Origin of the sequence: Pseudomonas sp. LBUM920, assembly GCF_003852315.1 — a bacterium.
Classification (GTDB): Bacteria; Pseudomonadota; Gammaproteobacteria; order Pseudomonadales; family Pseudomonadaceae; genus Aquipseudomonas.
In genome coordinates this window covers 845,172-901,235 of sequence record NZ_CP027762.1, presented here as the reverse complement: position 1 = coordinate 901,235, position 56,064 = coordinate 845,172, and the positions used below count along the sequence as shown (strand labels likewise).

At 59.8% G+C, this 56,064-nt stretch carries 62 protein-coding genes and 2 tRNA genes (2 of these 64 running past the window's edge); 42 read left to right on the top strand and 22 right to left on the bottom strand.

Features of this window, described 5'->3' with window-relative positions; genetic code table 11:
- From cysN to C4J83_RS03960, 3 genes are all read right to left on the bottom strand, one after another.
- Window positions 1-1,774, bottom strand: the 5' portion of a protein-coding gene (gene cysN / locus C4J83_RS03970) for a sulfate adenylyltransferase subunit CysN (RefSeq protein WP_106578581.1). Its footprint begins 125 nt before the window's first position; 1,774 of the gene's 1,899 nt are visible here — the first part of the coding sequence; the start codon lies at window positions 1,772-1,774; its stop codon lies beyond the left edge, outside the window.
- Window positions 1,775-1,787: 13 nt separating this feature from the next.
- Window positions 1,788-2,705: a sulfate adenylyltransferase subunit CysD gene (gene cysD / locus C4J83_RS03965; RefSeq protein WP_017137614.1), complete on the bottom strand. Its 918-nt coding sequence runs from the start codon at window positions 2,703-2,705 to the stop codon at window positions 1,788-1,790.
- A gap of 269 nt (window positions 2,706-2,974) precedes the next feature.
- A complete protein-coding gene (locus C4J83_RS03960) occupies window positions 2,975-3,733 on the bottom strand; it encodes a Nif3-like dinuclear metal center hexameric protein (protein ID WP_119736499.1) in 759 nt (252 codons plus the stop codon).
- Between the two features lie 102 nt (window positions 3,734-3,835).
- On the opposite strand from C4J83_RS03960, the gene algW reads away from it, so the two are divergent.
- From algW to C4J83_RS03945, 3 genes are all read left to right on the top strand, one after another.
- Entirely contained in the window at window positions 3,836-4,990 is a 1,155-nt protein-coding gene (gene algW / locus C4J83_RS03955; protein ID WP_106578579.1) for a Do family serine endopeptidase AlgW, read from the top strand.
- Window positions 4,991-5,098: 108 nt separating this feature from the next.
- A complete protein-coding gene (locus C4J83_RS03950) occupies window positions 5,099-7,210 on the top strand; it encodes a TonB-dependent siderophore receptor (protein WP_124416397.1) in 2,112 nt (703 codons plus the stop codon).
- Window positions 7,211-7,222: 12 nt separating this feature from the next.
- Window positions 7,223-7,942 (top strand): DUF4198 domain-containing protein, encoded by a 720-nt coding sequence (locus C4J83_RS03945; protein WP_119736494.1) that lies wholly within the window; start codon window positions 7,223-7,225, stop codon window positions 7,940-7,942.
- A gap of 132 nt (window positions 7,943-8,074) precedes the next feature.
- Here C4J83_RS03945 and hemH read toward each other — a convergent pair whose 3' ends face one another.
- Both hemH and C4J83_RS03935 read right to left on the bottom strand, forming a co-directional pair.
- Window positions 8,075-9,100, bottom strand: a complete 1,026-nt coding sequence (gene hemH / locus C4J83_RS03940; protein ID WP_124416396.1) for a ferrochelatase — start codon at window positions 9,098-9,100, stop codon at window positions 8,075-8,077.
- 14 nt (window positions 9,101-9,114) lie between these two features.
- Complete coding sequence (locus C4J83_RS03935) at window positions 9,115-10,014, bottom strand: TIGR01777 family oxidoreductase (RefSeq protein ID WP_106578575.1); 900 nt, start codon at window positions 10,012-10,014, stop codon at window positions 9,115-9,117.
- 211 nt (window positions 10,015-10,225) lie between these two features.
- On the opposite strand from C4J83_RS03935, the gene C4J83_RS03930 reads away from it, so the two are divergent.
- The 12 genes from C4J83_RS03930 (at window position 10,226) to C4J83_RS03875 (ending at window position 20,232) form a co-directional block, all read left to right on the top strand.
- The gene (locus tag C4J83_RS03930; RefSeq protein WP_124416395.1) at window positions 10,226-11,212 is read left to right on the top strand and encodes an NAD(P)/FAD-dependent oxidoreductase; all 987 of its coding nucleotides are present in this window, start codon (window positions 10,226-10,228) and stop codon (window positions 11,210-11,212) included.
- Complete coding sequence (locus C4J83_RS03925; RefSeq protein WP_124416394.1) at window positions 11,209-11,424, top strand: TIGR02450 family Trp-rich protein; 216 nt, start codon at window positions 11,209-11,211, stop codon at window positions 11,422-11,424. Before C4J83_RS03930 ends, C4J83_RS03925 begins: the two co-directional genes overlap by 4 nt.
- Before the next feature lie 112 nt (window positions 11,425-11,536).
- Window positions 11,537-12,496: a YbgA family protein gene (locus C4J83_RS03920; RefSeq protein ID WP_119736486.1), complete on the top strand. Its 960-nt coding sequence runs from the start codon at window positions 11,537-11,539 to the stop codon at window positions 12,494-12,496.
- A 17-nt stretch (window positions 12,497-12,513) separates the two neighbouring features.
- On the top strand, window positions 12,514-13,443 hold the full coding sequence (locus C4J83_RS03915; protein ID WP_119736484.1) for a MerR family transcriptional regulator: 930 nt from the start codon (window positions 12,514-12,516) through the stop codon (window positions 13,441-13,443).
- Window positions 13,444-14,886: a deoxyribodipyrimidine photo-lyase gene (gene phrB, locus C4J83_RS03910; protein ID WP_124416393.1), complete on the top strand. Its 1,443-nt coding sequence runs from the start codon at window positions 13,444-13,446 to the stop codon at window positions 14,884-14,886.
- Complete coding sequence (locus tag C4J83_RS03905) at window positions 14,879-15,301, top strand: nuclear transport factor 2 family protein (RefSeq protein ID WP_124416392.1); 423 nt, start codon at window positions 14,879-14,881, stop codon at window positions 15,299-15,301. Before phrB ends, C4J83_RS03905 begins: the two co-directional genes overlap by 8 nt.
- On the top strand, window positions 15,298-16,080 hold the full coding sequence (locus C4J83_RS03900) for an SDR family NAD(P)-dependent oxidoreductase (protein ID WP_106578568.1): 783 nt from the start codon (window positions 15,298-15,300) through the stop codon (window positions 16,078-16,080). The genes C4J83_RS03905 and C4J83_RS03900 overlap by 4 nt, the downstream gene beginning before the upstream one ends.
- Window positions 16,077-17,324 (top strand): NAD(P)/FAD-dependent oxidoreductase, encoded by a 1,248-nt coding sequence (locus tag C4J83_RS03895; RefSeq protein ID WP_124416391.1) that lies wholly within the window; start codon window positions 16,077-16,079, stop codon window positions 17,322-17,324. Before C4J83_RS03900 ends, C4J83_RS03895 begins: the two co-directional genes overlap by 4 nt.
- Entirely contained in the window at window positions 17,321-18,130 is an 810-nt protein-coding gene (locus tag C4J83_RS03890) for a DUF1365 domain-containing protein (protein ID WP_124416390.1), read from the top strand. Before C4J83_RS03895 ends, C4J83_RS03890 begins: the two co-directional genes overlap by 4 nt.
- The gene (locus tag C4J83_RS03885; RefSeq protein WP_106578565.1) at window positions 18,117-19,388 is read left to right on the top strand and encodes an SAM-dependent methyltransferase; all 1,272 of its coding nucleotides are present in this window, start codon (window positions 18,117-18,119) and stop codon (window positions 19,386-19,388) included. Before C4J83_RS03890 ends, C4J83_RS03885 begins: the two co-directional genes overlap by 14 nt.
- Window positions 19,381-19,872 carry a DUF2878 domain-containing protein gene (locus C4J83_RS03880; protein WP_119736471.1) on the top strand — a complete coding sequence of 164 codons (492 nt, stop codon included), beginning with the start codon at window positions 19,381-19,383 and terminating at the stop codon, window positions 19,870-19,872. Before C4J83_RS03885 ends, C4J83_RS03880 begins: the two co-directional genes overlap by 8 nt.
- Window positions 19,873-19,926: 54 nt before the next feature.
- Window positions 19,927-20,232, top strand: a complete 306-nt coding sequence (locus C4J83_RS03875; RefSeq protein WP_016977069.1) for a YkgJ family cysteine cluster protein — start codon at window positions 19,927-19,929, stop codon at window positions 20,230-20,232.
- A gap of 149 nt (window positions 20,233-20,381) precedes the next feature.
- On the opposite strand, the gene C4J83_RS03870 is transcribed toward C4J83_RS03875, so the two are convergent.
- The 6 genes from C4J83_RS03870 to hemA all read right to left on the bottom strand — a co-directional run bounded on the left by C4J83_RS03870 (window position 20,382) and on the right by hemA (window position 25,747).
- On the bottom strand, window positions 20,382-20,900 hold the full coding sequence (locus tag C4J83_RS03870) for an acyloxyacyl hydrolase (RefSeq protein WP_106578563.1): 519 nt from the start codon (window positions 20,898-20,900) through the stop codon (window positions 20,382-20,384).
- Between the two features lie 111 nt (window positions 20,901-21,011).
- Entirely contained in the window at window positions 21,012-21,806 is a 795-nt protein-coding gene (gene murI / locus C4J83_RS03865; RefSeq protein WP_124416389.1) for a glutamate racemase, read from the bottom strand.
- A complete protein-coding gene (gene moeB / locus C4J83_RS03860; RefSeq protein WP_124416388.1) occupies window positions 21,799-22,554 on the bottom strand; it encodes a molybdopterin-synthase adenylyltransferase MoeB in 756 nt (251 codons plus the stop codon). The genes murI and moeB overlap by 8 nt, the downstream gene beginning before the upstream one ends.
- Window positions 22,548-23,378, bottom strand: coding sequence for a peptide chain release factor N(5)-glutamine methyltransferase (gene prmC, locus C4J83_RS03855; protein ID WP_124416387.1), 831 nt, complete (start codon window positions 23,376-23,378; stop codon window positions 22,548-22,550). The genes moeB and prmC overlap by 7 nt, the downstream gene beginning before the upstream one ends.
- Window positions 23,379-24,461: a peptide chain release factor 1 gene (prfA, locus tag C4J83_RS03850; RefSeq protein WP_106578559.1), complete on the bottom strand. Its 1,083-nt coding sequence runs from the start codon at window positions 24,459-24,461 to the stop codon at window positions 23,379-23,381. It lies immediately after the preceding gene.
- A complete protein-coding gene (gene hemA, locus C4J83_RS03845; RefSeq protein WP_106578558.1) occupies window positions 24,458-25,747 on the bottom strand; it encodes a glutamyl-tRNA reductase in 1,290 nt (429 codons plus the stop codon). The genes prfA and hemA overlap by 4 nt, the downstream gene beginning before the upstream one ends.
- Before the next feature lie 181 nt (window positions 25,748-25,928).
- On the opposite strand from hemA, the gene C4J83_RS03840 reads away from it, so the two are divergent.
- The 17 genes from C4J83_RS03840 (at window position 25,929) to hrpT (ending at window position 39,803) form a co-directional block, all read left to right on the top strand.
- Window positions 25,929-27,653 (top strand): tetratricopeptide repeat protein, encoded by a 1,725-nt coding sequence (locus C4J83_RS03840; RefSeq protein WP_124416386.1) that lies wholly within the window; start codon window positions 25,929-25,931, stop codon window positions 27,651-27,653.
- Window positions 27,654-27,657: 4 nt separating this feature from the next.
- Entirely contained in the window at window positions 27,658-28,275 is a 618-nt protein-coding gene (gene lolB, locus C4J83_RS03835) for a lipoprotein insertase outer membrane protein LolB (RefSeq protein WP_106578556.1), read from the top strand.
- A 50-nt stretch (window positions 28,276-28,325) separates the two neighbouring features.
- Window positions 28,326-29,129, top strand: a complete 804-nt coding sequence (gene ispE, locus C4J83_RS03830) for a 4-(cytidine 5'-diphospho)-2-C-methyl-D-erythritol kinase (protein WP_218911254.1) — start codon at window positions 28,326-28,328, stop codon at window positions 29,127-29,129.
- Between the two features lie 36 nt (window positions 29,130-29,165).
- A tRNA-Gln gene (locus C4J83_RS03825) sits at window positions 29,166-29,240 on the top strand.
- A gap of 46 nt (window positions 29,241-29,286) precedes the next feature.
- The gene (locus C4J83_RS03820) at window positions 29,287-30,228 is read left to right on the top strand and encodes a ribose-phosphate pyrophosphokinase (protein ID WP_003208392.1); all 942 of its coding nucleotides are present in this window, start codon (window positions 29,287-29,289) and stop codon (window positions 30,226-30,228) included.
- A gap of 138 nt (window positions 30,229-30,366) precedes the next feature.
- On the top strand, window positions 30,367-30,969 hold the full coding sequence (locus C4J83_RS03815; protein ID WP_106578554.1) for a 50S ribosomal protein L25/general stress protein Ctc: 603 nt from the start codon (window positions 30,367-30,369) through the stop codon (window positions 30,967-30,969).
- 168 nt (window positions 30,970-31,137) lie between these two features.
- The gene (gene pth / locus C4J83_RS03810) at window positions 31,138-31,722 is read left to right on the top strand and encodes an aminoacyl-tRNA hydrolase (protein ID WP_010213318.1); all 585 of its coding nucleotides are present in this window, start codon (window positions 31,138-31,140) and stop codon (window positions 31,720-31,722) included.
- Window positions 31,723-31,743: 21 nt separating this feature from the next.
- Window positions 31,744-32,844, top strand: a complete 1,101-nt coding sequence (gene ychF / locus C4J83_RS03805) for a redox-regulated ATPase YchF (protein WP_101266309.1) — start codon at window positions 31,744-31,746, stop codon at window positions 32,842-32,844.
- Between the two features lie 304 nt (window positions 32,845-33,148).
- Window positions 33,149-34,063 (top strand): sigma 54-interacting transcriptional regulator, encoded by a 915-nt coding sequence (locus tag C4J83_RS03800; protein WP_119736458.1) that lies wholly within the window; start codon window positions 33,149-33,151, stop codon window positions 34,061-34,063.
- A 250-nt stretch (window positions 34,064-34,313) separates the two neighbouring features.
- Window positions 34,314-34,481, top strand: coding sequence for a hypothetical protein (locus tag C4J83_RS30415; protein ID WP_157986803.1), 168 nt, complete (start codon window positions 34,314-34,316; stop codon window positions 34,479-34,481).
- An 85-nt stretch (window positions 34,482-34,566) separates the two neighbouring features.
- On the top strand, window positions 34,567-34,932 hold the full coding sequence (locus tag C4J83_RS03795) for a hypothetical protein (RefSeq protein WP_106578552.1): 366 nt from the start codon (window positions 34,567-34,569) through the stop codon (window positions 34,930-34,932).
- A 4-nt stretch (window positions 34,933-34,936) separates the two neighbouring features.
- Entirely contained in the window at window positions 34,937-35,722 is a 786-nt protein-coding gene (sctJ, locus tag C4J83_RS03790; protein WP_124416385.1) for a type III secretion system inner membrane ring lipoprotein SctJ, read from the top strand.
- Window positions 35,715-36,296, top strand: a complete 582-nt coding sequence (locus C4J83_RS03785) for a type III secretion protein (protein ID WP_124416384.1) — start codon at window positions 35,715-35,717, stop codon at window positions 36,294-36,296. The genes sctJ and C4J83_RS03785 overlap by 8 nt, the downstream gene beginning before the upstream one ends.
- On the top strand, window positions 36,274-36,879 hold the full coding sequence (gene sctL / locus C4J83_RS03780) for a type III secretion system stator protein SctL (protein ID WP_124416383.1): 606 nt from the start codon (window positions 36,274-36,276) through the stop codon (window positions 36,877-36,879). The genes C4J83_RS03785 and sctL overlap by 23 nt, the downstream gene beginning before the upstream one ends.
- A gap of 91 nt (window positions 36,880-36,970) precedes the next feature.
- Window positions 36,971-37,204: a hypothetical protein gene (locus C4J83_RS03775; RefSeq protein ID WP_119736452.1), complete on the top strand. Its 234-nt coding sequence runs from the start codon at window positions 36,971-36,973 to the stop codon at window positions 37,202-37,204.
- Between the two features lie 263 nt (window positions 37,205-37,467).
- Complete coding sequence (sctC, locus tag C4J83_RS03770; RefSeq protein WP_124416382.1) at window positions 37,468-39,603, top strand: type III secretion system outer membrane ring subunit SctC; 2,136 nt, start codon at window positions 37,468-37,470, stop codon at window positions 39,601-39,603.
- Window positions 39,600-39,803, top strand: coding sequence for an HrpT family type III secretion system protein (gene hrpT / locus C4J83_RS03765; RefSeq protein WP_119736448.1), 204 nt, complete (start codon window positions 39,600-39,602; stop codon window positions 39,801-39,803). The genes sctC and hrpT overlap by 4 nt, the downstream gene beginning before the upstream one ends.
- Before the next feature lie 94 nt (window positions 39,804-39,897).
- On the opposite strand, the gene sctU is transcribed toward hrpT, so the two are convergent.
- The 11 genes from sctU to C4J83_RS03710 form a co-directional block, all read right to left on the bottom strand.
- Window positions 39,898-40,995: a type III secretion system export apparatus subunit SctU gene (gene sctU, locus C4J83_RS03760; protein ID WP_119736445.1), complete on the bottom strand. Its 1,098-nt coding sequence runs from the start codon at window positions 40,993-40,995 to the stop codon at window positions 39,898-39,900.
- The gene (gene sctT, locus C4J83_RS03755) at window positions 40,992-41,780 is read right to left on the bottom strand and encodes a type III secretion system export apparatus subunit SctT (protein WP_119736647.1); all 789 of its coding nucleotides are present in this window, start codon (window positions 41,778-41,780) and stop codon (window positions 40,992-40,994) included. Before sctT ends, sctU begins: the two co-directional genes overlap by 4 nt.
- A gap of 10 nt (window positions 41,781-41,790) precedes the next feature.
- The gene (gene sctS / locus C4J83_RS03750) at window positions 41,791-42,054 is read right to left on the bottom strand and encodes a type III secretion system export apparatus subunit SctS (RefSeq protein WP_058411467.1); all 264 of its coding nucleotides are present in this window, start codon (window positions 42,052-42,054) and stop codon (window positions 41,791-41,793) included.
- A 7-nt stretch (window positions 42,055-42,061) separates the two neighbouring features.
- On the bottom strand, window positions 42,062-42,715 hold the full coding sequence (sctR, locus tag C4J83_RS03745) for a type III secretion system export apparatus subunit SctR (protein WP_119736443.1): 654 nt from the start codon (window positions 42,713-42,715) through the stop codon (window positions 42,062-42,064).
- On the bottom strand, window positions 42,712-43,725 hold the full coding sequence (locus tag C4J83_RS03740) for a FliM/FliN family flagellar motor switch protein (protein WP_124416381.1): 1,014 nt from the start codon (window positions 43,723-43,725) through the stop codon (window positions 42,712-42,714). Before C4J83_RS03740 ends, sctR begins: the two co-directional genes overlap by 4 nt.
- Window positions 43,722-44,180, bottom strand: coding sequence for a type III secretion system HrpP C-terminal domain-containing protein (locus C4J83_RS03735; protein ID WP_124416380.1), 459 nt, complete (start codon window positions 44,178-44,180; stop codon window positions 43,722-43,724). Before C4J83_RS03735 ends, C4J83_RS03740 begins: the two co-directional genes overlap by 4 nt.
- Window positions 44,152-44,589: a type III secretion system stalk subunit SctO gene (gene sctO / locus C4J83_RS03730; RefSeq protein ID WP_124416379.1), complete on the bottom strand. Its 438-nt coding sequence runs from the start codon at window positions 44,587-44,589 to the stop codon at window positions 44,152-44,154. Before sctO ends, C4J83_RS03735 begins: the two co-directional genes overlap by 29 nt.
- Window positions 44,576-45,865 carry a FliI/YscN family ATPase gene (locus tag C4J83_RS03725; protein WP_372239315.1) on the bottom strand — a complete coding sequence of 430 codons (1,290 nt, stop codon included), beginning with the start codon at window positions 45,863-45,865 and terminating at the stop codon, window positions 44,576-44,578. Before C4J83_RS03725 ends, sctO begins: the two co-directional genes overlap by 14 nt.
- A gap of 65 nt (window positions 45,866-45,930) precedes the next feature.
- Window positions 45,931-46,818, bottom strand: coding sequence for an FHA domain-containing protein (locus tag C4J83_RS03720; protein WP_124416377.1), 888 nt, complete (start codon window positions 46,816-46,818; stop codon window positions 45,931-45,933).
- A gap of 37 nt (window positions 46,819-46,855) precedes the next feature.
- A complete protein-coding gene (gene sctV / locus C4J83_RS03715; RefSeq protein WP_106578538.1) occupies window positions 46,856-48,949 on the bottom strand; it encodes a type III secretion system export apparatus subunit SctV in 2,094 nt (697 codons plus the stop codon).
- A complete protein-coding gene (locus C4J83_RS03710; RefSeq protein WP_164487906.1) occupies window positions 48,946-50,001 on the bottom strand; it encodes a TyeA family type III secretion system gatekeeper subunit in 1,056 nt (351 codons plus the stop codon). The genes sctV and C4J83_RS03710 overlap by 4 nt, the downstream gene beginning before the upstream one ends.
- A gap of 262 nt (window positions 50,002-50,263) precedes the next feature.
- Here C4J83_RS03710 and C4J83_RS03705 point away from each other — a divergent pair, with 262 nt between their 5' ends.
- The 10 genes from C4J83_RS03705 to C4J83_RS03660 form a co-directional block, all read left to right on the top strand.
- Entirely contained in the window at window positions 50,264-50,815 is a 552-nt protein-coding gene (locus tag C4J83_RS03705; RefSeq protein ID WP_106578536.1) for an RNA polymerase sigma factor, read from the top strand.
- Window positions 50,816-51,257: 442 nt separating this feature from the next.
- Window positions 51,258-51,334, top strand: a tRNA-Met gene (locus C4J83_RS03695).
- Between the two features lie 166 nt (window positions 51,335-51,500).
- Complete coding sequence (locus tag C4J83_RS03690; protein ID WP_124416376.1) at window positions 51,501-52,742, top strand: tyrosine-type recombinase/integrase; 1,242 nt, start codon at window positions 51,501-51,503, stop codon at window positions 52,740-52,742.
- A 246-nt stretch (window positions 52,743-52,988) separates the two neighbouring features.
- Window positions 52,989-53,933, top strand: a complete 945-nt coding sequence (locus C4J83_RS03685; RefSeq protein ID WP_124416375.1) for a hypothetical protein — start codon at window positions 52,989-52,991, stop codon at window positions 53,931-53,933.
- A gap of 81 nt (window positions 53,934-54,014) precedes the next feature.
- Window positions 54,015-54,269 (top strand): helix-turn-helix transcriptional regulator, encoded by a 255-nt coding sequence (locus C4J83_RS03680; protein ID WP_026078127.1) that lies wholly within the window; start codon window positions 54,015-54,017, stop codon window positions 54,267-54,269.
- Entirely contained in the window at window positions 54,266-54,571 is a 306-nt protein-coding gene (locus tag C4J83_RS03675) for a hypothetical protein (RefSeq protein WP_124416374.1), read from the top strand. Before C4J83_RS03680 ends, C4J83_RS03675 begins: the two co-directional genes overlap by 4 nt.
- Before the next feature lie 375 nt (window positions 54,572-54,946).
- Window positions 54,947-55,105 (top strand): hypothetical protein, encoded by a 159-nt coding sequence (locus tag C4J83_RS30410; RefSeq protein WP_164487905.1) that lies wholly within the window; start codon window positions 54,947-54,949, stop codon window positions 55,103-55,105.
- The gene (locus C4J83_RS03670; RefSeq protein WP_124416373.1) at window positions 55,102-55,386 is read left to right on the top strand and encodes a hypothetical protein; all 285 of its coding nucleotides are present in this window, start codon (window positions 55,102-55,104) and stop codon (window positions 55,384-55,386) included. The genes C4J83_RS30410 and C4J83_RS03670 overlap by 4 nt, the downstream gene beginning before the upstream one ends.
- The gene (locus C4J83_RS03665; protein WP_124416372.1) at window positions 55,383-55,655 is read left to right on the top strand and encodes a DUF3077 domain-containing protein; all 273 of its coding nucleotides are present in this window, start codon (window positions 55,383-55,385) and stop codon (window positions 55,653-55,655) included. Before C4J83_RS03670 ends, C4J83_RS03665 begins: the two co-directional genes overlap by 4 nt.
- Window positions 55,652-56,064, top strand: the 5' end (the start) of a protein-coding gene (locus tag C4J83_RS03660) for a DUF927 domain-containing protein (RefSeq protein WP_124416371.1). The gene runs 2,476 nt beyond the window's last position; 413 of the gene's 2,889 nt are visible here — the first part of the coding sequence; the start codon lies at window positions 55,652-55,654; its stop codon lies off the right edge, out of view. Before C4J83_RS03665 ends, C4J83_RS03660 begins: the two co-directional genes overlap by 4 nt.

The window sequence follows — 56,064 nt, the reverse complement described above, 5'->3', positions numbered from 1 at the left end:
GGATGTTATCCCCACCCGCCGCGTACAGGCCTTGCGGATCACGCTCGGCGCACACCAGCGGCGACGCTTGCACGTACACGGTGAGCAGGCGGTCGGCACCGATCAGCGCCTTGGCCTGTTCGCGGCCCTCGGCATCCGGGGCAACGAACGCGGCCAGGGTCAGCAGACCGGCTTCGTTGAACTGGCGCGCCACGTGAGCGGCGCGACGCCAGTTTTCAGTACGACCGATTCGATCCTGCGGCAAGCCTTTGTTCAGGTCGTGACGCAGGTTCTGGCCATCCAGTACAAACACCGCACGGCCCATGTCGAACAGCTTGCGCTCAACCGCGTAGGCCAAGGTGCTCTTGCCCGCGCCCGACAGGCCGCTGAACAACACGGTGGCCGGCTGCTGGCCGAAACGCAGAGCGCGCTCTTCAGTGGCGACATGAGCAAGGCTGCCGTGTTGCGCCGAACCGCCATGGTTGACCGGCGGCGCGATGATCATGCCTGCGGCCACAGTGCCGTTGGTCAAACGGTCAATGACGATAAACGCACCCGTGGTGCGGTTGCTGTCGTAACCGTCCAGCGCGATGGCGGCATCGAGGCTGACCTTGACCCGGCCAATCTCGTTCAGTTGCAGCGAACTCGCCGGGCCTTCGGCCAGGGTGTTCACATCCACACGGTGCACGATGCTGGTGATGGAACCCGGCACGTAGCTGGTCGCGCGTTTGATGTCGTATTTCTTGCCCGGCAGCATCGGCTCTTCGGCCATCCACACCAGCATGGCGTCGAAGGCGTCGGTCACTTGCGGCACGTTGTCGGCATGCACCAGCAGGTCGCCACGGGAGATGTCGATCTCGTCTTCCATGGTCAGGGTCACGGCCTGGCCCGGGCCTGCGTGCTCCAGCTCACCCTCGAAGGTGACGATGGATTTGACGCGGCTGCTCTTGCCCGACGGCAGCACCACGACTTCGTCGCCCTTGTGCACAATGCCGCTGGCCAGGGTGCCGGCGAAACCACGGAAGTTCAGGTTCGGACGGTTGACGTACTGCACCGGGAAACGCAGGTCGGTGTAGTTGCGGTCGTTGGCGATCTCGACGGTTTCGAGAATCTCCATCAGCGACTGGCCGGTGTACCAGGGCGAACGCTCGCTCTTGTTCACCACGTTGTCGCCCTTGAGCGCCGACATCGGCACGAAGGCCAGGGTGCTTGGCTTGAACGCGATACCGTCGGCAAACTTCAGGTAATCGGCCTTGATCTGCTCGAAGATGCTCTGGTCAAAGCCGTTGATGTCCATCTTGTTGATGGCCACCACGATATGTTTGATGCCCAGCAACGAGGCGATGAAGCTGTGGCGACGGGTCTGAGTCTGCACGCCGTAACGCGCGTCGATCAGAATGATCGCCAGGTCACAGGTGGAGGCGCCGGTGGCCATGTTGCGGGTGTACTGCTCATGGCCGGGAGTGTCGGCGATGATGAATTTGCGCTTGGCGGTAGAGAAATAGCGGTAGGCCACGTCGATGGTGATGCCCTGCTCGCGCTCGGCCTGCAGGCCGTCGACCAGCAAGGCCAGGTCGATGTCATCGCCGGTGGTGCCGGATTTCTTCGAATCGCGGGTGATGGCTTCCAGGTGATCTTCGTAGATCATCTTGGAGTCGTGCAGCAGGCGCCCGATCAGGGTGCTCTTGCCGTCGTCGACGTTGCCGCAGGTCAGGAAGCGCAACATTTCCTTGCGCTCGTGCTGGCCCAGGTAGGCGAGGATGTCCTCGCTGATCAAATCAGATTGATGCGACATTGGTGACAGCCCCTTAGAAATAACCCTGACGTTTTTTATCTTCCATCGAGCCTGCGCCATCGTGGTCGATGACACGGCCCTGGCGCTCGGAAGTTCGCGTCAGGAGCATTTCCTGAATGATGTCCGTCAGCGTCTCGGCTTCGGACTCCACCGCGCCCGTCAACGGGTAGCAGCCAAGGGTACGGAAACGTACTTTCTTTTTGACGATTCGGGCTTTGTCTTCGTCGGACAGGTGCTCGAGGATGCGGTCGTCGTCGATCATGATCAACGTGCCGTTCTTTTCAATCACGTCGCGCTCGGCGGCGAAGTACAGCGGCACAATCGGAATGCCTTCCAGGTAGATGTACTGCCAGATGTCCAGCTCGGTCCAGTTGGACAGCGGGAACACACGGATCGACTCACCCTTGTTGACGTTGCCGTTGTAGACGTTCCACAGCTCCGGGCGCTGGTTTTTCGGGTCCCAGCGGTGCTTGCTGTCGCGGAACGAGTACACGCGCTCTTTGGCGCGGGATTTCTCTTCATCGCGACGGGCACCGCCGAAGGCTGCGTCGAAACCATGCTTGTCCAGGGCCTGCTTGAGGCCTTCGGTTTTCATGATGTCGGTGTGCTTGGCGCTGCCGTGGGTGAACGGGTTGATGCCCTGCGCCACGCCGTCCGGGTTGACGTGGGTGATCAGGTCCAGGCCAAGCTCTTCGACCATTTTGTCGCGAAACTTGTACATCTCCTGGAATTTCCAGCGGGTGTCGACGTGCATCACCGGGAACGGCAGCTTGCCCGGAAAGAAGGCCTTGCGCGCCAGGTGCAGCATCACGGCGGAGTCTTTACCGATCGAGTAGAGCATCACCGGGTTGTCGAACTCGGCGGCGACCTCGCGGATGATGTGGATGCTTTCCGCCTCCAGCTGTTTCAGATGCGTCAGTTTGTCGACCATGGCTACTCACGGAAAAACGATCTTATGGACGGCCAGCGGGCCGTGTTCGAGCGGGGCATGCTAGCACAGCACCTTCTTCTATTCAGGGAGCCGGCTAGATCGAAACGATATATGAATATGCCGCTGGGTTTGGCCCAACTCGGTCGAATGTGGGAGCGAGCTTTTTGTGGGAGCTGGCTTGCCTGCGATACAGGCACCTCGGTCAGTCAGGCAAATGGCGGTGATGCTGTCGCAGGCAAGCCAGCTCCCACAGGGGCCTGCTGTGAGGCTCAGATCGGGTTGGGGCAATCGATGAACAGATGCTCCAAGGCAAAACGCCGCGCCAGGTAATCGCCCAACGCCTGCACGCCATAGCGCTCAGTGGCGTGGTGCCCGGCAGCGATAAAGCTGATGTCGTTTTCCCGCGCGCTGTGGAAGGTTTGCTCGGACGCCTCGCCGCTCAGGTACAAGTCGACGCCAGCGGCAATCGCGTCGTCGATGTAACCCTGACCGCCGCCCGTGCACCAACCGACGCGGCGGATCATTTCGCTGCCTTCGATCAGCAGCGGCTCACGGCCCATCACATCCTGCACACGGCGAGCAAAGTCGCGAGGCGACAGGGGCTCGGCGAGGGAACCGACCAAGCCGACGATTTTGGGGTTGCTCGGGTCCAGCGGGCCTTCGACGGTAATGTCCAACTGGCGGGCGAGTTGCACGTTATTGCCCACGTCCGCGTGCAGGTCCAGCGGCAGGTGGTAGGCGAGCAGGCTGATGTCGTGCTTGAGCAGGGTTTTCAGGCGGCGCTGTTTCATGCCGGTGATGCATGGGTTTTCGCCCTTCCAGAAATAACCGTGGTGCACCAGCACCAGGTCGGCCTGGGCTTCGACCGCGGCATCGAGCAGCGCCTGGCTTGCGGTCACGCCGCTGACGATGCGCATCACCTGCGGACGGCCCTCGACCTGCAGGCCATTGGGGCAATAATCGGCAATTTTTGCGCTGCCAAGGTAGCGGTCCGCTTCCTCGACGAGGGTGGTAAGGGGGACGGCCATAAAAGACTCCTAAATATCCCGTTCCGAGGCGCTCGCAGCCTCGTATAATGCGCGACATTATGGGCGCTCTCCCGCCCCCTGCAACCTGTCAGGACTTACTTGATGCTCAAGGCACTGCGTTTTTTTGGATGGCCATTGTTGGCTGGCGTGCTGATCGCGATGCTGATTATTCAGCGTTATCCCCAGTGGGTGGGCCTACCCAGCCTTGATGTGAACCTGCAACAGGCTCCGCAAACCAGTTCGGTGGTGCAAGGTCCGGTGACTTATGCGGACGCTGTGGTCATCGCCGCGCCCGCCGTGGTCAACCTGTACACCACCAAGGTCATCAACAAACCGGCACATCCGCTGTTTGAAGACCCGCAATTTCGCCGCTATTTTGGCGACAACGGCCCCAAGCAGCGCCGCATGGAATCCAGCCTGGGTTCCGGGGTGATCATGAGCCCCGAAGGCTACATCCTCACCAACAACCACGTGACCACGGGTGCCGACCAGATCGTCGTGGCCCTGCGCGACGGGCGCGAAACCCTGGCCCGTGTGGTTGGCAGCGACCCGGAAACCGACCTCGCGGTGCTGAAGATCGATTTGAAAAGCCTGCCCTCGATCACCATCGGCCGCTCTGAAGGGCTGCGCGTCGGTGACGTGGCACTGGCGATCGGCAACCCGTTTGGCGTCGGCCAGACGGTGACCATGGGCATCATCAGCGCCACCGGGCGTAATCAGTTGGGGCTCAACAGCTACGAAGACTTTATCCAGACCGACGCAGCGATCAACCCGGGCAACTCCGGCGGCGCCTTGGTGGATGCCAATGGCAACCTGACCGGCATCAATACGGCGATTTTCTCCAAATCCGGCGGCTCCCAGGGCATCGGTTTTGCGATCCCGGTGAAGCTGGCCATGGAAGTGATGAAGTCGATCATCGAGCACGGCCAGGTGATTCGTGGCTGGCTGGGCATCGAAGTACAGCCGCTGACCAAGGAATTGGCTGAGTCGTTCGGTTTGACCGGACGCCCTGGCATCGTGGTCGCCGGGATCTTCCGCGACGGCCCGGCCCAGAAAGCCGGCCTGCAACTGGGCGATGTGATCCTGAGCATTGATGGCGAACCGGCCGGTGATGGCCGCAAGTCGATGAACCAGGTCGCGCGGATCAAGCCGACCGACAAGGTGGCAATCCAGGTAATGCGCAACGGCAAAGAGATCAAACTGCTGGCAGAAATCGGCCTGCGTCCACCGCCGGCGCCGGTGAAAGAAGAGGAATAACGGGATTGGGAGCCCGTTCACGGGCTCCTGTAACGTAATATTTCAAAAGAAATCCATTCTCATTAGGCATGTTATATTGTTTCAATATAGACATTGGAACGTTCTATTATGCCGCCTCGTAGATTTACCCCACTGGCTGGTTTGGCCTTGGGATTGCTGCTCGACCCCGCCTACGCCGAAGACAACTACCTCCAAGACAACACTGTCGAACTGGACACCATCAGCGTCACCGGCGACCCCTATGAATCTGCCACGGGCCCCGTCAAAGGCTATCGCGCCACCCGCTCTGCCAGCGCGACCAAAACTGACACGGCCCTGCGTGACATCCCACAATCGATCAGCGTGATTCCCGCCACGGTGCTCAACGACTTGGGCAGCACCAGCGTGGAACGCGCCCTGGAATTTGCCGGCGGCGTGTCCAAGCAAAACAACTTCGGCGGCCTGACGCTTTACGAGTACAGCGTGCGCGGCTTCACTACTTCGCAGTTCTACCAGGATGGTTTCAGCGCCAACCGTGGCTACCCGAGCACGCCAGACGCGGCCAATATCGAGCGCATTGAAGTGCTCAAAGGCCCTGCCGCCAGCCTCTACGGGCGTGGCGATCCCGGCGGCACCGTCAACATCGTCAGCAAAGAACCCCAACCGCAAGCCTTCACCACCGTGCAAACCAGTGCCGGCAGCTGGGACCGCTACCGCACAGCCCTTGATGTGAACACGCCACTGGACAGCGACGGCCGCATGCTGTCGCGCGTGAACCTGGCGGTGGAAGACAATCACAGCTTTCGCGACCACGTTGACGCCAAGCGCGTATTCGTCGCGCCATCTTTCAGCTGGCAATTGGACCCGGACACCCGCCTGCTTGTGGAAAGCGAGTTCGTGCGCCACAGCTCAACCTTCGACCGTGGCATCGTTGCGCCCCATGGCATGTCCCGCTCGACCTTCCTCGGCGAGCCCAACGACGGCAACATCCGCAACCACAACAACCGCCTCCAGGCCGCCGTGGAACACCACCTCAACGACGCCTGGCAAGTGCGCCTCGCCAGCCACTACAAACAGGGCAGCCTGTGGGGCGACGCCTCGGAAAGCCGCGCGCTGAATGCCGACGGCCACACCGTCAACCGCCGCTATCGCGAACGCTCCACCGGTTGGCATGACAGCATTACCCAGCTCGAACTGCGCGGCCTGTTCGACATCGGCAGTTGGCAGCATGAACTGCTGATCGGCAGCGAATACGAGGATTACCGCAAAAAAGAACGCGTGACGGCGATTGCCGGCAGCCTCTACCCCATCGACATCTATAAACCGATCTATGGCCAGGCCAAACCCAACGGCGCGCGCTCCGGCACCGACGTCTTCGAACAGGTGAAGAGCCAGGCACTGAACCTGCAGGACCAGATCGTCTTCACCGACCGCCTGCGCGGCATGCTCGGTGCGCGCTTCGAACACGTCGAACAAAGCACCGATGACTTCACCCGCAACCACGCCAAGAGCCGGCAAACCCATGATGCCCTGACCCAGCGCGCCGGCTTGCTCTACCAACTCACGCCGCAAGTCGGCGTGTTCGCCAACGCGTCAACGTCGTTCAAACCGAACAACGGCCTGGATGCCGGCGGTAAATCCTTCGAGCCAGAAGAAGGCGTCGGTTATGAAATTGGGCTCAAGAGCGAGCTGTTCGACGATCGCCTGAGCACCACCCTCGCCGCCTTCCACATCGAAAAGAAAAATGTCCTCGCCCTCGACCCCGCCACCGATACCCAGCGCGCCATGGGCAAGGCGCGCAGCCAGGGTGTTGACCTGCAACTGAGTGGGCAAGTGACCGACGCCGTACGCGTCATCGGCGCCTTCGCCTACATCGACGCCGAAGTGACCAAGGGTGACAAAGCCATCCCTACCGGCAGCCGAATTCTCGGCGTGGCCAAGCGCAGCGCCAGCCTGCTGGGCGTGTATGAATTCCAGAATGGCGTGTTGCGCGGCTCGGACCTGGGCGCAGCGTTCACCTACGTCGGTGACCGCTCCGGCGAGGCTGGCAGCCGTTTCGAACTGCCTGCTTACCACACCGTCGACCTGCTGGCGCATTACAAAGCCAGCGACAGCGTCACCGTGGGCCTGAACCTCAACAACCTATTCGACGAAAAGTACTACGAGCGCTCCTACAGCAATTACTGGGTCACGCCCGGTGAGCCGCGCAACGTCACCGTCAGCCTGACCCTCAACCTGTAAAAGGACGCTCCCATGCAAGCCTTAAAATCCCTGGCCGTGCTCGGCCTGCTGTGTGCCAGCCAAGTTTCTGCCCACGGCCTGTGGACCGAACAGCGGCGCGGCAATATCGAAGTGATCTACGGCCACGGCGCCGAGGACAACGCCTTCAAGGCCGAGAAAATCAGCGGCGCCTGGGCGTATGACGCCAGCGCCAAGATGATTCCGGTCACCGTAGAGCGCCTTGCCGACCACGCGCGCCTCAAGCCGCTCAAATCGCCCGCCGTTTTAGCCGTGGCGTTGGATAACGGCATGTGGTCGCAAACGCCGGACAAGAAGTGGATCAACCAGGGCCGCAGCCATGTGCCGGGGGCGATTGCATCGACCCAGACCTTCAAATACAGCCTGGCGATTTATCAGCCGGGGGCAAAGTTGCCGAAGCTGGATCAGATCAAGCTGCTGATCCTGCCTGAAGTGGACCCGCTGACGGTAGGACCTGGCCGGTCACTGCCGGTACGGGTGCTGTTGGATGGCAAGCCTGCGGCGGGGATCAAGCTGGTGGGCGACTATCGCAATGCGCCGAACACCTTGAGCACCGAGACCGGCAAAGATGGTCGCGCCCAGGTGCTGGTGCGTAACGAAGGGTTGAATGTGATCGCGGCGCAGGTGGAGATCCCGCTCAAGGACAATGCCGATGTGGCGACGCGCGGGCTGTTCAGTTCGCTGACGTTCCTGGGTGAACCGCATCACGAATAAGCCCTACAAAACCCTGTGGGAGCGGGCTTGCTCGCGAAGGCGCCACATCAGTCAATACAGTCGTTGACTGACAATGCGCATTCGCGGGCAAGCCCGTTCCCACAGTTGATCTCTATCGTTTCGACAAACGGGTTAAAGTGCCAGCGGCGCTCTTTCACACAACGTATTCAGCGCCGCAGCCCACTGCGGGTCATCATTGAGGCACGGCACCAACACCAACTCCTCGCCGCCTGCTTCGCGGAACTGCTCCAACCCACGATCCCCAATCTCTTCCAGCGTCTCAATGCAATCGGCAACAAACGCCGGGCACATCACCAGCAGCTTTTTCACGCCTTGCTGGGCCAGGGCTTCCAGGCGGGCTTCGGTGTAGGGTTCGATCCATTTTGCCCGGCCCAGGCGCGACTGGAATGCCACCGACCACTTGCCATCCGGCAGGCCCATGCGCGCGGCAAATTCCCGTGCAACGCTGAAGCATTGCGCGCGATAGCAGGTGGCAAGCACCTCGGGCGACGCGTTCTGGCAGCAGTTTGCATCCTTGAAACAATGCCCGCCGGTGGGGTCGAGCTTTTTCAGATGACGCTCGGGCAGGCCGTGAAAACTCAGGAGCAAATGATCGTAATCCTGCTCGACGTACGGCCGGGCGCTCGCAACCAGTGCCTCGAGGTATTCCGGCTGATCGTAAAAGGGCTGCAGGATCGAAAACTGCACGTTGAGCTTTTTGTCGCGCACCACACGTTTGGCTTCTTCAACCACGGTGGTCACGGTGCTGTCGGCAAACTGCGGGTACAACGGCGCCAGGGTGACTTTCTTGATCCCCTGGGCGGCCAGGCGCGTCAGCGTCGTTTCGAGCGACGGTTCGCCATAACGCATCGCCAGCTCCACCGGGCCCTGCGTCCACTGCGCGGTCATTTGCTGCTGCAAACGCCGACTCAGGACTACCAGCGGTGAACCCTCGTCCCACCAGATCGACGCGTAGGCATGCGCCGACTGCTCGGGGCGCTTGATCAGGATCAGCGACACCAGCAACCGCCGCACCGGCCACGGCAGGTCGATCACGTAAGGGTCCATCAGGAACTGATTGAGGTAGCTGCGCACATCGGCCACCGAAGTGGAGGCCGGTGAACCCAGGTTGACCAGTAACAACGCGTGATCCGTCATGCAACATCCTATCTCTAGAGGCGGCTGGACAAGTCTTCCAGGGCCGCGTGCAACTCAGTGAACTGAAAAGTGAAACCGGCCGCCAACAGCCGTTCGGGCACAGCTTTTTGCCCGCCGAGCAACAACCCGGACAACTCACCCAGCCCGACCTTCAATGCAAACGCCGGCATCGGCATGAACGCGGGACGGTGCAGCACCTGGCCCAGGGTCTTGGCGAATTCGCGGTTGCGCACCGGGTGTGGCGCGCAGGCATTATAAGGACCGCTGGCGTCCGCCTTGTGCAGAAGAAAATCAATCAGGGCGATTTGATCTTTGATATGAACCCACGGCATCCACTGCCGACCATCGCCGATCGGCCCGCCCAGCGCCAGCTTGAACGGCAGCAACAGCCGCGACAAAAAGCCGCCCTTCGCCGCCAGCACGAGGCCGGTGCGCACCAGCACCACGCGGATGCCCATGGCTTCGGCGCGCAGAGCCGTTTCTTCCCAGGCGATACACAGCTGGCTCGGGAAGTCGTCCTGCACCGGGCCGCTGGCCTCGGTCAATTCGCGCTCGCCGCCGTCACCGTACCAACCGACCGCCGAACCGGAAATCAGCACCTGCGGTTTTTGCGCCTGGCCTTCCATCCACGCCAACAGCGTTTCGGTGAGACTGATGCGGCTGCTCCACAACAAGGCCTTGCGCTTTTTGGTCCAGGGCCGATCAGCAATGGGCGCGCCGGCCAGATTGACCACCGCATCCACGCTGCCGATCACGTCTTGCAAGCGGCCAACGCCCAACACTTGCGCACCGCACCACTTGGCAACGGTGTCCGGTTCACGGCTCCAAACGGTCAAGCGATGCCCTTGGGCAAGCCAGCGTTGGCACAGCTGGCGACCGATCAAGCCGGTACCGCCGGTCAGCAAAATATGCATGGGACACTCCTCATGTAACGTTCGCCGCCGATCACTGGTCTATTTTATAAGCAGGGATCAATTGCAATCGGGCGTGGCTCTTGGTTGAGCCTTAGCTTTAACCATAGGCCACGCCGTAAGAACAGGTACGCCAAAACTTATACCAAAAAACAATATTGTACAGCTATTGGTGTCGGCGTAGTCTGTACCCAACGGTAAAACGAGGCCTCCCATGACTGTTCCCATCGCGATCATCGGCACCGGCATCGCCGGTCTCTCCGCCGCCCGAGCGTTAAGAGACGCGGGGCACGCTGTACAACTCTTCGATAAAAGCCGCGGCAGCGGCGGCCGCATGTCCAGCAAGCGCAGCGACGCCGGCGCGTTGGACATGGGTGCGCAATACTTCACAGCCCGCGACCGGCGCTTCGTCAACGAAGTGCAACGCTGGCAAAGCAACGGCTGGGCCGAGCAGTGGAAACCCCAGCTGTACAACTTCAAGTCCGGTCAGCTCACGCCCTCTCCCGACGAGCAAATCCGCTGGGTCGGTACGCCGCGCATGAGTGCTATCACCCGTGCGCTGCTGGATGATTTGCCGGTGGAATTCGGTTGCCGCATCACCGAAGTGTTCCAGGGCAAACAGCACTGGAACCTGCTGGACGCCGACGGCGGCAATCACGGCCCGTTCAGTCACGTCGTGATTGCCACGCCGGCGCCCCAGGCCACCGCGCTGCTCGCCGCCGCGCCGAAGCTGGCGGGTGCCGCTGCGGGTGTGAAAATGGACCCGACCTGGGCCATCGCGCTGGCTTTCGACAAACCTCTGGATACACCAATGGAAGGCTGTTTCGTCCAGGACAGCCCGCTTGACTGGCTCGCGCGCAACCGCAGCAAACCGGGGCGCGATACCACCCTCGACACGTGGGTGCTGCACGCCACCAGCGCGTGGAGCAAGGCGCACCTGGACTTGCCCAAAGAAGCCGTGATCGAACACCTGCACGGCGCCTTCGCAGAGCTGCTGCACAGTGCCATGCCCGCGCCTTCTTTCAGCCTGGCGCATCGCTGGCTGTACGCGCGACCCTCCAACGCGCATGAATTCGGGGTCCTGGCCGATGCTGACCTGGGCTTGTATGTGTGCGGCGACTGGTGCCTGTCCGGCCGGGTCGAAGGCGCTTGGCTCAGCGGCCAGGAAGCGGCGCGACGTTTGATCGAGCACCTGCAATGAACCGCATCAATCCCGCCAAACTGCTGCTGTCGAAGTGGACAGCAGCTCGTCCTCGCAACAAGGAGAAACACTTCTTGGTCACAGAATTGTTCCGTGACGAGGAAGGCACTGTGCGGGAAATCGAGCTGCAAGCCGTCATGACTCGCCGTGCTGAACGCCTGGCCTGGCAAACGTTGCAAAATGCCGAAGACTGGCGAATTGGCTGGAAGTAGTTCGCCCGAAAATACTTGTACAAAATATTTGACTTGTACAGCATCAAACCTATGATGAGATTTAGTTGTACAGACTCAAGAGTTTGTACAGGAATCTCGGAGAGGTTTGAACATGTCCAGCACTGGAAAACCGAAGATCGCCATCAGCGCGTGCCTGTTAGGCGAGAACGTGCGCTTCAATGGCGGACACAAACAATCCCTGCTGTGCAGCCAGACGCTCGCTGATTACTTCGACTTCGTGCCGCTGTGCCCTGAAGTTGCAATCGGCCTGGGCATCCCCCGCGAACCGATCCGCCTGGTGGGCGACCCGGCCCAGCCGCAGGCCGTCGGCACGGTGCGCCGTGAACTTAACGTTACGCAGCCACTGGACGAATACGGCCAGCAGATGGCGCTGGAACACACCGACCTGTGCGGCTACATCTTCATGCAGAAGTCGCCGTCGTGTGGCCTGGAACGGGTCAAGGTCTACCGTGAAAACGGCACACCTGTCGACGGCGGCGGGCGCGGCATCTACGCGCAGGCGTTCTGCGCACGCCACCCCAACCTGCCGGTGGAAGAAGACGGTCGGCTGAATGACCCGGTGTTGCGGGAGAACTTCCTGACCCGCGTCTTTGTGTACGCCAGCTGGCAACAACTGCTGGCCGAGGGCCTGACCCGCCACCGCCTGCTGGCATTTCACTCGCGCTACAAATACCTGCTGATGGCCCACAGCCCGGTGCATTACAAAAGCCTCGGCCACCTGCTGGGCAGCATGGGCAAGGACACCCGCCTCGACGAACTGGCCGCCGGCTATTTCAGCGAGCTGATGACCGGCCTGAAAAAATGCGCCACCCGCGGCACTCACACCAATGTGCTGCAACACATCAGCGGCTACCTCAAACAGGCCATCAGCGCCGACGACAAGCAGGAAATGCAAACCGTCATCGGCCAGTACCGTACCGGCATCGTACCGCTGGTGGTGCCATTGACCCTGCTCAAACACCACTTCCGCCAACACCCGGACCGTTACATCGCGCAGCAGGCCTACCTGCAACCGCACCCTGAAAACCTCAGCCTGCGTAATGCGATCTGACCCATGAAAAGTACATTATGAAAGCTGACCTGCAAGACGAACCCGGCGAAGACATCGCCCAAGCCCTCCAGGACGGTTGGCTGCCCATTCGCGAAGTGGCGCGCCAGACCGGCGTCAACGCCGTGACCCTGCGCGCCTGGGAACGCCGCTACGGCCTGATCGTGCCCCAGCGCACGCCCAAGGGCCACCGGCTGTTCAGCGCCGAACACGTGCAACGCATCCACACCATCCTGACCTGGCTCAACCGCGGCGTGCCGGTCAGCCAGGTCAAAGGCTTGATCGACTCGGCCCAAGCCAGCCCCGACACCGTCGAAAACGAATGGCACGCCCTGCGCCAGAACCTGGTGAACGCCATCAGCGCGTTGGCCGAGCGCCGGGTCGACGATGCGTTCAACCAAGCCATGGCGTTGTACCCGCCTCGTACCCTGTGCGAGCAGTTGCTGCTGCCGCTGCTCCAGGAACTCGAACAACGCTGGCAAGGCCAGTTCGGCGCGCAAATGGAGCGGGTATTTTTCCTGTCCTGGCTGCGCAGCAAGTTCGGCGCGCGCATCTATCACAACAATCGCCAGCTGCAAGGCGCCCCGCTGCTGCTGGTCAACCACTCGGACTTGCCGCTGGAACCGCATGTGTGGCTCAGCGCCTGGCTGGCCAGCAGCGCCGATTGCCCAGTGGAAGTCTTCGATTGGCCGTTGCCGGTCGGAGAGTTGGCGTTAGCGGTGGAGCACCTGCAACCGCGGGCCGTGCTGCTGTATTCGAGCAAGGCCCTGCAGGTGTCGACGCTCACCAAACTGCTGGGCGGCGTCGATTGCCCGACGCTGATTGCCGGACCAACGGTATGCATCCACCAGGCCGAGTTGGCCGTATTAACCCGTGAAACCCCTGAATTGTTCGTGGCCGAAGACCCGTTGTCGGCCCACTTGATTCTGATCCAGCGTGGACTTCTTTAAATGCATTTGATCTGGCTGCGCACCGACCTGCGCCTACACGACAACACCGCCCTGGCCGCCGCCTGCCAGCGAGGCCCGGTTGCGGCCGTGTACCTGATCACTCCCGAACAGTGGCTGGCCCACGATGACGCGCCGTGCAAAGTCGACTTCTGGCTGCGCAACCTGCAGCACTTGAGCCAGGCGCTCGGCGAGCTGAACATTCCCCTGCTGATCCGCACCACCGCGACCTGGGACCAGGCGCCCGCCGTACTGGGCACGCTGTGTCGGGAGCTGTCGGTCGAGTCGGTCCACGTCAATGAGGAATACGGCATCCACGAAACCCGTCGCGATGCCGCCGTGGCCCAGGCTCTGGAAACCCAGGGCGTGACGTTCCACAGCTACCTGGACCAATTGTTCTTCCAGCCCGGCAGCGTGCTGACCAAAACCGGCACGTACTTTCAGGTCTTCAGCCAGTTCCGCAAGGTCTGCTACAGCCGCCTGCACAGCGCCCTTCCCCGCGTGGTGGCGACACCCAACGCCCAGGCGCCGATCAAGCTGAAAAGCGATCCGATACCTGCACAGGTCGAAGGGTTCGAGCCGCCCAGCGAAGCCTTGCGCGCGCTCTGGCCGGCCGGTGAAGACGAAGCACGCCGCCGTCTCGACGCTTTCGCTGATCAACAAATCAGCTACTACAAAGATGAGCGCGACTTCCCGGCCAAACCCGGCACCAGTCAACTGTCCGCCTACCTTGCCGCCGGCGTAGTCTCGCCCCGCCAGTGCCTGCATGCCGCCTTGCAAACCAACCAGGGCGAGTTTGAAAGTGGCGATATCGGCGCGATCACGTGGATCAACGAGCTGCTCTGGCGCGAGTTCTACAAACATATTCTGGTCGGCTATCCACGAGTGTCGCGCCACCGCGCTTTCCGTCCCGAGACCGAAGCGGTGGCCTGGCGCGATGCGCCCAAGGATCTCGCCGCCTGGCAGCAAGCGCGCACCGGCTTGCCGATCATCGACGCCGCCATGCGCCAGTTGCTCGAAACCGGCTGGATGCACAATCGCCTGCGCATGGTGGTCGCGATGTTCCTGAGCAAGAACCTGCTGATCGACTGGCGCGAAGGCGAGCGCTTCTTCATGCGCCACCTGATCGACGGCGACTTGGCCGCCAACAACGGTGGCTGGCAGTGGAGCTCCTCCACCGGCACCGACTCGGCGCCGTATTTCCGGATTTTCAGCCCTCTGAGCCAGTCGGAAAAATTCGACAGCGAAGGCGTGTTCATCAAGCACTGGCTGCCGGAACTGGCGGCGCTGAACAAGAAGGAAGTGCACAACCCCGAGGCGGTCGGCGGCCTGTTTGGCGTGGCCGACTACCCACGCGCTATCGTCGACCTGAAAAAGTCCCGCGAGCGCGCCCTGGCTGCCTTCCGCAGCCTGCCCTCGCGCCAGGGGGTTGCCGAACATGACTGACTTCCTGCACCGGTTCGCCCAGGCCTTTGCGACGCTGGACAAGCACAACCTGCACCTGCTCGACAGCCTCTACAGCAAGGACATCGCCTTCACCGACCCGCTGCATGAAGTGCACGGGCTGACGGCGCTGCACCGCTATTTCACCGAGCTGTATGGCAATGTGAGCCAGCTGCGTTTTGACTTTCACGGCTTCGACCAAGTGGCCGAAGGCGAAGGCTACCTGCGCTGGAAGATGAGTTTTTGCCACCCGCGCCTGAACAGCGGCAAGGTGATCCGGGTTGAAGGCTGCTCACACCTGATGTGGCGCGACAAGGTGTACCGGCACCGGGATTATTTCGATGCAGGCGCTCTGCTCTACGAACACCTGCCAGTACTCGGCCGCGTCGTCAGTTGGCTGAAAAGGAGAATGGGATGAGCCTTACACCGCCTCGCCGATATTGGCTGACCGGCGCCAGCAGTGGCATCGGCGCGTCGCTGGCCGTGGAGCTGCTCAACAGCGGCGCCCACGTGGCCCTCAGCTCACGCACGAAAGGCCCGCTGGAAGCCCTCGCCCAACGTTATCCAGGCCAAGTGCTGGTGGTGGCTGGCGACCTGACCAACAGCCAGACCGTGCGTGAGATCGGCGAGCACATCGGCGTGGTCTGGGGCTCCGTCGATACGGTGATTCTCAACGCTGGCACCTGTGAATATGTCGATGCCAAGCAATTTGATGCATCGATTGTCGAGTACGTGGTGCGCACCAACTTGCTGGCCAGCAGCTATTGCATCGAAGCTGCGCTGCCGCTGTTGCGCGCCGGGCATTCCCCGCACCTGGTCGGCGTGGCCAGCGCTGTCACTTACCTGCCCATGCCCCGCGCCGAAGCCTATGGTGCGTCCAAGGCCGGGCTGCGCTACCTGTTCGAATCCCTGCGCATCAGCCTGTCGCCCGAGAACATTGACGTCACGGTGATCAGCCCGGGCTTTGTCGACACCCCGCTGACCGAACGCAACGACTTCCCGATGCCCCTGAGCTGGTCCGCCGACAAGGCCGCCCGGCATATCTTCGCCAAGCTGGCAAAACGTCCGCTGGAAATTGCCTTTCCCGCCATGTTTATCGCCACTTTGTGGCCGCTGTCGAAGCTGCCCAACCGTGCGCAACTGATCATCGGCAAACGCATGTTGCGCAGCCCGCCACCGAAGAAGGACGACCTGTGAAGATCGCCATTATCGGCAGCGGCATCGCCGGGCTGACCAGCGCTTACCTGCTCAGCCGTCGCCACGACATCACGGTGTTCGAAGCGGGCGAGCGCATCGGCGGGCATACCCACACGGTCGACGTCACGGTTGAGGGTAAACGCTACGCGGTGGACACCGGGTTTATCGTGTTCAACGACTGGACCTACCCCAACTTCATTCGCTTGCTGGGGCAGATTGGCGTCACCTTCAAACCCACCGAAATGAGTTTTTCGGTGTGCGACCAAAGCGCCGGATTCGAGTACAACGGCAACAACCTCAACAGCCTGTTTGCCCAACGCCGCAATATCCTGTCGCCAGGGTTCTGGGGCATGTTGCGCGACATTCTGCGCTTCAATCGCCAGGCACCGCTGGACCTGCAGGAACAGCGCATCAGCGCCGAGATGACCCTGGGCGATTACCTCGAAGCCGGCGGCTACGGCCCACGCTTTATCCGGCATTACATCGTGCCGATGGGCGCGGCGATCTGGTCGATGTCCCTGGCTGACATGCTCGGCTTTCCGTTGCAGTTCTTTGTGCGCTTTTTCAAGAACCACGGTTTGCTCTCGGTGAACAACCGGCCGCAGTGGTGCGTGATCGAGGGCGGGTCGAGCAGCTACATCGAACCGCTGACGCGCAGCTTTCGCGAACAGGTGCGCCTCAATTGCCCGGTGCATAACGTCGAGCGTACCGACGACGGCGTTGTGATCCACAGCGCCGCCAGCAGCGAGACCTTTGACCGGGTCGTGCTGGCCTGCCACAGCGACCAGGCCCTGGCCTTGCTGGCCGACCCCAGCACGGCTGAACAGGAAATACTCGGCGCGCTGCCCTACGCCGACAACGATGTGGTGCTGCACACCGACACGCGCCTGCTGCCGGACCGCAAGCTCGCCTGGGCCAGCTGGAATTATCGGCTGACCGGCGATACCCAAACCCAGGCCGCCGTCACTTACGACATGAACATTCTGCAAGGCATCGACAGCGCCACCACCTTTTGCGTCAGCCTTAACCAGACGCCAATGATCAACCCGCTGAAGATCCTCGCGCGCTTTACCTACGCGCACCCGCAATACAGCCTCGCGGCGGTCGCTGCCCAAGCGCGCTGGGAAGAATTGGCGGGCACGCGCAACACCTTTTTTTGCGGCGCCTACTGGGCTAATGGTTTCCACGAAGACGGCGTGGTCAGCGCATTGCGCGTGGCTCAAGCCTTTGGAGAAACCCTGTGAACAGCGCCCTGTACAGCGGCTGGATCGCCCATCGCCGGTTTGCGCCCAAGGCTCACGCCTTTCGCTACCGCATCGGCCTGCTGTACCTGGATTTGAGCGAACAGGACGAAGTGCTCGGGCTGTCGCCCCTGGCCGGCGCCGGCCGCCTGGCGCCCTTCGGCTTTCGCCAGCAGGATTACCTGCGTGAATTCACGCGCCACGGCATGAGCTTGAGCGATGCCGTGCGCCAGGAAGTTGGCAAGGCACTGGGGCGCGAGCCCCAGGGCGTTATCTGCCTACTGACCCAGGCTCGCAGTTGGGGCCTGGCTTTTAACCCGGTGAGTTTCTTCTACTGCTTCGAGGCCGATGGGCAACTGGCCGCGATCCTGTGTGAAGTGACCAACACCCCATGGCGCGAGCGTTATCACTACGTGCTGCCGGCCCAGGCGCTCGGCGCCGATGAGCATCAGCACTTCGCCGTGGCAAAGGCCTTCCATGTGTCGCCGTTTTTGCCGCGCGACCTGGAATACCGCATGAGTTTCAGCCCGCCCGCCGCCAAGCTCGGCGTGCACATGGCCGACTGGCAAGGTGAGCTGAAGGTTTTCGACGCCACGCTGAGCCTGCACAAGGAGGCGTTGAACCGCGCCAGCCTGCATCGCTACCTGTGGCGCTTCCCGTGGATGACCGCCAAGACGTGCCTGGCAATTTACTGGCAGGCCATGCGCCTGTTGCTCAAACGCACACCGATTTTTTCCCATCAGGCCGCCGATGGCGCCTCTCGCACCGCAGTCGGGTATACCAAGGATCGCCGCCATGAAATCCCCTAGCTTATCGGTCAAGACCAATCGCCTGAACGTCAACGGCATGACCAGCGCATTGCTGCGCAAGGCCGTGCTGCGCCAACTCAGCCAACTGCGCCACGGCCAACTGGTGGTGATCGAGGACGGCGAACGCCAAGTGTTCGGCGCCCGCGAAGCGCACCTGCTGGGAGAAATCCAGATCCTCGACTCGGCAGTGTGGGGTCTGGTGGCGGCCAACGGCTCGATCGGCGCCGGCGAGGCGTTTATCCACGGGTACTGGACCAGCCCGGACTTGACCGCCGTGGTGCGCGTGATGGTCAGCAACCTTGAGGTGCTCGACGCCATGGAAGGTGGCCTGGCGCGCCTGGCACGCCCCTTCACTCAAGGCCTGCACTGGCTCAACCGCAATACGCGCAAGGGCTCGCAGAAAAACATCGCCGCCCACTATGACCTGGGCAACGACCTGTTCGAAGAATTCCTCGACCCGACCATGATGTACTCGGCGGCGCAATTTCTGACGCCCGATGACACCCTGGAACAGGCGCAATTGAACAAGCTGGAACGCATCTGCCAAAAGCTTGCACTCAAGCCCACCGACCATCTGCTCGAAATCGGCACCGGCTGGGGCAGCATGGCGCTGTACGCGGCGCAGCACTATGGCTGCAAAGTCACCACCACGACCTTGTCCAAAGAGCAGTTTGCCTACACCCAAAAGCGCATCGAGGCCCTGGGACTGCAGGACCAGGTGACCCTGTTGTTGCAGGACTACCGCGACCTGACCGGTCAATACGACAAGCTGGTGTCCATCGAGATGATCGAAGCGGTGGGCCATCGCTTCCTGCCGACCTACTTCAAGCAATGCGCGCATTTGCTCAAGAGCGACGGCCTGATGCTGCTGCAAGCCATCACCATTCGCGAGCAGCGTTTTGAGCAGGCCAAGAACAGCGTCGATTTCATCCAGCGCTATATTTTCCCCGGCGGCGCCCTGCCCTGCGTGCAGAACATGCTGCACATTGTCAGCCGCGACACCGACATGAACCTGCTGCACATGGAAGACTTCGGCCTGCACTACGCAAAAACCCTGCGCCTGTGGCATGAGAACTTCCGCCGCGCCCATGGCCGGCTCGCCGAGTTGGGCTACGATGAATACTTCCTGCGCTTGTGGGAATTCTATTTGTGCTACTGCGAAGGTGGGTTCATGGAACGTACGATAGGCACCGCGCAGTTGCTGCTGGCAAAACCTGCGGCAATCAACCCACCCTTGCTCGGGCGCTTCAGTGCTTAAATCGCTGGCGAACGCCGTACTGTTCCAGTGCGGCTGGTTTGCCTGTGTGCTGGGGGGCGACAGCGGATGGTTGCTGGTGGTCGGTGCAGTGCTGGCCATCCACCTGCTGTGGATAAGTTCATGGTCGCGGGAAGGCCGGGTGATCCTCGCCGTCACGCTGCTGGGCACTGTGGTGGATACCGCATTGCGCACCTTTGGCGTCTTTCATTTCAGTTTTCCGGGGCCGCTGATTCCGTTTTGGCTGGTGCTGCTGTGGGCGTTGCTCGCCACCACGCTACGCCATTGCCTGGCCTGGAGTGCCCAGCCCTGGTGGCGCGCCAGCGTGTTGGGCGCAGTCGGCGGACCGTTGTCTTATTACGCGGGCAGCCAATTGGCCGGCGTGAGTTTCGGTTACGGCACGGCGCCAACCCTGATCGGCCTGGCGCTGCTCTGGGCGCTGGTGTTTCCGGTGCTGCACTGGATCGCCCGACAACTGGGGCACTGACGTCCGTCAGAGCTTTTACACCTACCTGACACGCTTGCCTTACACTGCGCGCCTATGACCAACATCCCCCACACTCAAATCACCGAACCCGCCGTCACTTGCTCGACGTGCGCGGCCTGCTGCTGCCAATTGGAAGTGATGCTGATCACCGACACCGGCGTGCCGGAGCGCTATATCGATACTGACGATTGGGGCGGCGAAGTGATGCTGCGTCTGGATGATGGCTGGTGTGCGGCGCTGGACCGGGACACCATGATGTGCACGATTTACGAGCGACGGCCGCTGATCTGCCGGGAGTTCGAGATGGGTGCGCCGGAATGCCTGACCGAGCGTGAAGGAATTGCGACGGCGTATCGCTAGCGCTGAACGTTACGAGGATTAAATGTGGGAGCGGGCTTGCTCGCGAAGGCGGTGTATCAGTCAATTATTCAGTGACTGACACCCACCCTTCGCGAACAAGCCCGCTCCCGCATTTGGTTTTGCAGGGTTCTGGAAAACTGCGCTGAAGTTTACAGCGGCATGGTGTAGTGCAACGCGTAGCTTTCTACGCCGTCGTTATTGCTGCTGATGCCCGCGTTGGAATAGTGCGTGGCACGAATGCCCACCTCATGCCCACCGGTAAAACGCAAACCAAAGCCCAGGCGGTCCTCAAACTGGAAGGACTGGCCGATGTTGTTGTCTTCCAGGCGCGTGCGCGAGAATGCCGCCACCCCGATGCCGGCCTCGATGTAAGGTTTTACCGATGCCCCGGCAAACTCATACACAAACACTGGCGAGAACGACAGGCTGCTGGCGCCCGCACGTTTGTCGCCCTCCCAATAGGTGTAAGCGCCGCTCCAGTAGCCGGTCAGCCGGCCGGTATCGCTCTGCCACCAGCTTTTATCCCAATCCGATGTCAGCCCCAACCGATAGGTCATGGTCGAATCGCTGGTGCTCCCCACACCAAATTCCAGGCCAGCGGCCTGGGCCGAAACAGAGTGTCCTACCACGGCGGCCGCAATCGCAGCCAAACAGAACAAGCGCTTCATAAGAAACAGTCCTTGAGAACGAAGTTGTATGGTTTTGTACAGGCTAACTCGCTATAGAAGCGCGCGCATAGCCAGAAGTTCAGCGTCTAACCCCGGTATTTCACGAATTTTTCACGCCTCGAAGCTTCGCACAACTCCGGGATGTTTCCATAGTGTCGGTAGGATATTTCTTAAATGATCGACGTTACCGCTCGTCCAGAACCGGGCCGGCTCAGGGTTGCCGCGGGCCAACAGGTCACGCTCGCCCAGCAAACGCTTGAGCTGGCGTGCCACGGCAGCGCCGGTATCGATCAGGATGATGCTTTGGGGAAGCATCTGCGCCAGAAGCGGCTTGAGGAAGGGATAGTGGGTGCAGCCCAGAATAATCGTGTCACAACCGGCGCTGAGCAGCGGTTCGACATAGCCGCGCAACATCTGGCGCAGCTCGGGGCTGTCGAGGTCGCCGCTTTCAATCAACTCCACCAGGCCCGGGCACGGCTGGGTGATCACACGCACGTCGGTGGCGAAGCGATCAAGCAAAGCGGCGAACTTGGCACTTTGCAGGGTGCCGGTGGTGGCGAGTACACCGACCACGCCGCTGCGAGTGGCGGCGGCGGCGGGTTTGACGGCGGGTTCCATGCCTACCAGGGGCCAGTCCGGATAGTCCTCGCGCAAATCGGCGACGGCGGCGACGGTCGCCGTGTTGCAGGCAATCACAAACGCCTTGGCGCCTTGCTCACGGAAAAATTCGGCGACACGCCGGGAGCGCTCAAGAATGAATGCCGGGGTTTTCTCGCCGTAGGGGATATGCCCGCAATCAGCCACGTACAGCAGCGTTTCATGGGGCAATAACTGCTGAATTTCGTCCAGCACGGTCAAGCCGCCGATGCCGGAATCGAACACACCGATGGGCGCGCTCTTAACCATGCTGCGTCCCGCAGACACTGCAACCGGGGTCGCGCTTGACGCGCAATTCGCGAAAACGTGTGGTCAACGCATCAATCAGCAACAAGCGACCCACCAACGGCTCACCGAAACCGGCCAGCAGTTTCAAGGCTTCCAGGGCTTGCAGGCTGCCGACCACGCCAACCAACGGACCGACGACGCCGGCTTCGCTGCAGGTCAGTTCAGTGTCGCTGCCGTGCCCGTACAAACAGTGGTAGCACGGGCTGTCGGCGCGACGCGGGTCAAACACCGACAACTGCCCCTCGAGGCGAATCGCCGCGCCGCTGATCAATGGCCTGGCGGCAGCAACACAGGCAGCGTTCACTGCTTCACGGGTGGAAAAGTTGTCGCTGCAATCGAGCACCACGTCCACCGCCGCTACTGCCGCGGCCAGTGAATCGGCATCTAGCGCTGCGCGGTGAGCAAGCAGTTTGACTTCAGGGTTGATCGCCGCGAGACGACGCAGGGCTGAATCGACCTTGGTCTGCCCGACGCTGTCGGTGTCGTGGATGATCTGGCGTTGCAGGTTGGTCAGGTCGACGGTGTCGAAGTCGGCCAGGTGCAGCTCGCCCACACCGGCAGCGGCGAGGTACAGCGCGACAGGCGCGCCCAAACCGCCCAGGCCGACAACCAGGGCGCGGGCGTTTTTGAGGCGCAATTGGCCTTCGATGTCGACATGTTGCAACAGAATCTGTCGGCTATAGCGCAACAGCTCCTGATCGGTCAGCACGGCCGGCGTCCCAGGGTGATGCGCTCGTGGCCGCCGAGGTCAAGGCGGCTGTGTACCGCTTCAAAGCCTGCGCCAAGCAACAGATCACGTACGGCCGCCGCCTGATCGTAGCCATGTTCGAGTAACACCCAGCCAGCCGCATTCAAGTGGGCTGGAGATTGGGCAATGATCAACCGCAAGTCATCCAGGCCATCATGCCCCGCCACCAGCGCGCTGGCCGGTTCAAACCGCACGTCGCCGGCCACCAGATGGGGATCGTTATCGGCAATGTACGGCGGGTTGCTGATGATCAGGTCGAAGGTTTGGCCTTGCAGGGCGCTGAACCAATGGCTGCTCAACACCGTGGCGTTTTTCAGGTGCAGGCGCTGGCGATTGCGTTCAGCCAGGGCCACGGCTTCGAGCACGCGGTCGACCGCCGTAACCTGCCAGGCCGGACGTTCGCTGGCCAGGGCCAGGGCGATGGCGCCGCTGCCGGTGCCCAGGTCCAGAACCCTGGCAGGCGTGGCGGGCAATAGTTCCAGCGCGGCCTCCACCAGCAGCTCGGTTTCCGGACGCGGGATCAGCGTGTGAGGCGCGACCTCCAGGTCCAGCTTCCAGAAGCCTTGCTGGCCGAGGATATACGCCACCGGCTCACCGCCCCGACGACGTTGCAAATAGTCAGCAAAGGTCAGCGCATGTTCGCTGCTGACGATTTTTTCCGGCCAGGTGTGCAGGTAGCTGCGCGATTTACCCAAGGCTGCGGCCAACAACAACTCCACATCCAGCCGCGCAGTGGGCGAGTCGGGCAGGTCGGCGGCGCGCAGCAGGCTGGCAATGATGGTCATTTATTCACCTATCGCCGCCAATTGGTCGGCCTGGTATTCGGCGAGCAACGGTTCGATTACCGCATCCACACCGCCGGCGAGAATCTCGTCGAGGGAGTAAAGCGTGAGGTTGACCCGGTGGTCGGTGACCCGGCCCTGGGCAAAGTTGTAGGTACGGATGCGCTCGGAGCGGTCGCCCGAACCCACCAGCAACTTGCGCTCGCTGGCAATCGCGTTGGCGGCGGCGCTGGTCTGCTGGTCATTGAGCTTGGCCGACAGCCAGGACATGGCACGCGCACGGTTCTTGTGCTGGGAACGCTCTTCCTGGCACTCCACCACAATGCCCGACGGCAAGTGCGTGATGCGGATCGCCGAGTCGGTCTTGTTGACATGCTGACCACCAGCGCCCGATGAGCGGTAGGTGTCGACACGCAAATCCGCCGGATTGATCTCGATGGCTTCCTGCTCGTCCGGCTCGGGCAACACGGCCACGGTGCACGCCGAGGTGTGGATACGGCCCTGGGACTCCGTCGCCGGAACCCGCTGCACGCGGTGCGCGCCGGATTCAAATTTCAGCTTGCCGTAGACGTTGTCGCCTTCAACCCGGGCGATGACTTCTTTATAGCCGCCGTGTTCGCCTTCGTTTTCGGACAGAATCTCGACGCGCCAGCCACGGCGCTCGGCGTAGCGCGAGTACATGCGGAACAGGTCTCCAGAGAAGATCGCCGCCTCGTCGCCACCGGTGCCGGCGCGGATTTCGAGGAACACGTTGCGCCCGTCGTTAGGGTCTTTGGGCAGCAGCATGCGCTGCAGGTCGCCTTCCAGCTCGGCCAGCTTTTCCTTGGCCTCACGGACTTCTTCCACGGCCATTTCGCGCATGTCCGGGTCGCTGTCCTTGAGCAGCGCCTGGGCGCCTTCGAGGTCGGCCTGCACTTTCATCAGCTGTTTGTAGGTGGCCACAATGGGCTCAACTTCGGCGTATTCCTTGGAATAGGCGCGGAACTTGGCCTGATCGGAGATGACCTCGCCATCGCCGAGCAAGGCGGTCAGTTCTTCGAAACGGTCCTGGAGCACGTCCAGTTTATTGAGCAGTGACGCTTTCATTGCGGTTTTTTATCCGAAGAGCTATCTGACGCGCCCTCACCGAGGGCAAAGAGTTCCTGGGCCATGGCCAGCGCATCGAGGCGGCCTTCGGCGGTAAGCTTTTTCAACTGAACGCTGGGAGCGTGAAGCAATTTGTTGGTCAAGCCACGCGCCAGTTGCATCAGCACCTCTTCGGCGCTGCTGCCGTTGGCCAGCAGACGCTGGGCCTTGATCAATTCCTCGTCACGCAGGCGTTCGCCTTGCTGACGATACGCCTTGAGCACGTCGACCGCTGCCAGTTCGCGCAGGCGCACCATGAAGTCTTCAGCGCCGGTGCTGACCATCTCCTCGGCGGCCTGGGCGGCGCCCTGGCGACTCTTGAGGTTTTCGGCAACCACTTCGTGCAGATCGTCGACGCTGTAGAGGTAAACGTCGTCCAACTCGCCGACTTCCGGCTCGATATCGCGGGGAACGGCGATATCCACCATGAAAATCGGTTTGTGCTTGCGCAGCTTCAGCGCGCTCTCGACCGCGCCTTTGCCAAGAATCGGCAACTGACTGGCGGTGGAGCTGATGACGATATCGCTGCGCACCAGTTCAGCCGGGATATCCGACAGCAGCACCGCATGGGCGCCAAACTGCTCGGCAAGAATGCTCGCGCGTTCCAGGGTTCGGTTGGCGACCACAATGCGCTTTACGCCCAGGTCGTGCAGATGACGCGCCACCAGGGTGATGGTTTCGCCGGCGCCGATCAGCAGGGCCTGGCTGCGCTGCAAGTCGCTGAAAATCTGTTTGGCCAGGCTGACGGCGGCAAACGCCACGGACACCGGGTTTTCACCGATGGCGGTGTCGGTGCGCACCTGCTTGGCCGAGTTGAAGGTGGCCTGGAACAGCCGCCCCAACAGTGGCCCCACGGTGCCGGCCTCGCGGGCCACGGCATAGGCAGATTTCATCTGGCCAAGGATCTGCGGTTCGCCCAACACCAGCGAGTCGAGCCCTGAGGCGACGCGCATCATGTGACGAACTGCCGCATCCTCTTCGTGCACATACGCACTGGCGCGCAGGTCATCGAGGCTTAAATGGTGATAATCGGCCAGCCAACGCAGCACCCCATCCGCTGAAAGATGTTCCTGCTCTATATAAAGCTCACTGCGATTGCAGGTCGAAAGGATCGCAGCTTCGCGGCTGTCGGTGAGCCGGCAGAGCTGCTGCAAGGCCTCAACCAACTGCTCTGGCGTAAACGCCACGCGCTCGCGCACGTCTACGGAAGCAGTCTTGTGGTTAATACCGAGTGCGAGGAAGGCCATTCAATATCGCTGATGATGTCGGGAAGCCGACAATTGTCCTACTTCGAATGATTCAGAACAACCACCGTAGGCTATTGTCCTAATGCCTTGTGTCTATAAGGCGCCAACTGAGACTCGGTTATGTTTGGCCGAAGGCTTGTGTCATGATGATCCGACCGCAGGTTAGTCGTCCTCTTCCTATATGAATAGATCTTCCGCGTTGCTCCTTGCTTTTGTCTTCCTCAGCGGCTGCCAGGCCTTGGCACCCGTGTCGCCGGACGGTACGCCGCCGGTTGAAGACAGCACCCCCGCCCCTGAAAAGCCCAAGGTTTATTCCTCGTTCAATGAAGAAACGATCTACAGCCTGCTGACCGCCGAACTCGCCGGCCAGCGCAATCGTTTCGATATTGCCCTGGATAACTACGTGACCCAGGCCATCAACACTCAGGATCCGGGTATTTCGGAGCGTGCGTTTCGCATCGCCGAATACCTGGGCGCTGACCAGGCTGCGCTGGACACTTCGCTGATCTGGGCGAGAAACGCACCGGACGACCTGGAAGCGCAGCGGGCCGCGGCCATTCAACTGGCGCGCGCGGGGCGCTATGACGACTCCATGGTCTATATGGAGAAAGTCCTGCTGGGCAAGGGCGACACGCATTTCGACTTCCTCGCGCTGTCGGCTGCCGACACCGACCAGGACACGCGCAATGGCCTGATGAAGAGTTTCGACCGCCTGCTGCAAAAGCACCCGAAAAACAGCCAGCTGATTTTCGGCAAGGCGTTGCTGCTGCAACAGGATGATGAAGCCGACGCCGCACTCAAGCTGTTGGAGCAAAACCCGCCGGAAGACGGCGAGATCGCACCGATTTTGCTGCGTGCGCGCCTGCTGCAGAACCTCAATCGCGGCAAGGAAGCGATTCCTCTGCTGGAAAAGAGCATCAAGAAGTATCCGGACGACAAGCGCCTGCGCCTGACTTATGCGCGCACGCTGGTTGAGCAGGACCGTATGGAAGACGCCAAAGTGCAGTTCGCCAATCTGGTCCAGCAATACCCGGACGACGATGAATTGCGCTACTCCCTGGCACTGGTGTGCCTGGAAGCCAAGGCCTGGGACGAGGCCAAGGGCTATCTGGAAGAGCTGATCCAACGCGAAAGCCATGTGGATTCGGCGCACCTGAACCTCGGCCGTATCGCTGAAGAGCGCAACGACCCGCAGGCGGCCCTGCTTGAGTACGCTCAGGTTGGCCCTGGCAACGACTACCTGCCGGCCCAATTGCGCCAAGCTGACATCCTGATGGGCAACGGCCGCACCGACGAGGCGGAAAAGCGCCTGGCCGCAGCGCGCGATGCCGAACCGGACTACGCGATCCAGCTGTACCTGATCCAGGCCGAAACCTTGTCGGCCAACAAGCAGGGCGAACGTGCCTGGAAACTGCTGCAACAGGCCTTGTTGCAATACCCCGACGATTTGAATCTGCTGTACACCCGTGCCATGCAGGCGGAAAAACGCAATGACTTGGCGCAGATGGAAAAAGACCTGCGCCTGATCATCAAGCGTGACCCGGACAACGCCATGGCGTTGAACGCCCTCGGTTACACCTTGTCCGACCGGACGACGCGCTACGCCGAAGCCAAGGTGCTGATCGAGCAAGCCCACAAGCTCAACCCGGAAGACCCGGCCGTACTGGACAGCCTGGGCTGGGTCAATTACCGCCTGGGCAACCTGGACGAAGCCGAACGCTTGCTGCGCCAGGCACTGGAACGCTTCCCCGACCAGGAAGTGGCCGCCCACCTTGGCGAAGTGCTGTGGGCCAATGGCAAGCAGCGCGAAGCGCGACAAATCTGGGAAAAATTCCTCAAGGAACAACCCGAAAGCCCCATCCTGCGCGGCACCATCAAGCGCCTGACCGGATCCGAGACCCTTTAAGCTTATGTTCTTGCGCCACGTAATTGTTTTCAGCTTCATCGCCCTGCTCGCCGGTTGCGCGGGTTTCGGCGCCCGCGAATCCGTTGAAGGCCAGGGCAACCCGGCGCAATGGAAACAACACAAGGATCAGCTCAGCAGCATTGATGGCTGGCAGATCGAAGGCAAGGTCGGGGTTCGCGCGCCAAAAGATTCCGGCAGCGGCACGTTGTTCTGGCTGCAGCGTCAGGACTATTACGATATTCGCCTGTCCGGCCCACTGGGCCGCGGCGCGGCTCGCCTGACGGGACGCCCGGGGCAAGTCAGCCTGGAAGTGGCCAACCAGGGACGCTATGAAGCGGCGTCGCCGGAAGAATTGCTGGAGCAGCAAATAGGCTGGAAGCTGCCCGTTTCGCACCTGGTGTGGTGGGTTCGCGGTTTGCCCGCGCCGGACAGCAAAAGTCGCCTGAGCCTCAATGGCGACAGTCGGCTGGCCACGCTGGAGCAAGATGGCTGGCAGGTGGAGTACCTCAGCTACGTGCAACAGAGCGGTTATTGGCTGCCCGAGCGCATCAAGCTGCATGGCACCGACCTTGACGTCACACTGGTGATCAAGGACTGGCAACCGCGCAAGCTGGGGCAATAAACGTGACTGTTACAACGCTGACGCTGCCCTCCCCCGCCAAACTCAACTTGATGCTGCACATTCTGGGTCGCCGTGAAGACGGCTACCACGAGCTGCAGACGCTGTTTCAATTTCTGGACTACGGCGATGAACTGACCTTCGCCGTACGCGATGATGGCGTGATTCAGCTGCACACCGAATTCGCAGGCGTGCCCCACGACAGCAACCTGATTGTGAAGGCCGCAAAAAAACTTCAGGAACAATCCGGTTGCCCCCTGGGCATCGACATCTGGATCGATAAAATTTTGCCCATGGGCGGTGGCATCGGCGGTGGCAGCTCAAATGCCGCGACGACGCTGCTCGGCCTCAATCACTTGTGGCAACTGGGTTGGGACCACGATCGCTTGGCTACGCTGGGCCTGACGCTGGGCGCTGACGTCCCGGTTTTCGTGCGTGGACACGCCGCTTTTGCCGAGGGAGTGGGGGAGAAACTCACCCCGGAATACCCCGAAGAGCCTTGGTATGTCGTGCTTGTTCCGCAAGTATCTGTAAGTACAGCAGAAATTTTTTCAGATCCACTGTTGACACGTAACTCTCCTCCCATTAAAGTGCGCCCCGTTCCCAAGGGAAACAGTCGAAATGACTGCTTACCGGTTGTAGCAAGGCGTTATCCAGAGGTACGTAACGCTTTGAATTTGTTAGGTAAATTTACCGAAGCAAAATTAACCGGAACTGGAAGTTGTGTGTTTGGGGGCTTCCCAAGCAAAGCTGAAGCTGATAAAGTCTCGGCCCTTCTTACAGAGACCCTTACAGGGTTTGTAGCAAAGGGAAGCAACGTTTCGATGTTGCATCGCAAGCTGCAAAGTCTGCTCTAAAGGAACCGAGTACTGGGTACTCGTTGCAACAGATACAGGGGCGTCGCCAAGCGGTAAGGCAGCAGGTTTTGATCCTGCCATGCGTTGGTTCGAATCCAGCCGCCCCTGCCATTTTCTAATACTCATCCAGGTTACCCTCAGCCTCTAGGTACTGCGCGTGTCCAAGATGATGGTCTTTACGGGGAATGCCAACCCCGATCTGGCTCGACGTGTCGTACGTCAGCTGCATATCCCTCTCGGTGACATCTCTGTCGGTAAATTCTCCGACGGTGAAATTACAGCCGAGATCAATGAAAACGTCCGCGGTAAAGATGTCTTCATTATTCAGCCGACCTGCGCTCCGACCAACGATAACCTGATGGAACTCGTCGTGATGGCTGATGCCTTCCGCCGCTCCTCAGCGACTCGAATCACAGCTGTAATCCCTTACTTTGGTTATGCCCGTCAGGATCGCCGTCCGCGTTCCGCACGTGTGGCTATCAGCGCGAAAGTCGTTGCTGACATGCTGACCGTGGTAGGCATCGACCGTGTTCTCACGGTTGACCTGCACGCTGACCAAATTCAAGGGTTCTTCGATATCCCGGTAGATAACATCTACGGCTCCCCAGTACTGGTGGATGACATCGAAGACCAGCGCTTTGAAAACCTGATGATCGTGTCCCCGGACATTGGTGGCGTCGTGCGTGCACGGGCTGTTGCCAAATCCCTGGGCGTTGACCTCGGGATCATCGACAAACGTCGTGAGAAAGCCAATCACTCTGAAGTGATGCATATCATCGGTGATGTCGAAGGGCGTACCTGTATTCTGGTTGATGACATGGTCGACACCGCCGGCACACTGTGCCACGCGGCGAAAGCCTTGAAAGAGCACGGTGCCGCAAAAGTCTTCGCCTACTGCACACACCCTGTGCTGTCGGGCCGAGCGATCGAGAACATCGAGAACTCCATGCTGGACGAACTGGTGGTGACCAACACCATCCCGTTGTCCGCAGCAGCTCAAGCCTGTTCGCGTATCCGTCAATTGGATATCGCACCGGTAGTTGCCGAGGCGGTTCGCCGCATCAGCAACGAAGAATCGATCAGCGCGATGTTCCGTTAAGGTTCACGCCTTAGCGACATCAACCTGACGAAAAGCGCCCCGCCCCAGCATACTGTTGGGGCGGGGCTTTTTTGCCCATATCGCCTTTAGCGCTGGTCGCAAACGCTGGGGCGAATGTGGTTATTTTGGAGATACAACATGAACGATTTTACTTTGAATGCTGAACTGCGTTCCGACCTGGGGAAAGGTGCGAGCCGCCGCCTGCGTCGTCTCGCAAGCCTGGTTCCAGCTGTAGTTTACGGTGGCGAAAAAGCCCCTGAATCCATCAGCATGCTGGCTAAAGAAATCGCCAAACTGCTCGAAAACGATGCTGCTTACAGCCACGTTATCGAACTGAACGTTGGCGGCACCAAGCAAAACGTGATCATCAAAGCTCTGCAACGTCACCCGGCCAAAGGCCACGTGCTGCACGCTGACTTTGTACGCGTTGTAGCCGGTCAGAAACTGACCGCTATCGTTCCAGTGCACTTCGTTGGCGAAGAAGCTCCGGTCAAGAAAGGCGGCGAGATCTCGCACGTCCTGAACGAAATCGAAGTGACCTGCCTGCCGAAAGACCTGCCTGAGTTCATCGAAGTCGACCTGTCGGCTCTGGAAATCGGCGCAATCGTTCACCTGTCCGACCTCAAGGCCCCTAAAGGCGTTGAATTTGTCGCACTGGCTCACGGTGATGACAAAGCTGTTGCCAACGTTCACGCTCCACGCGTTGCTCCAGAAGCTGAAGAAGAAGGCGCTGCAGAGTAATTCACTCTGTATTGCCGGAGCTTGAGGAAACATCGCGGACCGAAACGTAGCGAGAAAGCGGGCGATAACGCGGCGTTTACTCTTGAGTAAATGATCTCTTGTCGTCCACTTTCGCCGCACGCAGGTTGCGGCGATGTTATCCACAACTCCAAAGGAAGGGCCCCTGTCGTGACTGCCATTAAACTGATCGTTGGCCTGGGAAATCCAGGCGCCGAATACGAACAGACCCGGCATAACGCGGGGGCCCTTTTTGTTGAGCGTATCGCCCACGCCCAAGGCGTAAACCTTGTGGCCGATCGCAAATATTTCGGCCTGACCGGACGCTTTTCGCATCAAGGTCAGGATGTTCGTCTGCTGATTCCCACCACCTACATGAACCGCAGCGGCCAAGCCGTCGCGGCGCTTGCGGGCTTCTTCCGGATCAAACCCGAAGAAATCCTGGTGGCCCATGACGAACTGGACCTGCCACCCGGCGTTGCCAAACTCAAATTAGGCGGCGGGCATGGCGGGCACAATGGCCTGCGCGACATCATCGCGCAGCTGGGCAATCAGAATAATTTTTACCGTCTGCGGCTCGGCATTGGCCACCCAGGCGTTGCCAGTATGGTTTCAAATTTCGTCCTGGGTCGTGCGCCACGCGCCGAACAGGAAAAACTCGATGCCAGCATCGACTTTGCCCTCGGCGTGCTGCCGGATATCTTCGCCGGTGAATGGAACCGTGCGATGAAAAACCTGCACAGCCAGAAGGCCTGACTCTTACCGAGGGGAAACACCATGGGATTCAATTGCGGCATCGTCGGCCTGCCCAACGTCGGCAAATCCACCCTGTTCAACGCCTTGACCAAGTCCGGTATTGCGGCGGAGAACTTCCCCTTCTGCACCATCGAACCCAACAGCGGTATCGTGGCCATGCCGGACCCGCGCCTGCAGGAGTTGGCGGCTATCGTCAATCCAAAGCGCATCCTGCCGACCACCATGGAATTCGTCGACATCGCAGGCCTGGTGGCCGGCGCGTCGAAAGGTGAAGGCCTGGGCAACAAGTTCCTGGCCAACATCCGTGAAACCGATGCCATCGCCCACGTGGTCCGCTGCTTTGAAGACGAGAACGTGATTCACGTCTCCAACAGCGTCGACCCGAAACGCGACATCGAAATCATCGACCTGGAACTGATCTTCGCCGACCTCGACAGCTGCGAGAAACAACTGCAGAAAGTCGCGCGTAACGCCAAGGGCGGCGACAAGGATGCCGTGGTTCAGAAAGGCCTGCTGGAGCAATTGATCGCTCACTTCACCCTGGGCAAGCCAGCGCGCAGCCTGATGAAGAGCATGAATGCCGATGAAAAAGCGGTGATCAAAGGCTTCCACCTGCTGACCACCAAGCCGGTGATGTACATCGCCAACGTCGCTGAAGACGGCTTTGAGAACAACCCCTTGCTCGACGTGGTCAAGGCCATCGCCGAGGAAGAAGGCGCGATCGTGGTGCCAGTGTGCAACAAGATCGAGGCCGAAATTGCCGAGCTGGATGACGGCGAAGAAAAAGACATGTTCCTCGAGGCGTTGGGCCTGGAAGAGCCTGGCTTGAACCGTGTGATCCGCGCCGGCTACGAAATGCTGCACCTGCAGACTTACTTCACCGCCGGTGTCGAAGAAGTCCGCGCCTGGACCGTCAAGGTCGGCGCTACCGCGCCACAGGCTGCCGGCGTGATCCACACCGACTTCGAAAAAGGCTTTATCCGTGCCGAAGTCATCGCCTACAACGACTTCATTCAGTACAAGGGTGAAGCCGGTACCAAGGAAGCCGGTAAGTGGCGCCTTGAAGGCAAGGAATACATCGTCAAAGATGGCGACGTCATGCACTTCCGTTTCAACGTATAAGTAACCTTGCGGTAATTACCGCAAACAAAAAAGCCGATGCATTGCATCGGCTTTTTTGTGGGTGACTACTTATGGACGTCCATCCGCACAACCTGACGCTTAAGAATTATCCTATTAACACTCGGCATTTTACTAACTACACACCCTAGCAAAATAATCCCCAAACCTATCTCATTTCTCCTACGTCTTGCGCGTAAGTTCCTACTTCAGAACCACAACAAAATAACTATAATTCGCGACCTGCTGGCCTTTGCCTGTCGACCGTTGCCTGAATGATGCACAGTGATAATGGAGCACTTACTTGATGTCGGATGCCTACCATAGGGAAGTTGAAACGGACATCTCAATCAGTGACAGCTCAGGTATTGAAAACACCCTTAACAGCACAGCATCACTCAATATCGACATTCTGCTACTCGGTGAAACCGGCACCGGGAAAGACACTTTGGCCCAACGGGTCCATCGCTTGTCGGGGCGGCGCGGTAACTTCATTGCCGTGAACTGCGCCGCTATCCCGGAAAGCCTCGCGGAGAGCCAATTGTTCGGGGTCAACAGCGGCGCCTATACCGGGGCCGTGCAATCGCGGGCCGGCTTTGTCGAAGCGGCTCATCTGGGCACCTTGTACCTTGATGAGGTCGACAGCATGCCATTGAGCCTGCAGGCCAAACTGCTGCGGGTGCTGGAGTCGCGGGGCGTGGAGCGTCTAGGTTCAACCCGCTTCATCCCGGTAGACATGCGCGTTATTGCCTCGGCTCAGCAGTCACTGCACCACATGGTCGAATTGGGCACCTTCAGGCGTGACCTGTACTTTCGCCTGAATGTGGTCAGCCTCGAACTTCCGGCCTTGCGCCACCAGCGGGAGCGCATCATTCCGCTGTTCATGAAGATGGTCCGGGAAGAAGCCGAGCACTTCAAATGCACCGTACCGTCTGTTCCCGGCCAGCTATTGCAACAACTACTGTGCCACGCCTGGCTGGGCAATATTCGCGAATTACGTTCGTCCGCCAAGCGCTTCGTTCTGGGCCTGCCACCGTTCTCTACGCCCATGAGCAACCCGCACGACGGAAAGCTGAGCCTGAAGGAACGCCTGCAACAAATCGAAAAAGCACTGATTGAAGAGTCGTTGCGGCGCAATGATCATTGTGTCGATATCACCGCATTTGAATTAGGTGTCGCCAAACGCACGCTCTACCACCGAATCAAACAACTCGACCTATAACCGAAACAGTGCACTTGACGCAGTGCGGCAAAACTTACCCACTCGCACCTCCTCGGGCACTTTAGCGCCTACATAGCATCAAGCATTACAACAATGACTTCTCAGCAAACAGCACTGGAAATAATTTTAAACATATAAATACTGGAACGCTTTATTTCCTTGCACCACTTATAAGTGGGTGACTTCACAGCCACTCAGACGGTAGCTAACACTCGCTATCAGACTTCATTTGAAATCAAGAAGGTGATCTATGTCCTCAATCTCAGGTATTGGTGGTTCCAGCGCGGGTAACCAGGCGCAACTGGACGCAATCAACGCAGATAAAGAAAGGAAAGTCGTCGAAGAGGCCAAGAAGACTGCTGAACAAGAACTGACTACAGCGAAAGCGGGCCGCATTAAGTCTTTGCGATTCGCTTAAGTCAGCGCGACCTCCTCTGCCCAGGTCGAGGAGGTTTTCATCGTCACGACGCACGTAACACTCGATACGTTCGATGGAGATTCACATGTACATCACCACCCCTGGGCAATCGGAAAACAGCAGCACTCTCCCTCAAGCCGAGGCGCCTGGCGCGATCAACCGGGCGTCTGACATCAACTTTTTCAACGCCCAACTCAGCCAGGCCGAACAGCCCGTTAAAGGCATCGTGCCTGCCGTGGCGTCACCCGCTCAGTCGTGGGACGCGACAGCCTCGGACACTTTATCCAGACGCGTATCCAAAGGCTTTCGTGACGCGAGCCTGAACAAAAAGACCAAGGACGCGAACGAGTTCCCCCAGTCGCTCGCCGAAGCGCACATCGACGTGATGTCACGCGTCAAGGTCATTGGCGCCGTCGCGAAAGGCGTCGATAAAATTTCAAGCATGGGATAGCTGCATGTACCGCCGCCTAACCGCCCCATTCTTGTTTTCATTAGCGTTGATGCTGTCCGGTTGCGGTGACAGCGTAGAGCTTCATCGCAATATTTCTGAGCAGGAAGCCAACGAAGTCATCGCGGAGCTGGCAGACAAGCAAATCCGGGCCCAGAAGGTGCCCGGCAAAGACGGGGTCGCTGTTCGGGTCAAGGCAAGTGACATCAGCCGAGCTGTGCGTACCCTGGATGCGGCGGGGCTGCCCAAAACGGCCCGCTCGACGCTGGGGGATATCTTTCGCAAGGAAGGCGTCATCTCCACCCCGCTGGAAGAGCGCGCACGCTACATCTACGCGCTGTCCCAGGAACTGGAATCGACCTTATCCAACATAGACGGTGTGATCGTCGCGCGTGTGCATGTGGTACTGCCTGAACGCGTCGCGCCAGGCGAGCCGGTACAGCCGGCGTCCGCCTCGGTTTTCATCAAGCACGACCCGCGACTGGACCCGGACAATATCAATCCGCGCGTGCGCAGACTGGTGGCCAGCAGCATCCCGGGCATGGCCTCGGCCATAGACAACACGACAAAACTGACCGTCATTTTTGTACCGGCCACCGCCTACACCGAGCAGCAACAGCTGACCTACCTCGGCCCTTTTCTGGTGCCCGAGCAAGACCTTGGTTTCTGGCGCGCCAGCCTGATTGCGCCGCTGATCATCGCTCTGTCAGCAGGCATTGCCTGGCTGTTCTGGCGCCGCAGAAAAGTCTTCACACCCACCCCGCAAACCGCGCCGGCACACGCCCATGAGTGACGACCTCAGCTGGGTAACATGGTGGGCTTTCCCCTGGAAAAACGCCCACATCGACTGGCTCACGCAAACGGGTTTTGTGGAAGCCACAGCGCTCTCACGCGCCTATCATCGCCGCGTGAGCAGCCTGTTCGACATCGCGCCCGAGCTTGCCCCTCCCACGTCTCCAGCCCTCCTCCAATGGGTGTTGAGCAGCGCGCAACAACGCGACCTCGCACTGACACTGGTTAATGCGGTGTACAACGCGCCCCACGACGGCCGGTTGAATCAAGAGCAGCTGCTGTGGTGCCAGCGCCTGGCCAAGGCACTGCCCACGGGCTCAACACCGGTGGACGTCGACGACCCATTGCACTACCTGCGCGCGTGGGTCGCGCCCAATGTCTGGCAGCGGCTACGGCTGAATTTTGCTCGCCCAAGGGTGCTCACGTTAGAGCAGCATCCTCGACTGGCAGACACACACGGCCGGTTGGATACCCTGTGGAAAGCCACGATCTGGCGCGCAACCTCCACCGCTGTCGATGATGCGCCGCCCGCCCCTCGCGAGAACCCCGACCATGTTTTGCGCCCACACGATTGAGCTGAACACCCCCGCCCACGAACTGCCCACGGCCCTGATCCCCAGGGAAATGCTGTCTGAATACACCCAGGCCCGTCAGCTGTTGGAACACGCAGAAACTCAAGCACAAACGCGCATCAGCCAGGCCCAGGCGCAATGCAAAAAAATACTCGAAAGTGCCAGTGATGAGTTCTGGCAACGCGCCAATACCCAGCTGCATCGCTGGGAGTCAGAGCGCCAGGCAATGCTGGCAAGTTTGGAACAGGTCGCCAGCTCAGTCATCAGCGCGGCCATTCGAACCCTGCTGGAGGAGACTGTGCCTGTTCAACGCCTCACAACACTGCTCAACAAATTGCTGGAGGCTCAACTGCCCACCGTTGAGGCGCACCTGGTGTGCAATCCGCTGGACCGTGAACACGTCGAGCTATGGCTCAATCTTCACAGCAGCGTGCCCTGGACGCTTCGAGTCGAAGACGGAATCGCCGCCCAGTCGCTGCTGCTTGAGACGGAAGATGGCGGGTTTCACATCAACTGGGCGCATGCCCTGGACAACCTGGTGGCGATTCCACCCTTGGCCAAATCAAGTGACAACGTTGCTGGGTAAACGCAGTTCTTTTTAACCACACAGGCCTGTTGTTGGAACTGGTGAGCAATCTGCCGCCACACAGGGATACACCCCCACTGGAGATAACGCCATGAATACTGACTCACGCGTACTCAGCAGTCTCTACAGGCAGCAATCGCAAGCCGAAAAAAACCTCGACCAGATCAGCGCCGACATTCCGTACAGCGAAGGAAACGAAGACAGCGCGCGGCTCTTCGAACAACTCATTGAGGAAAAGTCCGCCCTGGTTAACAACTTTGCCGTGAGTTCGACCTACCTCAGTTACAAACACGAAACGGTTAAATCGGCCATCAATGTCGTTTAGTGGCTGGTGGCAAACGCTGACTGACGGCTTGGGTGGTCGTGAACAGACCAGGCGGCGACTTGAACCGCAAGTCAGCACTTGCCCGGGCTCGGGCCATACGCCATCTCCGGTGGGTGCAATGCCCGCCACTTGATAGCAAACCCTTGAAGTACCTCTCAACCAACGTGACACCTGGCGCAGCGCAACGGCGCGCCTGACAACGGCTGGGCGCAAATTCGGCCCACTTCATTACGACGTTTTCGCACTGAAACAGAGAACCTGTCATGTATAGCAAGATCAACAAGCACACTGGCTTGCGTTTAAACTCGCCCGCGGCTCTGGCAAAACGCGCCCACTGGCGTTGTTTGCTTGCGCTGCCCTTGTTGTTGGCGCCGCTGCACAGCCCCCTCGCCGCCATCCCATCCGAATGGAAAAACACCGCCTACGCCTATGAAGCCGAGCATAAGCCCCTGCGGGATGTGCTGGAGGACTTCGCCCAGACGTTTGGCACGCAACTGCAAGTCGACGGTCTGCTGGAGGGCATCGTAAATGGCAAGATACGCGCCAATACTCCGCAGTCGTTACTCGACAGGCTGGGCGTTGAACACCGTTTTCAGTGGTACTTGTACAACAACACCCTCTACATCAGCACCCTGGACCTGCAAGAGTCCGCGCGCCTGGAGGTTTCTTCCGAGACCGTCGCCGACCTCAAGCGGGCCCTGACCGATATCGGCTTGCTCGACAGTCGTTTCGGCTGGGGTGAACTGCCCGATGACGGGGTGGTGCTGGTCTCCGGACCCAAGCGCTACATCGAACAGATCAAGCAATTCAGCAGCCAGCGTAAATCACCCGACGAAAAACAAAGCGTGCTCAGCTACCCGCTTAAATTCGCCAACGCGGGAGATCGCCAGATCGATTACCGCGGCGAAAAAATAGTCATCCCTGGCGTTGCCAGCATGCTGCGGGGCTTATTGGAGCCGCGGGCGACGTCATCCCTGTCGACGCTTACCCCGCGCCCCTTTGCCTCACAGCCCTCGCCCATCACGCCGAACTTTGCGCGGTTGAGCAATCCCATGCTCGGGCAAATGTTCGGCCAGACAGCGGACCCAGGCCAGTTGGCCTCTGGCGCCACGCTCACCCCGCGCGCTCCGGTGTCGGCAGGCAAAATCCGCGTAGAGGCCGACGTGCGCAACAACGCCGTCCTGATCTACGACCTCCCGGAACGGCAGGTCATGTACCGAGAGCTGATTACCCAGCTCGACGTGGCGCGCAAAATGGTGGAAATCGACGCAATCATCCTCGACATAGAGCGCTCTCAACTGCGCGAATTCGGGGTCAACTGGGGCAACAGCCATTTCAGCAGCGACATGAGAATGGCCCCTGGGAGTTCATCGCAGCTGTCGATCGAAAACCGTGACCGCTTCTTTGCCAAGATACGCGCCCTGGAGCAGCGCGGCCTGGCAACCATGGTGTCCAACCCCTCGGTGCTCACCCTGGAAAACCAGCCCTCGGTCATTGACTTCAACCGCACCCAATACCTGACCGCAGGCACGGAGGTCGCGACGATCCTGCCGATTACGGTCGGTACCAGCCTGCAAGTGATACCCAGGGTGATTACCACCCGTGGCACTCATCAGGTGCACCTCATGGTGGATATCGAGGACGGCAACTTCGATGAATCCAACCCGGATCGCATCGGCCCCGACGTGCGCCGGGGCAATGTCAGCACCCAGGCGGTAATGGCGGAAAAACGCTCGCTGGTGGTCGGTGGTTTCCATGTCACCGAAAGCACCGACAAGCGCAACAAGGTTCCGCTGCTGGGCGACATACCGTTGCTGGGCAAGGCGCTGTTTTCCTCCAGCGAACGTCAGAACAACCGCCGCGAGCGTTTGTTCATCCTGACGCCACGCGTCATCGGCGATCAGGCGGACCCTTCACGGTATTTGCCGCAGGAAGATCAAGTGGAGCTGCAGGCCGCACTCAAGCCCCTGGCCAGGCGTTACGCCGAACACCCGCCGGTTATCAAGCGCAGTGACATCACCAGCACCCTGGCCAATCTGGTGACCGGGCAAGTGCCCCTGGCCTTTAAGGCGGCACCGATGCCATTGGGCCTGGACACCTTGTGCAACACCCGCGATCTACTGGCCATGAACCCCGAGCGCAGCCAGTGGTACGCCGGCCCGCAGTTCAATGTGGCGGTGGTGGTGGTGCGCAATCAGATCAAGCGCAATGTGCGTATCGACGAAAAGGAGTGCAGCAATTCGCAGACCCTGGCCGTCACGGTATGGCCACGTGCCTGGCTCAAACCGGGTGAAGAAGCCGAGGTCTTTATCGCCATGCGCCCGGTGGTGAAGGATGAACACATCGGCGTGCCCCGCCCTTCCTTGATCACTCCCACTCAGAAGAAGGTCGCCCCATGAAACGCCACCTGTTGTGCATCACCCTGATCGGCACCGTGCTGCTCATCGCCGGCTGCGCTCCCACGTGCAAAGGCGACTCCTGCTCACGCCCGCAATCGACCAAAGATACGTTGGTAATCTGGTGGCCGCCGCAGATGCGCGTCGAGCCCGGCCCTTCAGGAGAGCGCGCGGATTACCAGACAATTTCGCTGGAACGATGAGTGTTCCGCGATCAACGCCGGCTGTTGCCGGGCCGTCAGGTGAGCAGCGCGGCGGCTCACCTGACCCTGGCTTCGCGCAGGTGCGGTGCGCTGATCAGCGCACCTCCAGCGCCGGCAGCTCCAGGGTTTCGCGCTTGGCTTCATCATCCAGCTCACGCAACGTGCGATAGATCAGCGCCACGGCCTGCAGGGTGTCGCGGGGGATGCTCGCGCCCAGTTTGTTCGTGTAGAGCGTGCGCGCCAGCCACACGCACTGAATCACCGGCACCTCAGCGGCCTTGGCCTGGTGGATCAGTTCGCGCGCCGCGTCATCCGTGCCTTTGCATACCAGCATGGGCAGCGGCGTCTCACCCGGGCGGTAGTACAGCGCCACGGCAAAATGCGTCGGGTTGACCACCAGCATATCGGCCTCTTCCAGCTTGGGCAGCTTGACCTTCGGTTCTTCCTGGGCCAGTTGCTGGGCCAATGAACGGCGCTGCCCCTTCACATGCGGGTCACCCTCCATGTCTTTGTACTCTTTGACGACCTCGACCTGGGTCATGCGCATGCGCTTGGCGAAGAAGTGTTTTTGCAACGCCAGGTCGATAAGCGCCATCACCAGCAAAAGCCCCAGGCAGGCATGCAACAAGTGACGGAACAGAATGATCAACGCCAGGATGTACGTTTGCAGGTCACTGCTGGCCAGGTTAATCAGCGCGCCCAAAGAAGGTTTGATCACCACGTACAAAATCACGCCCAGTAGCACTGCCTTGGTAATGCTCATCAACAGGTTCATGACCGATTGCGCGGAAAACATCTGTTTGAGCTGCTTGAGGGGATTGAGCCGATTGAAATCGAGCTTCAAGGTCTCGGGAGCAAACAGAAATCCGAACTGCATCCAACTGCTGATCAGCTTCGCGGCAATTGCCAATCCGGCCATCAACAGGGCGAACGCGAAAAACATCATCAACCCTTCAAACAGCACCGTCTCCAGCGCCCGCGTAAACGGCTGAGCCATACTCGACATTGGCAACACCATCAGTTGCTGAAAGCGCTGCAAACTGGTTTCGGCGGTGAACAACGCAACCTCGCTGATGGCCGTCAGCGCCAGCAGCTTGCTGACATCCTGGCTTTGGGAAACCTGACCTTTCTTGCGTTGATCGCGCAGTTTCTTGGCTGAGGCCGGGTGCTTCTTTTCACCGGAGTCACTCATGGCGTCGAGACCTGGAACATCAGCCCAAGTGAGTGTTTAAGATCGCCAAGCACATTCAAGCGCCCAACGATCAGGTCCTGCAGCAACGCAAAGTACAGCAACAGAATCCCGATACCCGCCAGGCATTTGACCGGCGGCGCCAGCGTGCTCACTTGCAACTGCTGGCTGTAGACGCCCAATAGCGCGATACCGAACTCCAGAAACATCAGCACCGCAATGAACGGCGCAGCGTAGAGCATCATGTGGGTAAAGGCATCGCCGAGCAGCCCCAGGAAAATACTGAAACCATTGACTGCCGGCAGCGGCACCCAAGCGGTGGCCGGCCATAGCAGGTAACTGTCCCAGATCACTTGGGTAAGCACGCTCAGGCCCAGGACTGCGATCAGCAAGTAAATCACCAGCTGTTTGAACAGATGCCCCACAGGCGTTGCATCCGGCCCCAATGACGGGTTGAGCTGGCCACCCGCCAGGGCGCCACGCTGGTTATCCAGCAGCGCGCCAACCGACTCGAACATCCAGAAAGGCATGGCCAACAAGACCCCCAGCAAAAAGCCCAGGGCGACCTCCTTGAGCATCAGCCCGATGATCATCAGCGCCGAATAGTCCTGGCCCGCCAGTACCGCATGGATGCCGGGAGCCGGAATGAACGCCATGACCATCACGATCACGTGCCGGGGCATGCCGCGCAGATGCTGGAAACAGAACGCCGGCACCAGGATCGCGCAGGGATAGATGCGCGCCATGGCCACCAGCAGACTTGGCAGATATTCAAGATAAAGCAGCACGTGCATGCCCTCAGTTCAGTGCCGAGCGAGCGATCATGTCGAACATCAGATTGATCAGTTGAATCAGCTCCACGCCAATCCAGCGCCCCGTCAATATCAGCGTGATGCCCACCGCAACCAGCTTGATGCCAAAGGGCAGGGTCTGATCCTGTATCTGCATCAGGGCTTGCACCAGCGACGTCAGCACGCCGACGATCACCGCCACAATCAGCGGTGGTGCCGACAACACCACCACCAGCAGCATGCCCTGCTTGAACAGTACGATCGGTTCCATGGGGCACTCAAAGGTAGGAAAGGAAAAGGCTGTCGAGCAATCGCGACCACCCGGAGACCATGACGAACAACAGCAGTTTGAGCGGCAGGGAAATGGTCATGGGCGAGACCATTTGCATCCCCAGCGCCAAGAGCAGGTTGGACACAATCAGATCGATGACGATGAACGGAATGTAGATGAGGAAGCCGATCTCGAACCCGGCCTGCAACTGCGACAGCACAAAGGAGGGGACCAACAGGATCAGGTCATCGCGCTGGGTGCTTTGCGCCATTTCAGGTGGCCACATACGCGCGCTGTTTTCGTGCATGTGGGTCAACACATCCGGATCGGTATTGCGCTTCATAAACGCGCGCAGCGGCTGTATGGCCACAAGCCCCGTCTGTTGAAGGGTCTGCACGGTGCTCATGTCCAGGGGCGCGCCCTTGAGGGTTTCGGCGACCTGGTAACCCACGGGGGCCATGATAAACAGCGTAGCGGCCAGCGCTATGCCATTGATCGCCATGCTCGGGGGCACCTGCTGAACGCCGATAGCGTTGCGGGTAATCATCAGCACAATGACGATCTTCAAGAACGCGGTGCAGATGATCAGCAGCATCGGCAGCAGCGACAACGCCCCGAAAAACAAAGCCAGGACGACCGGGTCAACGCCCTGGAATATCATCGGGAAAACACCACGCGAGACACTTGCAAGCCGAGTCGCCCATCCACTTCCACCAGTTGCCCCTGGCCAATGGGCCGCTCGCCGTAATACAGGCCGGCCATGCCCGGGGCGTACCCGGTGATGCCCAGCACCGCACCGGGAGCAAGATTGCGCAGCTCGCCCAGGGTCAGGCTCAGGACACCACAGCGCACCGTCAGCGCCATACTCAATTCGTCAAAGGGCTCACGGCCAAAGACATCCTCCACCGGTTGGTCCTGTTCAGGCCCCGGGTATTCTTCCACTACAAAGTGCTCGTCCATGGACGCTTCCTCAATCGCAAAAAGGTTCAGGCACAACGGCCCGGATTCATCGTCAATACGCCCTTGCAGACGGCGACGTCCGATACGCACGTGGCCACGGCCCTGCGCATCAAAAAACGCCTGCTCAGGCATCAGCACGTCCCCCGCACGCACGCTGCGCAACTGCCCGACGGGCAAGTTCAAGCGGCCCACGGTCACGGCGATTGCCAGGGGAAACGATGCGGGTAATGAGCTGGCCGTGGACCGCCAAGCGCCCGCCGCACACATCGCCAGCAAGCTCTGCGGGGCCAGCCACAGGTAACCGGCGACCTTGGAGGCCCCCAACATCACGGTGAAGCGGCAACCAAAGCCCAACGTTTTGGGTGCAGGCAGCAAGCGCAGATAACCGAACAACGCCACTACTTGCGGGCTGAGGTGATGCTGGAACAATTCCCAGAACCACGACGTCGAGTCATTGCCGGCTTCTGCCAGGGTGACCGGGCATTCGCCCATCAGGCTGAACATCGCCTCGGGTTCCGAGAACCCCAGTACACCGACGGCACTCTCGAAACACACCGGGCTTCGCCCTTCAGGCGCGCGGCCGGGCTCGAGCACAAACGCCCCCTGCTGATCGCCGGCCTGAAACGGCATGCGTAATCCGCGCCCCAGCCGATGCAACGCCGCAACCCTTGCCGCCTCAACCAGGGGCGGTGTCACCGCCAACATGATCATGCGGGCCCCGTGCTGTTGATGTGGATATCGACCGGCTGGCCCAACGCCTCGGTCAGCCTGTCCTGATAACGTTTTTGCACCGTGGCGAGCCAATGCGCCGTGCGCGGTTCTTCGGCGTCCAACTCGACGTTCCACGCGCCGGACTGCCGCTGCACATTGGCGTTGATTCGCCCCAGCCGTGGCAGGTAAAGCACCGCCAGCAACGGCCATTGCGTGCCGCCTTGAACGCGAAGCGCCAACTGCCCCGCCAACGCCTCAATCATCAATTTATCCGTCGCCAGACTTTGCGCTGGCAGGCTGGAAACGTAACCGCCCGAGCCATCGTCCTTGGCAAACAGTTGCGCGAAGACGTGCACATGAACCCACGGCACCACGGCCTCAACGCCTCTCTCACGGTCGTCCCTGGGCTCGCGCACGCGCGGCCGCTCAGACCTGCTCACAGGCAATCGTTTCATGACGCTCCTGCACCAGTAACTGGGATAATTCCGAGAGTTTTTCGACCTCGCGCAAATACTGGCTGGCCTGCTTTTGCATGCTGTCGATATGCACCACTTGCTGTTCCTGCTGCCCCTGTAACGCCTGTAACTGCGCCTCTTCACGCTGCGTGCTGGCCGACAATGAGCGCTCTTGGGTATTCCACGACTTGAGTTCCTGAAACGAGAGCACTTGCCCTTGATGCTTGCTCAATAGCTGCGCCGCTTCCTCGGCTTCCTGCAGGCGAGTGTCCTCAAGGCGCTGCTGCGCCTGCTCAACGTGCAACTGCAGTGCACGCTGATGCCTTTTAGCCTCACCCAATGCGCGCTCAGCCCGGTCCGCGCGGTGTTTGCGCAGACGCCTCAGGGTTTCCAACTCAGAAAGGAACATAGGCGGTCAGCTCCGTCAGCTGATCCAGGGTCGCCGCCATCGGTGAAGGCTCACGCAAGTCCTGGCGCAAAAAGCCATCCACCGCCGAACGGCTGTCCACCGCCAAGTCAGTCAGGGCATCATTGCCGGCCTGGTATTCACCCAGCTTGAGCATCAGCTCGATCTGCTGATACGCCGACAACAAACGGCGCAGCCCGGTCCCCGCCTGGATGTGCTCAGGGGTGGCGACATTGCTCAGAATTCGCGAAAGGCTGGCCAGCACATCGACCGCCGGGTAGTGACCGCGCTCGGCCAACTTGCGCGACAGCACAATATGGCCGTCCAGCAGCGAGCGAACCTCGTCGGCCACGGGGTCACTCATGGAGTCCTGTTCGATCAGCACCGTGTAGATTGCGGTGATAACGCCGTCGCGGGTCAACCCGGCGCGCTCCACTAAGCGCGGCAGCAAGCTGTACACCGAAGGCGGCAAGCCCCCGCGCCCCAAGGGCTCACCGGCTGCCAGGCCGATTTCTCGCTGCGCGCGGGCAAAACGCGTCAAGGAGTCGATCAGCAGCAACACCCGCTTGCCTTTGCGTCGATAGCCCTCAGCCAGCGCCGTTGCGGTGAACGCCGCGCGGGCGCGTTCCATGCTTGAGCGGTCGGATGTCGCACACACCAGCACGGCCTTGGCGCGCAACTGATCATCCAGTTCATGGTCGAGAAATTCGCGCAGTTCCCGGCCGCGCTCACCGATCAGGCCGAACACAATCACATCGCACTCGACGTTACGGGCAATCTCCGCGAGCAAGGTGGTCTTGCCACAGCCGGCACCGGCAAACAGGCCCACGCGCTGACCTTCGCCAAGCGTCAACAGACCATCGATCGAGCGCACCCCAGTCGCCAGGGCCCGGTGGATCCTCGGCCGTTCGGTCGGCAACGGCGCCTCACACAACACCATGCTCGCATCCGGGCTGTCGGTGTCAGCGAAGGCATTGGGGCCAACGCCAGTAATCGGCCGCCCGAACCCATCGAGCACCTGGCCCAGCAACGCATCACTGACGCGCACTCGATGCGAAACACCCAGACGCTGCACACTGGCGCCCACGCGCACGCCTTCAAGGTTGCCCAAGGCACTGAGCACGGCATCCTGCTGATCGAAGCCGATGATTTCCGCCAGCATGTAGTCATCGGCAGATTTCTCGACCTGGCACAAGTCGCCAATACGCGCGCTTGGCAACCGGCATTGCAACAACATGCCGTTGACGCGCTGAACCCGACCGCGCAGGGTCACCGGCATCAGGTTGGCCAGTGCCCGGGCCTGGCGCTGCTGCCAGGCATCGAGACGTGCATTCAGTTCTTCGTTCACCAGCGCACCTCATAACGCCGCGCGCCATCGAACACCACTTTGCTGTTGTCGATCAGCACCAGGCGCAGGCCGTCCACTTCATCACCGACAAACACCCGGCTGCCCTCTTCCAGAACGACGTGGCCATTGGGGCCGCCGACGATCTGCACGATCTTGAACGGCAGCGCGCCGTCGCTGACACGCACACGGCTGATCACCGGCACCGCGCTGTCGAACAGCTCGACAAACCGGCTGAGCATGCGCGACACCAGCTCCACATCGTCCTGCGACACGTCGCCGTTGAGCGCGACCTGGCCATTGATCACTTGCAGGCTGACCCGTTGGCTCAATTCGCGCTCATTGAGCATCTTCAGCAACTGCTGGCGCACTTCAAACGGCGTCGCCAACTCGTGTTTGACCACCACAGGCGGCATCAATGAGGCCTGGGCCTCACGCTCACCCGTGGACGCGATGCCCACCACCACGACGATGACCGCAACCACCAGCGCCACGCTGATCAGGCGTTTTTGCTGCGCGTGCGAGATGGACGAAAGTTGCAGCGCCCGCGGCGCTTCAGGGGCCGGCGGCGCTGGGGCGGGTGCCTCGGGCCATGGCTGATCGGCCCAGGTGACACACAGCCGCACAGCCCCGACTGAAAACGGTACGTTCAGCACCAGGCTCGCAATCTGGGCCAGCACCTGCCCTTCATCACCTTGCAGCAGCCCGGCTTCGGCCTGCACTGACCAATTTGCGTTGATCAGCCGCAACCGCGCGTGCTGCTCGGCGATGCCAGGATCATTCAGCATCAGATCGGCGTCAGGGTGAGCGCCGATGCTCCATTGCTCGCCAAAAAGCGGCAACGCGGCGCCCTGGCGCAGACCATTGAGCACCCGTAACTCAAACATTATCGAGCGCTCCGGCGCGTTGAGCCCGACTGGAGATTCATGCCAGCGCACCGCGCGCCAGCTCATCCTGGGTCAGGTCAAAACGCCCCAGCACTTTCACCTTGGAGGTGCTTCCCAACTCGGCGAAGGACAGCACCGGCACATGGTTGAACTCTTCCAGAAGCAGAGTGCGCAAGGGACTGCGCAGGTCTTGTGCCACCAACATCACACTTTTGCTTTTGGCGCGTAAGGTGAAGGCCTGGTTGAGGAGGTTGATCAACGCGGCGCTGCTTTCGTTATCAAGCGCAAAGAAAACCCCGGTCTGCGTCTGACGCAACGCCTCGCGCAGGATGTTTTCGGTATGGGGCGACAGCAGCCAGGCGTGCAGGCCGTCTTCCTCGCTGTACTGGTGGAAAATCTGCGCCTTGAGGGCAATGCGCGCGTAGTCAGCCAGCGCTTCGGGCTCGCGCTCATGCTGGCCGTACTCGATCAACGACTCGACAATCAGCCGCACGGCACGCAGTGGCACCCCTTCGCTGGCCAGGCGTTGCAGGACCGCCGAAAACCGCGAGAGCGGCATGATGCGTTGCAGTTCCTGCACCAGTTCCGGCTGATTGTGCTCAAGCCAACTGAGGATCGATTTACTCTCCTGGATCCCCAGGAACTGCGGCCCGCTGAGCATCATCGCCTGCCTCATGCGCTCAATGATCAGGCTCGTCGCGGTAAAGCGCTCCAGCTGCGGGTCATCGAGCAGCGGATCATCAGGCGCCAACCACAGCCAATCCTGTTCATCGCGGTCGGCCTTGCCCGGTATTGCGTGCTCGGGTTCAACCGCCAGCGCCTTGCGTTCCACGGCCAAATGGTTGACGACCGAGGCCTTGACCATCGGCACTTCGTGCACACAAAAGCGCATTTCATCGGCGGCCAGGGCGTCATCAAGTTCGACTTCAAACGGCGGCAAGGTCAAACCGATATTGGCCACCAGCGTGTTTCGGGCCTGGCGTATCCCATGGATAAGCTCGGTGACCTCAGGGGTTCCGCGCAGAACCGGGGAAAACTGCAGCAAGTACGGTCGCGACGGATCAAACCCGCGCAAGTCTTCATCACCGTTCTGCTCCGGGCGCACGGCGTCAGCGGCTTCGGCGGCCGGCTGTTCTAGTCGTTGACGCTGGCGCATCAAGTAATAACCCAGGCCGCCGGTGACCATCGAAATCAGGATAAACACCAGGGTAGGCATGCCGGGCACCGCAGCAAACGCGAGCATCCCCACCGACGCAATCATCCAACTCTTGGGTTCGCTGGTCATTTGCCGGGCAATTTCGGCGCCCATGTTACTGATACCCTTGCGCCCGTCCGGAGCCACGCGGGTGATGATCATGCCGGCGGTCAGGGAGATCAGCAGCGCCGGAATCTGTGCGATCAGGCCATCGCCGATGGTCAGCACCGAATACAGCCGTATCGACTCGGCAGCGCTCAAGTCGTGTTGAAACATGCCCGTGGTGAAGCCACCCAACAGGTTGACCACAACGATGATCAAACCGGCGACGGCATCGCCCTTGACGAATTTCATCGCACCGTCCATGGCACCGAACAGCTGGCTCTCGCGGGACAACTGCTCACGTTTGTCCCGCGCTTGCGTGCCGTCGATCAGCCCGGCACGCAGGTCACTGTCGATGGACATCTGTTTACCCGGCATCGCGTCCAGGCTGAACCGCGCCGCCACCTCGGCGACCCGTTCCGAACCCTTGGTGATGACCAGAAAGTTGACCAGGGTCAGGATCAGAAAGATCACCATCCCCACCGCCAGATTGCCGCCCACGACGAAATTGCCGAAGGCCTCGACGATGTCGCCGGCGTCCTGTTCCAGCAGAATCAAGCGCGTCGTGGCGATCGACAGCGCCAGACGGAACATGGTGGTCAGCAGCAAAATCGATGGGAACGACGAGAACGCCAAGGGGCCTGGCAAATACAGCGCGAGCACGATCAACAGACAGGATATGCAAATGTTCAGCGCGATCAGAATGTCCACCAGCCAGGTGGGCAACGGCACGATAAAAATAAACACGATGCCCAGGATCACCACTGCGCCCAGGACTTCGGCACGTTGGGCCATTTTGAGCAGTACAGCGTTGATGGCTGACAGTGCAGTCACGCCGACGCCCCCAGGTCACCGGCAAACTTGATCGGGCCGCGCTCGATCCGCTCCAGTTCCCCCATCACGGCCAAAAAGCTGTCCAGCGCGCCCTGGCGGGTTCGACTGTCAGGCCACAAGGCCAAAGGCAATTGCCGGACCAGAGGGTAAAGCGCGTTGAGAACAATCACTTGCCGGGGGCTCGGGCCACTGCCCAGATCATGCCCAAGTCGCAGGATTTCGCCCGCATCGATGCCGCTGCCGGCATACCCCAGCAGGCGCTGCAAAAGACTGACGGCGTCGTAGCCGATGCCCAGGCGCTGGATCAACGCGTGGCAACCGGCCAACACGGTGCTCAGTTGCCCACAGCTTTGCAGGGCCAGCAACAAGGTGCGCAAACGCGGCGTGGTCATTGACGAAACCAGGACCGCGATGTCGTCAGCCAAGGCTTTACGCATGCTGATGAGCCTGACGGAAAATGTATCGCCGCCGTATACGCCCAACAGCGCCTGCATCATCGTCGCCAGGGATTGGCGCGTGGCCACGCTGGCGTAATAAAGCGCGCGCAGCGCTTGGCGCTCCTGCGGATCACCACCGGCCTCCATCAACGCCGTGGCGAATTTGAGGCCAGCCTGGATCTCCCCTTTAAAGCCCACCGCCAGCATGCCAATAGCATCGCGCGCCAAGGCAGCTTCGGTCGGGCGCACATCATTGTCGGCCTGGGCTTCCAGATGTTTGAGCACCACGTAGGCGCGTGCGGGGTCGCCCTCGGCGAGCTCTACCAGCTTGTCGACACTGGGATGCTGCTGCAATTGGTGCCTGAACCGCCGCGAAATAGTCGCCAGGGACTCCTGAGCAGGATGGCCCAGCTGTTCATAAAGTTGCGCAAGCTGCTCGGTGGGGGGCACGCGAATCGACATCGCGCGCTGAGCGCGGTTGTTGGCAATCACTTCCTGGTCGAAGAGCGAAGCAAGCTCATCAACCTTCGCGGGTGCGGGCGTGGAAACAGGCGCAAAGGCGGATTGATCCAGGCGCTGGGCAGAGGGCGCATCTTTAGGGGATTCGACTTTCATAAGCATGCCAAGACGGGAAGAGTGTGTCCCTATGTGGCAATGCCTACCGATACGGTTCCATCAGAACGCGGCTATCGAGAGGTTTGACAAGACCGGCACAAACCCTCGGCGCTTTTTGCAAACTACTGCGCAATATCTCTCCATTTCAAGATATTTACCTTTAATAATCAGCTAGTTGCGATCTTTTTCCATTTGGCACACCCAGTGCTAAAGGGGTTTCCATCGAACTTATTTCGATAGCGTCTACCCTGAGGAAAAAAACGTGAATATCCCAATTGAAGCTTTAGCGCACCTGGTTGGCAGCTCGCCTCAATTCATGCTCCAACTGACGGACGACCAACAGAAAAAACTCCGGCGTTTTATTCATAAACGCGTACTCAACCCCGAAGATGCAGACGACATACTGCAACTGACTTACCTGGAAGCCTGGCGCAACAGGGAGCGCTTCAGTGGTCAGGCGAGCCTCAGTACCTGGATGTGCGGGATTGCTCAGAACCTGGTACGCAACCACTTCCGCCGCCTGTACGCCAAGCCTGTGCACTGCGAATTCGATGAGTCGCTGTGGCATGGGCAGGAGGAAACCAAGAACCTGGATTGGCAGTTCGAGATCAACCGCCGACTGGAGAAAACCCTGACCGCCATCGACCACCTGCCCACAGAAATGCGCAAGACGTTGTACGCCTCACTGGAGACCGACGGCAGCTACCAGGACACCGCCGACGTATTGGACATACCCATCGGCACCGTTCGCTCACGCTTGTCACGCGCGCGTGAACACCTCAAGCGCGTCACGCATAACCCGTCGCAACCGTAAGGCCCTCTAGAGGGTAATTGTTGGGCGGCAGGGATATCTGCCCAACCGAATTTTGCTTCTTTCGTTCACCGCGACGCGATCGCCAACCGCCCGAACACCCCATCCCCTACCGACTGCCTCAGCGCCGATAACAACCTCAGCGGCGAAGACGTCCAGCCCTACCTTTCCCACCTGATGCTCAGCGCTTGCGCTACCGTTCTCGACTGCGGCACGCTCTTGCAACGCCACGATCGACGCCGGATGGCATCTGCAGAAAATCACCACGACCGTGAAGGGTCGCTCAATTGAAAGCCCGCGCCCCCACGCGGCCCGACAGGCGGACGAATGACAAGCCACTCGTCGCCAGAGCTGGCGATTCCGGTTAAACAATTGAAAGCGTAGAAAAAATTTCGATAAAAGTGCTTGACGCATTCCCGTTCTACGCGAATAATGCGCGCCACTTGGCTACATAGCTCAGTTGGTTAGAGCATAGCATTCATAATGCTGGGGTCCGGGGTTCAAGTCCCTGTGTAGCCACCAAGTACCGATCCATAGATGTCTACAGCAGTCTATGAATCACCTCAAGAAGCCCGCCTAGTGCGGGCTTTCTTGTTTCTGGCTGTCCATCTCTATCTATCCCTATCCTTCCCCTCCGTGTATGCCCACGTGTATGCTTAATAAGTAATTGAACTGAAGGCATACAAGGATGAAGCGCACAGATATCAAGCGACGCCCTCTCGCTGACACGACACTTTCCAGCCTGGAGCCTGAGGCGGGAGCATACCGCGAACTAGACAGCCCAGGGCTGTATTTCAGGGTCAAGCCAAACGGCCAAAAGTCCTGGGAATTACGCTACAAGAAGCCGGACGGCAAATGGTCATGGCTTGGTCTTGGCGGCTACCCGGAAGTGGGTGGCGCTTTCGCTCGACAGAAAGCGGCTGATCTACGCTCCGACGCATCGGAAGGTAAGAACCCGATCACCTCCAAGAAAGCTCGCCAAGCCGCCGAGATCGATGCGGCCAACGACACCTTTGAAGCATTGGCAAGGGAGTGGCACACGTCTCGCCTTAGCGGCTGGGATGCTGGAACGGCTAAAAGGATACTTGGCGCACTTGAACGCCATGTATTCCCCTCGCTTGGTAAACGCCCCTACACCTCAATCATGTCGATGGAGTGGATGGAGCTATTGAGAGGGCTTGAGCGTCAGGGGATTCTGGAACAGATGAGCCGTGTGAGGGCTTACTGCAAAGATATCTATGATCTAGCTCGAGTGACCGGCAGAGCAGTCAACAATCCATTGGAGGGTGTGCATAAATTTCTGTCCTCGGGAAAGGCAGAGAACTACGCCCACGTCTCCCCTGATGAACTTCCAGGGTTACTCCGAGCGATACGCTCCTATCCCCACGCCAAAGATGTGCAGCTTGGCCTAAGGCTGTTGACCCTGATGGCTGTACGCCCCAGCGAACTCCGAGAAGCACACTGGGTAGAGTTCGATTTCGACAAGAGGCTGTGGACCGTTCCAGTCGAGCGCAAGGGTCGTAAGAAAGGTCGTGAGCACCTGGTACCACTATGCACTCAAGCAGTCGAAGCCCTATTGAAGCTTCGGCAACTCACCGGCGCTTACCCACTCCTGTTTCCAGGTAGAAGCGACCGCACTAAACCCCGCAGCGATACCGTGTTCCTAATGGCACTCCGGCGCCTTGGTTACGAAGGCCGCCAGACAGGTCACGGCTTCCGCCACATCGCCAGCACAATCCTCAACGAGCATGGCTATCCCGCAGACCACATCGAGGCCCAACTCAGCCACAAGGCACAAGGTGTTCGAGGGATTTACAACAAGGCTCAGTACCTTGAGCAGCGTACGCAGATGATGCAATGGTACGCCGACCATCTTGATTCCCTAGAGGCAGGAAATGTAGTGCAAGGTCAGTTTGGGAAGGCCGTGTGAAGGCGTTAACCCTACACCCCCTCAAAAATCGTGTTACGGGTGTTACGCGTGTTACGCCCACCAATAACTCATTGTATTTATTGAATATATTTAGCGTTACACGCGCAGCAAAGCTCCTGAGCGCCACGTGTTACATCGAGCAGTCGTGTTACAGAAAAGCCACGCCCTCAACCCTGCTGGCATTGGCGCCTCCACCTGCAAATCGCTGTAACAGCCTATCGGCTTCGGGGCGGCGGGGAGATCTAAATGGACTTTGAGCGGGGCATCGAGGCAGAAGAACTCGAGCTCGAAATCGCAGGTTTCGACGTAACGTGCCTGGTCTGGGATCAGGACGATGTCGAGGCAGCCGTTCGCAGTCTTGCGCTGTTTCCGCAGTTCAACGAACACTTCAAAGATGCCTTCGATCTGATCAACACCGCTACATCATTCTGGCTTGAGGACGGCTCCTACGCTCCGTGCGCAGAGTCGGTAACAAGAACCCTTTATCGACTTCGCGATGCAATTAGCGAGCATGCCAGTTATGCAGAGGCAGGCTCATTGCCCAGTGTCATTCGACAGTTTCTTGGGGTGAGTCATTCCGCAGCAGACTCACAGCTTGCGGCTACCTTTGCCCTAGTAATGGGAATGCAGGCTGTGGAGACGCTTGCAAATTGGCTGTTCGAACTTGAGCTCACCACTTACGACATTGATGCAGACCTGATAGAGCAGCTGAAACATGACTCACCCCGCCAGTACCTTGCCCTGATCGAAAAAGAGCGGGACCGCAGCAGCGGGAACGAAATCAGGGCACGAGAAGAATTCGCGACGTTACTAAGCGAAGCGAATCAGGCTCTGTTGATGGCGAGCCTTTATCGCCAGGTGGAGCGGATGGATGTGTTTAAAAAAGGCTTCAACACATCAAACCTGATGCATCGAATTCTCGACGACGCCTTTTCAACAAAGGCGACAAGACGAGGTCAGGAAGCCGGTAAGGGGAACCGAGATCCCAGCTCAAAAATACAGACCGACACAATGGATAGACGAGCAAAAATCAAGGCGGCTGCTGAGCAAATCATTAACGGCCGGAAAATTGAAATGCGAAGTCTGACCGATGCTGAACTGACCAATATTCTTTCCAAACGGGAAGGCTTCGGCATAAAAAAAACCATTCGAGAGCATTTGACCGCCCTGGGCCTCAGACCTCTGAAATAACAAGGGAGCGGACACAGTCCACTCTCCCTCCCCGGCGTAGCGTATGACCCGTTGTCTCAATTAACAAAGGGTTAGCTCGCTATGACTACCGTTTTAAAAGCAATTCCCTCGCATGATCCCTCAATGACCCTCATCCGCATGCCCGAGGTCATTTCAATCGTAGGGCTCGCACGCCCGACTATCTACAAGCTGATGCGTCAACCTGAAAGCGGATTCCCGTTGCCGGTAAAGCTGAGTAACAGCAATGCCCGAAGCGCTCCGGTTGCGTGGGTATTGGGGGAAGTCCAGGCATGGACACGTGCACGCATCGCTGCCCGCGATCAGGTGGCAGCATGAAAAATCGAGCCGCCAACTGGGCAATCCTGCAGCCCTTTTCTGTACTCAGAAAAGTGGGTTTCTCATCACGCGGTATGCAGCGTTTTGAACGTTACCGCACGGAGCAAAAACGCCTTAACCGGGACGTCATGGTGATGCGATGGAGAGATGGCATCTGGTGCGCATTGTCAGTTCCCTGCCAAGCCCCTCAAGCAATCATCGTCGACGAAGGCCAACAAATCGATGCCTATGAGGATGCGCGCGCGTGCCTTGAAAGCGACCTGTTGCCCTTTGTCTCCCTACGCTGGGACCTACATGCCTGAAACGAAAACGCCCCCGGCGGCAACCGGAGGCGTTGAGGTAAATCTACATGCCTGATCAATTTATGCCGCGTCGAAAAAATCCGCAAGTGATCTGCACGGTTGCACTTTCAAAAAATGGACGTTACTCTCTGGCCGTCGCTGCAAATTCAGCGACCGGGTTTGGCGACCCGAGTTTAAGAAGGCGCATAGGCGCCCCCATTACGATTGCAGGCGCTTTTTTTGTGCCCGCATTCCTGCTTTATGGCGGCTGTGCGCGGGAGACCTTCGGGTCTGCCGGGTTCCTTCTTACCCGGTTCGCCAACCTGCGCACAGCTGCCACCCTAATTCGTTTGGCGACGAACCGTGGCAGTTCTCACTTAAGAAGGAGCTCCACACATGCACGCCCTCAATCCGTCCAAAATTCGCGCCGCCGCTCATCGAGCAATGGCTCTCGCCGCTTTACACGCCAACTCCAGCCTCGCTTCACGCCTTTCCCGTTACAACGCCCATATGTCCAAGGCTCGCGCCCTGGAAACCGCAGGGGGTGCCCAATGAGCATGCTCCCAGGCTTTTCACTGCCCGAGGACCTGCTCTGCGTCAGCCAGGAAGCCGAAGCCGGTATTCCCATCGATGCCATCACCTGCGCCCTCGACCGTGCCGACTCAGTTCTAATGCTGCTGGAAGATCACTTCGACGGCGACAAACCCGCGCTCTCCAACCGCGTGCTGTCTTCCGTGATTTGGGACGTGCGCGGCACCTTGGGTTTGATCAAAACACTCACCTTATACGGTGATGCCACCTCTGTGCCAATGGGCCAGAAAGGCGGTGCGCTGTGAACACTGCTAACACTCTCGGGCGTGCCGAATTCTCATGCGTTGCCAGCGGTACTCAAAAGCTGTTTAGGGTCAATGCAGGCGTGCCAATCGAGGACGCACTTGAGGCCATATCGCTGTTTCAGTACTACGCCAATCAACTGACCCTCGACGCAGCCATGAGTAACGAGGGCGAGCGGTACAGCTGGCCTGCTCTCTACCTAGGCGAAATGGCAAAAGCGCTGATCGATGACGTCAACGATGCGCTGTATGCAACGAGGACAACGCCATGACTCAGCGCACCGGCAACACCTCAAAACACCCCAGCTTTGCAGACGTAAAAAGCGCTGCTCTCAAGAACATCGACCGTGTGCTTGCTCACTGGCTGCCAAACGGCAAACGCGTCGACGGCGGCAAGGAATACACCGCACCAAACCCTACCCGCTCTGACAAACGTGCGGGCTCACTCAAGGTCAATTTGAGCAAAGGCACTTGGGCGGATTTTGCCACCGGTGATAAGGGCGGTGACCTGATCGACCTGGTGCGCTACATCGAGGGCAGCACAGACGTTGAGGCCTGTAAAAAGCTAGCGGATCTGCTCAGCGTTTCCGCTGGCTCCGCGACTGCCAAAAGCGCACCGGTCAAGCCTGTAGCGCCGGAGTGGATTGCAATACAGCCGATCCCGGTCGAGGCCATGAACAA

Coding starts and splice junctions, on each gene's coding strand:
- C4J83_RS03905 (WP_124416392.1), top strand. CDS start 14,879: ATGACTGACTTCCTGCACCGGTTCGCCCAGGCCTTTGCGACGCTGGAC.
- murI (WP_124416389.1), bottom strand. CDS start 21,806: ATGGTTAAGAGCGCGCCCATCGGTGTGTTCGATTCCGGCATCGGCGGC.
- cysD (WP_017137614.1), bottom strand. CDS start 2,705: ATGGTCGACAAACTGACGCATCTGAAACAGCTGGAGGCGGAAAGCATC.
- sctO (WP_124416379.1), bottom strand. CDS start 44,589: ATGTTCCTTTCTGAGTTGGAAACCCTGAGGCGTCTGCGCAAACACCGC.
- lolB (WP_106578556.1), top strand. CDS start 27,658: ATGTTCTTGCGCCACGTAATTGTTTTCAGCTTCATCGCCCTGCTCGCC.
- C4J83_RS03785 (WP_124416384.1), top strand. CDS start 35,715: ATGAGTGACGACCTCAGCTGGGTAACATGGTGGGCTTTCCCCTGGAAA.
- C4J83_RS03815 (WP_106578554.1), top strand. CDS start 30,367: ATGAACGATTTTACTTTGAATGCTGAACTGCGTTCCGACCTGGGGAAA.
- C4J83_RS03925 (WP_124416394.1), top strand. CDS start 11,209: ATGAACCGCATCAATCCCGCCAAACTGCTGCTGTCGAAGTGGACAGCA.
- C4J83_RS03690 (WP_124416376.1), top strand. CDS start 51,501: ATGAAGCGCACAGATATCAAGCGACGCCCTCTCGCTGACACGACACTT.
- C4J83_RS03800 (WP_119736458.1), top strand. CDS start 33,149: ATGTCGGATGCCTACCATAGGGAAGTTGAAACGGACATCTCAATCAGT.
- C4J83_RS03930 (WP_124416395.1), top strand. CDS start 10,226: ATGACTGTTCCCATCGCGATCATCGGCACCGGCATCGCCGGTCTCTCC.
- C4J83_RS03870 (WP_106578563.1), bottom strand. CDS start 20,900: ATGAAGCGCTTGTTCTGTTTGGCTGCGATTGCGGCCGCCGTGGTAGGA.
- prmC (WP_124416387.1), bottom strand. CDS start 23,378: ATGACCATCATTGCCAGCCTGCTGCGCGCCGCCGACCTGCCCGACTCG.
- sctL (WP_124416383.1), top strand. CDS start 36,274: ATGTTTTGCGCCCACACGATTGAGCTGAACACCCCCGCCCACGAACTG.
- C4J83_RS03675 (WP_124416374.1), top strand. CDS start 54,266: ATGAAAAATCGAGCCGCCAACTGGGCAATCCTGCAGCCCTTTTCTGTA.
- C4J83_RS03945 (WP_119736494.1), top strand. CDS start 7,223: ATGCAAGCCTTAAAATCCCTGGCCGTGCTCGGCCTGCTGTGTGCCAGC.
- C4J83_RS03710 (WP_164487906.1), bottom strand. CDS start 50,001: ATGAAAGTCGAATCCCCTAAAGATGCGCCCTCTGCCCAGCGCCTGGAT.
- sctC (WP_124416382.1), top strand. CDS start 37,468: ATGTATAGCAAGATCAACAAGCACACTGGCTTGCGTTTAAACTCGCCC.
- C4J83_RS03915 (WP_119736484.1), top strand. CDS start 12,514: ATGAAAGCTGACCTGCAAGACGAACCCGGCGAAGACATCGCCCAAGCC.
- C4J83_RS03685 (WP_124416375.1), top strand. CDS start 52,989: ATGGACTTTGAGCGGGGCATCGAGGCAGAAGAACTCGAGCTCGAAATC.
- C4J83_RS03935 (WP_106578575.1), bottom strand. CDS start 10,014: ATGCATATTTTGCTGACCGGCGGTACCGGCTTGATCGGTCGCCAGCTG.
- C4J83_RS03920 (WP_119736486.1), top strand. CDS start 11,537: ATGTCCAGCACTGGAAAACCGAAGATCGCCATCAGCGCGTGCCTGTTA.
- algW (WP_106578579.1), top strand. CDS start 3,836: ATGCTCAAGGCACTGCGTTTTTTTGGATGGCCATTGTTGGCTGGCGTG.
- C4J83_RS03735 (WP_124416380.1), bottom strand. CDS start 44,180: ATGAAACGATTGCCTGTGAGCAGGTCTGAGCGGCCGCGCGTGCGCGAG.
- C4J83_RS03840 (WP_124416386.1), top strand. CDS start 25,929: ATGAATAGATCTTCCGCGTTGCTCCTTGCTTTTGTCTTCCTCAGCGGC.
- sctR (WP_119736443.1), bottom strand. CDS start 42,715: ATGATATTCCAGGGCGTTGACCCGGTCGTCCTGGCTTTGTTTTTCGGG.
- C4J83_RS03960 (WP_119736499.1), bottom strand. CDS start 3,733: ATGGCCGTCCCCCTTACCACCCTCGTCGAGGAAGCGGACCGCTACCTT.
- sctS (WP_058411467.1), bottom strand. CDS start 42,054: ATGGAACCGATCGTACTGTTCAAGCAGGGCATGCTGCTGGTGGTGGTG.
- C4J83_RS03670 (WP_124416373.1), top strand. CDS start 55,102: ATGAGCATGCTCCCAGGCTTTTCACTGCCCGAGGACCTGCTCTGCGTC.
- hemA (WP_106578558.1), bottom strand. CDS start 25,747: ATGGCCTTCCTCGCACTCGGTATTAACCACAAGACTGCTTCCGTAGAC.
- C4J83_RS03720 (WP_124416377.1), bottom strand. CDS start 46,818: ATGTTTGAGTTACGGGTGCTCAATGGTCTGCGCCAGGGCGCCGCGTTG.
- ispE (WP_218911254.1), top strand. CDS start 28,326: ATGCTGCACATTCTGGGTCGCCGTGAAGACGGCTACCACGAGCTGCAG.
- phrB (WP_124416393.1), top strand. CDS start 13,444: ATGCATTTGATCTGGCTGCGCACCGACCTGCGCCTACACGACAACACC.
- C4J83_RS03680 (WP_026078127.1), top strand. CDS start 54,015: ATGACTACCGTTTTAAAAGCAATTCCCTCGCATGATCCCTCAATGACC.
- hemH (WP_124416396.1), bottom strand. CDS start 9,100: ATGACGGATCACGCGTTGTTACTGGTCAACCTGGGTTCACCGGCCTCC.
- sctJ (WP_124416385.1), top strand. CDS start 34,937: ATGTACCGCCGCCTAACCGCCCCATTCTTGTTTTCATTAGCGTTGATG.
- C4J83_RS03900 (WP_106578568.1), top strand. CDS start 15,298: ATGAGCCTTACACCGCCTCGCCGATATTGGCTGACCGGCGCCAGCAGT.
- prfA (WP_106578559.1), bottom strand. CDS start 24,461: ATGAAAGCGTCACTGCTCAATAAACTGGACGTGCTCCAGGACCGTTTC.
- C4J83_RS03725 (WP_372239315.1), bottom strand. CDS start 45,865: ATGCCGGTGACCCTGCGCGGTCGGGTTCAGCGCGTCAACGGCATGTTG.
- C4J83_RS03875 (WP_016977069.1), top strand. CDS start 19,927: ATGACCAACATCCCCCACACTCAAATCACCGAACCCGCCGTCACTTGC.
- C4J83_RS03795 (WP_106578552.1), top strand. CDS start 34,567: ATGTACATCACCACCCCTGGGCAATCGGAAAACAGCAGCACTCTCCCT.
- C4J83_RS30415 (WP_157986803.1), top strand. CDS start 34,314: ATGTCCTCAATCTCAGGTATTGGTGGTTCCAGCGCGGGTAACCAGGCG.
- sctU (WP_119736445.1), bottom strand. CDS start 40,995: ATGAGTGACTCCGGTGAAAAGAAGCACCCGGCCTCAGCCAAGAAACTG.
- C4J83_RS03885 (WP_106578565.1), top strand. CDS start 18,117: ATGAAATCCCCTAGCTTATCGGTCAAGACCAATCGCCTGAACGTCAAC.
- C4J83_RS03740 (WP_124416381.1), bottom strand. CDS start 43,725: ATGATCATGTTGGCGGTGACACCGCCCCTGGTTGAGGCGGCAAGGGTT.
- C4J83_RS03950 (WP_124416397.1), top strand. CDS start 5,099: ATGCCGCCTCGTAGATTTACCCCACTGGCTGGTTTGGCCTTGGGATTG.
- ychF (WP_101266309.1), top strand. CDS start 31,744: ATGGGATTCAATTGCGGCATCGTCGGCCTGCCCAACGTCGGCAAATCC.
- C4J83_RS03775 (WP_119736452.1), top strand. CDS start 36,971: ATGAATACTGACTCACGCGTACTCAGCAGTCTCTACAGGCAGCAATCG.
- C4J83_RS30410 (WP_164487905.1), top strand. CDS start 54,947: ATGCACGCCCTCAATCCGTCCAAAATTCGCGCCGCCGCTCATCGAGCA.
- hrpT (WP_119736448.1), top strand. CDS start 39,600: ATGAAACGCCACCTGTTGTGCATCACCCTGATCGGCACCGTGCTGCTC.